We start from the raw sequence: 57671 nt of genomic DNA on the forward strand, positions 1-57671 counted from the left end.
GGTGTTCGGGCTGCCATCGCAAATGCCACGGCGGCTGAAACGGCTAAACCGGTTGAAGCTGTTAAGAGCGCGGTGGCCGAGGCTCCTAAAGCTGCGCCGGGGCCTTATGATAAACCGGTAGCCGGGCAAAATAAGCCAGTCAATGTAAACTCTAATAAATTTAACGAGCCTATTGGTTACCGCCTGGAGCAGCAGCGAAATTTGAGCCGTGCAAAGACGGAGAAGTATTATTTTGGGTGGAAGTTGTGAGTTATTGGGTCATTGGTTCAATGGTTCATTAGTTCATTGGTTCATTAGTTCATTGGTCCTGTCGCGGGGTTATTTGGTTGGCGGGTTACCTGTCGCTTGGTTACCTGTTTGGTGGGGACAGATGGTTCATTAGTTCAATTGTTCATTAGTTCATTAGTCCTGTCTTGGGGTTATTTGGTTGGCGGGTTACCTGGCGCGTGTGACTGGCACGCAGAGGTTGCTTCGTCGTACCTCCTCGCAATGACGTGGTGGTGGATGGTTTTTTGAAACACCCATATGTCTCGCAAAGCGCAGAGAGCGTGGCGCATGGCGTTAGAGAATAAACTTTTTTTAACACCCATAAATACCCATGTGGTTCGCAAAGCGCATGGCGCGCGGCGCGGGGCGTTAGAGAATAAACGTTTTTTAACACCCATATTTACCCATATGGTTGGAAGAAATATTACACGTTGATATCAACCCAAGCGGCCGATGGGGGTAAATTTTTCGAATACGGCTTCGGTATGGGGGGCGTCTTTTAGTTCGTCGGTAAGGTCTTGCCCGGCCCAGTGCTCATAGTGTTTACCGTTGCGCCACAGGCGGCTGTCGGTTACATTGTAGATAAGGCCGTGGAGCGCTACCCATATTTCGGGCTTGTCTTGCCCGTTGCGTAGGGCGAGTTGGTTTTTGGTATAAGTAGGTAAATCGGCCATAGCTAAGCAAACATAACAAACTATCGGGATAACCTGACAGACACTATTGAACCAATGAACGTTTTTTAAAGTATTCGAAAAAGCCGATGTTCATGAGCAGGAGCGCCATCAGATAAAAATGGTCTTCAATGGGGATGCTGCCCACCCGGCTGCCCAGGTTTTGGGCGTTATTGTAAATAACCACCGGTATTGACGTGAGGTAGCCATTAATGACGTAAAAAGGTATTAATGTAACCACATAGGCCATAAAAAAGCGATTGAGCCAGTGTAGCTTGTATACATAGCGTATCAGAATAAGCAAAGCGCCGGCCAGTAAAAAGCTAACCAGGGTATACAGTTTGTGGTAGTTAAAACAGCAATTGAGCAGGGCGTACACAATGATAGCATTAACGGCGATATCGGTAAGCATAACGCCCGGCCGCCATTTAATGTAGCGGGTGATGCAAGCATAGATAAAGATACAGGCAAAGGGCACGGTAATGAAAAAGAGGATTTCTTCGAGCGGTAGTTGGAAGAGTTTGATGCCGATGATATACTTATCGTTAAAGCTCCATACGCCTTGGATGGTAAAGAGTATGTCCCAAACCAAGAAGAACATGGCGGTGATGGCCATACCGGGCCAAATGAATTTCCAGCTTTTGTAAAAGGCTACTTTTTTATCGAACGATAAGGCCAGCGGGAACAAGATGGTTGCTATGTTGATGAGAAGGTAGGTATAGCTCATTTCAGGTCGGTTAGGTATTGGTGCAGTCTGGTACCTTCGGGCGGGCTGCAGCGTTTAGAGTTAAGCAAAAAGGCAATGATAGTGCGGATCAAATCCTTTTCGGCGAGGTTATAATTCTTTCTGTCGAGCTGGGTAATGATTTCTTCGCGGTCTTCTGCAAGGTTTTTGCCATAACCCAAAAAGCCGGGCACATTGTGCTGAATAGAAAACCTCAAAAAGCGAATTTCGATATTTTGGGGGTCATCGGCCACGGCCGTAAGCAGCAAACTTTGCGACTGGTTGAGGTATATTATTTTGCTGTAAGGATTCCAGGTTTGTTTGGCCTTCAAGGCATCCAGGGTGGCAATATAGGCTATGATGACGGGCGATTTGGCCGGTAGCTTGTCGAGGGCGTTGTACAGCGAGTCTGCGGTTTTTTTGTTGTTGGCGGCCAGAAGCATTTTTTGCCGCAATGGTTTGAGTTCGGGTTGCGGGTCGGCTGCACGGGCCATCGAACCACAGCATAACATCAGGAAACCTAATATCGAAAAGCGTATCATAACCTATTCAACTTTTGCTTTAAAACGGCCTTTATGTACAGTGCCATTTTTTGCGTATCAGAAACGCGGATCCGTTTTTGCATTATGGTTGCCGCGGACGTGCGCCTGATTTTTTTAAAAAGTTGAAGATAGTAAATATAGGCTATATAAACACCAAGGCGTGTGCCTTTGGGCAATTGTTTAATGCCTGCGAGGGCATTGTCGAAATCGATTTTGATGTCGGCCTCGATGCGTAGCTTGTCGGTTTCGGTGAATTGCTTAAAGTTTACGCCGGGGAAATAGGTGCGGCCAAGGTCATTATAATCGGCACTGATGTCGCGCAAAAAGTTGATTTTTTGAAAGGCCGAACCAAGGCTGCGTGCCATGGGCAACAGCTGTTGGTAAAGGGCTTCATCGCCATCGCAAAACACGCGGAGGCACATGAGGCCCACCACTTCGGCCGAGCCGTAGATGTACTCTTTAAAGCGTTCATCGCAATAGCTGGCATTATCAAGGTCCATCTCCATGGAATGGAGAAAAGCATATATCAACCCATGATCGATATTGTATCGGTTTACCACGATTTGAAAGGATTGTAATACCGGGTTGAGGCTAACGCCGTTGTTGATGGCCGCAAAAGCTTCCTTGCTGAAGTCGGCGATTAGGGAGGCTTTATCAAAACCGTGAAAAGTGTCTACAATTTCGTCGGCATAGCGTACAAAGCCGTAAATGGCATAAATGGCGTTATGAAAGCGCGGATGAAAAGCGCGGATGCCTGCGCTAAACGAGGTGCTGTATTCATTGGTGATGATTTTACTGCACGCAAAGCAGGTTTTGTTATACAGATCCATGTTAGGTAGAGGGAACAGTTGTTCAAATGTAATAAAATAAGTCAGCAACCCTTAACGTGTAATTAGCACCGGCAATTTGTTTACTTTGGCATGAAGAAAATATATGGACAACCCTAAACACATAATCGTTATCGGTGCCGGTTTTGCCGGATTGTCGGCAGCCTCGGTGCTGGCCCAAGCCGGGCATAAAGTAACCATACTCGAGAAAAACGACCAACCCGGCGGCAGGGCCCGTATCTGGCAAAAAGATGGCTTTACCTTTGATATGGGACCAAGCTGGTATTGGATGCCCGATGTTTTTGAGAACTATTTCGCATTGTTTGGGAAAAAAGTGTCGGAATATTACCAACTGGAGCGTCTGGACCCGGCTTACCGCATTTATTATGATGAAGCCGACAAAATGGACATCCCGGCCGACCGGGAAAAACTTGACGAGCTATTTGAAGAAATGGAACCGGGCAGCAGCGCGGCTTTAGAGCAATTTTTGATACAGGCAAAATATAAATACGAGGTAGCCATGTGTGATTACGTATTCCGCCCGTCGCACTCCATTACCGAATTTATCGATATAAAACTCATCCGACAAAGCCTGCGCATACAAATGCTGAGCAGCATGCGCAGGCATGTGCGCAAATTTTTCAGTCATCCAAAACTGATAAAGCTGTTGGAGTTCCCGGTATTGTTTTTGGGTGCCACGCCACAAAACACGCCGGCCATGTACAGCCTGATGAACTATGCCGACCTGGTTTTAGGCACCTGGTACCCCATGGGCGGTATGCACCAAATTGTAAAGGCCATGGTAAGCACAGCTACCGAACTTGGCGTAGATATAAAGCTAAACACTGCGGTAACCAAAATAAACGTGGATAAAGGGAGTGCAACAACCATAGATACCAACAATGGCCGCTATACCGCCGATTTTGTAATTGCAGGTGCCGATTACAGGCATGTAGATCAGACACTGCTTGAAAAACAGTACCGCAATTACGATGAAAAACATTGGGACAGCCGCACTCTATCGCCGTCGAGCTTGCTATATTATATCGGTGTGAACAAAAAAGTGAAAGGCATACTGCATCACAGCCTGTTTTTTGACGAGGACCTGGAACAGCACGCGCACCATATTTATACCGACCCGCAATGGCCGGACAAGCCGCTGTTCTATGTTTCCTGTACTTCGGTTACCGACCCCTCCGTTGCGCCGGAGGGTTGCGAAAACCTGTTCTTTTTGATGCCGATAGCGCCCGGTTTGGAAGATAACGAAGAGACACGCGAAAAATATTTCGAGCTGATGTTGACCCGGTTCGAAAAAATAACCGGACAAAGCATACGCAATAACATTGTGGTGAAACGCAGCTACGCCCTCAACGATTTTACAGCTGACTATAATTCGTTTAAAGGGAACGCTTATGGCCTGGCCAATACGCTAAGCCAAACTGCGTTTTTTAAACCGGCTATGCGCGCAAAAAAAGTGAAAAACATGCTGTATACCGGACAGCTCACTGTGCCGGGGCCGGGTGTACCGCCGGCCATTATTTCGGGGCAGGTGGCCGCTAAAGAAGCAATGAAAATATTGGACAAAAAAAGATGAGCAATTGCTTTAATGCTTTCGAATACATACATTTAACAAAAGAACACACTAAAACATAACTTGTACCTATGCTAAGAAGAAACTTCCTCAAAACCGGTTCGATAGCCGGACTTGCCCTACCGGCAGTGTTAGCCGCAGCATGCAGCCCTAAATCAAAAGAAAAAGACGACGATGATGGTGAAAAGGAAGACGGTGATGATAAATTTGAGTTAAACGAGACCACTATTGCCGCTTTGCAGGATAAAATGAAAAGCGGCACATACACATCGCGTTCTATTTGCGAACTATACCTAAAACGTATGGATGAACTCGATAAAAAAGGACCTAAACTGAACGCGGTTATCGAGTTGAACCCAGATGCTTTGAGCATAGCCGATGCTATGGACAAAGAACGTAAAAGCGGTAAATTGCGTGGTCCATTACATGGCATACCTGTTTTAATAAAAGATAATATCAATACCGGCGATAAGATGATGACCACGGCCGGCGCCGCCGCCCTTTTGGGCAATCATGCCGCGCAGGATGCCTTCATCGTTAAGCAATTGCGTGCAGCAGGGGCGGTTATTTTAGGCAAAACCAATTTAAGCGAATGGGCTAATTTCCGCTCGTCGCGCTCAACCAGCGCCTGGAGCAGCCGGGGCGGGCAAACCCGCATGCCTTACGTGTTGGACCGTAACCCAAGTGGCTCCAGTTCGGGCACAGGTTCGGCAGTCGCAGCCAATTTCTGCACCGTAGGCATTGGTACCGAAACGGACGGCTCGGTGGTTTCGCCGTCGTCGGTAAATGGCCTGGTGGGCATTAAGCCGACCGTGGGGTTATTGAGTCGCTCGGGCATCATACCCATCTCAAAAACGCAGGATACCGCCGGGCCAATGGCGCGAACCGTTACTGATGCCGCTATACTATTGAGTGCCCTTGCGGGGGTAGACCCTGATGATAGCTATACGGCTGCAAGCAAAGGCAAAAGCCACCCCGACTATACTGCATTTTTAGATGCCGACGGGCTGAAGGGTAAACGCATCGGCATCGAAAAATCATTTTTGAAAGGCAATGACGACATTGTGGATGTGCTGAAAATCGCGATAGAAGTATTAAAAAGCAAAGGCGCTACCGTAGTGGAAGTGGATGTGCTTACCCCTATGAAAGACTTGGGGAAGGATGAGTTTAATGTATTGATATACGAGTTTAAGGACGGCGTAAACAATTATCTGGCTAAAGCCAACAGTAACATGAAAACCCTGGCCGATGTGGTAAAATACAACAAGGACAATATTAAAACCGCTATGCCCTACTTTCGGCAGGAAACTTTGGAGCTGGCTCTTACCAAGGGCGATCTGAACAGCAAAGAATATCTTGATTCGTTAAAAAAATCGAACGAAGGTACACGCGCCATCATCAATAAGATAATTGCCGATAACAAACTGGATGCCATTGGCGGCGCTACCAACGGGCTGGCTTGCTGCATCGATTTGGCCAATGGCGATTATGATACCGGTTTTTCGTTTTCATCGCCGGCGGCCATGGCCGCCTACCCGCATATAACAGTGCCGATGGGAACGGTACACGGGTTGCCGATAGGTTTCTCGTTTATGGGAAGTGCGTATACCGAAGGCGAATTGATCAAAATGGCTTACGCCTATGAACAGGCAAGTAAAAAAAGGGTTTCGCCCCGGTTTATAGAGACGATCATGCCTTAAAAACACGTCATATCTGCGAAACAATCATGACGAAAACGTTAGTTTTTTCTTTCTTAAAGAAACAGTTTAATAACTATTAATATAATTATTAACTCCCAGGTTTATTGGATTAATACCAGCGCCCATTTTTTCAATCCTTTAAACAAAAAAGTGCATTATTGCGTATAAAGATTGAAGGGCAAAATCATCTTGAGCTAAAACGAGGCTTGTTTTTTTTCGTATTTTCGCATATATTGGATAAGTGCACCATTGGCGTATAAAAAATCTACATGAACCAAATAATTACATTATTTGAACAGCAAGCAAAAAAACATGCGACCGACATAGCTGTAAGTTATCATGGGCATCGGCTTACGTACGACCAGATCAACCTGAAAGTGAATCAATTTGCAGGCTTTTTGATGGAGATGGGCGTCGGGGTGGAAGACAAGGTTGGGATAGCTATCGACCGCTCGCCCGAAATGCTGATTGTAATGTTGGCCATTTTGAAAGCAGGTGCAGCATATGTACCGCTTGATCCGGAATATCCGCAAAAGCGAGTCGAATATATGTTAGCGGATTCGGAAGCCAGGTTTTTGGTGGTGTCCACAAAATACAAGGGCCTGTATCATACAAAGGCTACCGAAATATTGCTCTAAGAAGCATGGATTGTTTTAAATAATTATTCAAAACAGAATCCTGAAATCAAAGCCGAACCCAGTAACCTGGCTTATATACTTTATACTTCGGGTTCTACGGGTGTGCCTAAAGGGGTACAGATAGAGCACCATAGCCTATATAACCTATTGCTGAGCGTACAAAAATTGCCGGGGCTCGCAAAAAAGGATAAACTTTTGGCGATTACCACCATCTCGTTCGATATTTCAATCGCCGAGTTGTTTTTGCCGCTAATAACCGGGGCTGAACTGGTGCTTACCGATTCGGCAACCACGAAAGACGGCAGCGCTTTGCTCGACATCATCAAAAACGAACACATTACTTTTATACAAGCCACCCCGGTAACCTTTAAAATCATGCTTGAAGCCGGCTGGGATGGGTTGTTGGACATGAAAGTAGTTTGTACCGGCGAACCTTTGCCAAAAGACCTTGCCATAAAGTTAACCTCCCGGTGCACAGCTCTATACAATATGTATGGCCCTACCGAGACCACGATTTTTTCGACAGGCAAGCAGATCAAGGCGACGGACGAATTGATTACGATAGGTAAACCCGTAGACAATACCTTGATTTATATTGTTGGAGATGATGGCCAACAGGTACCCGAAGGGGAAACCGGCGAAATATATATTGCAGGCGAAGGTGTGGCAAGGGGGTATTTTAAAAAGCCAGATCTGACGGCTGAGCGCTTTGTGGCCGATCCTTTTTCGGGAAATGCGGGCGACAGGATGTACCGCACGGGCGATTTGGGTAAAGTACTGCCGGACGGGGACATACAGTGCTTTGGCCGGATAGACAGCCAGGTAAAAATACGTGGTTACCGTATAGAGCTGAGCGAAATTGAGTTTATACTGAGCCAGCAAAAAAACATAAAAGAAGCGGTAGTACTGTCGCTAAAAAACCGGGCGGGCGACCTTAGGCTGGTAGCATACGTCGTACAGACATCATCAAAAACCGAAACCGCGGCCACTGAAATACAGGGTTGGAAAGCCGCACTAAAAAACTCGCTTCCCATATTTATGGTGCCTAACGATTTTGTATTGCTAGATGCACTGCCCTTAACATCGAACGGTAAAATTGACCGTAATGCGCTGCCTAACCCCGAAATCAATATCGATACGACGTTGAGCAGCTATGTAGCGCCGCGTACCAAGCTCGAAAAAATGATTGCTGATATATGGTCGCAATGCCTAAAAGTGGAGAATATTGGCATTAACGATACCTTTTTTGATCTGGGAGGGCACTCGCTAACTGCGGTACAAGTGATTACCCGAATTAAAAACGAGACAGGTAAGCGCATACGCTTCGCCAATTTTTTTGAATACCCTACTGTTGAAAAAATTGCAGCCTTTTTGGAAAACGACAAAAAAGAGCCTGTTAAATCGTTGGTAGCTATTAAGCCCGAAGGGACAAAAGTACCCCTGTATATTGTCCATGGAAATGGGTCGACAGCGTTTAAATTTATGAATTTTGCGTACCAATTGGACACCGACCAACCTGTTTTTTGTTTGCAGGCCATCGGGATAGACGGATACGTAGAGCCTCTGGACAACATCAAAGACATCGCAGCTTCCTACGTATCCGAGGTTATAGCGCACAATCCCCACGGGCCGTATTCGCTGGCTGGGTACTCATTTGGCGGTATCATTGCGTTCGAAATGGCGCAACAGCTTAGGACGAAGGGCAAAACAGTAACCATGCTTGCCATGTGCGAGGGTTACGTTATTGATAACTATCAACTGGAGCCGGGGCTTTACAAAACGCTTCATCGCATTTATACCAGGGGCCGAAAGTTTTTGTTCGGCTTTTATTTACTGACTTCTGAGCCAAAAAGGACCGTGCGTTTTAAAATAAACACTTTAAAAGCCTACATTAATGAGTTGGCCGGCAAAGAGGTAATGAAAGAAGACAAGCTGGATCTGGACCTGGAATTTATTGACAAAGTGGCCGAAATACATCACAAGGCTGTTTCCAAGTACCGACTAAAACCCTACGATGGTACAGTTTATGTATTCAGAGCCGCAAAACGATCATTTTTCATCGACGATTTTGTCAATTTGGGGTGGATACCTTACGCCCGTTCCGTTAAAGTTCTGGATATTGATGGCGAACATATGAGCATATTTGAACCGCCATGGAACAAAAAATTTGCGCGCTTACTACAACAAACACTGGATGAGTGCAATAAAGGATTGGTTTATGAGTCCGCAGCAGGTTATCAAAATATACCGGTAGCGGTATTATAAAAATGGCCCGTAATAACGGGCCATTTTTAAGTAATATATGTTGGATTGATTTTAGTCTTCTTCGGCGTACGCCGCTTTTTTAACGCCGTTATCGTACGGTTTCAAGCTTTTCTTTAACAGCTTACGGGCTACGTGGATGCGGGTTTTTACCGTCCCTATCGGTATATCCAAATGGTCGGCTATTTCGTGGTATTTATGCCCTTCAAAATACATGTTGAATGGAACACAATAATCCGCCGGAAGTTTGTCCATCGCCCTTTTGATGTCGTCCATAACAAACTTTGTTTCACCTTGGTTTTTTGTTGAGCTGTATACCAGGTTGGGTGATGATATCTCGTCACTCTTGGTAACAAAAGTGCTCATTTTAACAAAACGGCGATAATTGTTAATGAAAGTATTCTTCATGATGGTATATAACCATCCTTTTAAATTAGTGCCTTCTTTAAACTTATTGTAATAAGTGATAGCCTTTAGTATGGTATCCTGCACCAAGTCGTTGGCATCATCTGCGTCGCGAGTAAAGTGCAGCGCGTATGACCTCAATGAACCTGCCTGCCTTAATACCATGGTGTTAAATTCGATCTTAGTCATAATGTTAAAGTTTTGAGTTAAGTATTAAACAAACACTCAACCACTTTTGATGACATTAGGCAGACAGAATACAGATAGTTGGTTTTGAAACACACGAAAAAAAACCTCGATAACACCAATTTGTTTATAATAAACTAATAATGAGTAGTTTAATCTTAGATTATAAACAAATATTAAGAAAAAATACTCCTCGGAATTAGGCTTTTTTTCGATGATTTATATTCAGCGCGATGGGATAGCTATAAAATATTTACTTCGCGCTCCAGCATAACGCCAAATTTACTGTACACACTGTCTATGATTTGCGACGAAAGTTCATACACTTCGCCTCCGGTAGCTCCGCCATGATTGACCAGTACCAAAGCCTGGTTTTTCCAGGTACCGGTATGGCCCACTACTTTACCTTTCCAACCGCATTGTTCTATCAACCATCCGGCTGCCAGTTTAACAAACCCTTCACCCGCCGAAAAGTTTACGATATTTGGATATTTAATTACGATAGGTTTAAAGGCTTCGGCAGTAATTACCGGATTTTTAAAAAAACTGCCCGCGTTGCCAATGGTGGATGGGTCGGGCAATTTAGATACACGGATATGCGATACTACCTGTGAGATATCTTTAATGCTTGGCCGGGTAATGCCGCGATTAGTCAGTTCCTGCTCAATAGCGCCATAACGGGTATTGATATTTGGCGTTAACGACAGAATGAACTTAACGCTTACAATAATGTATTGTCCTTTTTGTTGCTTAAATATGCTTTCACGATAGCCAAACCGGCAATCGGCTTTGGTAAAGGTTTTAAAGGCCCCGGTGGCTATTTCGAAAGCGCGGCAACTATAAAACACATCTTTTAACTCCACGCCATAAGCGCCGATGTTTTGTATAGGCGAAGCCCCAACCGAACCGGGAATTAAACTCAAATTCTCGACCCCTGCAAATTGGTGGTCTACACAATAGTTTACCAAATCGTTCCACACCTCGCCCGCCCCGGCCTTAACAAAAGCTTCATTGCCATTAATCCGGTGTTCAATCCCCCGAATATTCATCCGGATAACCAACCCGTTAAAATCTTTGGTCAACAGTAAATTACTGCCCCCGCCCAAAACCAAACGCTCTGTTGCTTTCCATTTTGGATTAGCGAATAGTTCTGTTAATTCATCCTCGCGGTTGATTTCCACAAAATACCTCGCCGAAACATCAATACCAAAAGTGTTAAAGTTTTTGAGCGATATGTTTTGTTCGATCTGCAGCACGGTTTAAAGATAATAAATTAGCGGTTGCCGTAGGGGTTATCTATTTGGATGAGGTAATAATGATTCAAAGTTTTGTAGCGCTCGTCCTCATTTAGAAACTGGCGGTTAATCACCTCTTGGGGGAAGTTATCAAACTTTTGAAGTAGGACGTATTGGATGTGTTCCTTTTGGATATGCTTCATCAAGGTATCCTCTATCAATACCACCTTGTTTTTGGTACGTTCTGCCATCACCGAATCCAATTTCATAAACTCGACGGGGCGTTTGGTATAAAACTCAAAGCTATCGGGCACATCAAAGGCCGCTATTACCCGCTTACTAGAGGGGATATATTGATTGATGTATTTGGGTGCTTGTACTTCGCCGCGGTATTGGAGGAGGCCGGGGTATACATTACATATTAAAACAGTATTCACCAAAATGGCTGACAAACCTGAAAATAAGAACAAGCCTTTTGTAATAGTAGTGCTTCTGAGACAATACCATACAGCAGCCCAAACTACCCCGTTAAAAAACAGGAAATAATTATGGTTAAGAGGGTAATTGAAAACAAAAGCTACGCCCAAAGCAAGAATAATAAATAAGGGGCTAACAGCAAACTGAACTATTTTGAAATATAAGTTTCGATTGTCTTTGACTACGTTTGCAACAAACGTTGCCGTTATCATCGCGAAAAAAGGGAACAAAATATTGGTATAAAACGGCAGTTGGAACTGCGATATGGAAAATATAACCAACATAGGCAATGCACCGCATAGCGCGATATACTCCGGTTGGGCAATGCGTTGGAATATTTTACGGATGTTCAAAAATATAGCCGCGTAAAGCAAAAATGCCCAGGGCGCGAATGCCCACAGTAGTGTATGCAGAAAGAAAAAATAATCGTGTTCGGGCCGGCTGATATAGCCTGTATTATTAAAGCGCCCAAACTGGCTGTCCCATAAAAACCAGCGTATACCCGAAACATGGGTATGCCCGAATACCACCTTTTCGGGATGCAGGTCGAACTGTACATATAAGGTGTAAATTTCGGGTAAGGTAAATATCGCCACAAGCACCATGACGAGAAGCCAGCGCCATTGAAATAAACCTTTGAAGTCGCGCTTAAAAATATAATCGCCAATAATGGCGAAACCTACGGGAATGAGCAGGTAAATACCTTTGGTCATCACAGCGCAGGCTGTGAACAGTGAACCAATAATCAACTGCCAAATGCTGAATTTTTCTTTGAGGCATACAAAATAATAAACGCCGCCCATCAGCAAACCCATAATATAAGGCTCGGCCCGCACATCCGTGTTCGACATGATGGCGTGTTGCGCCGTCAATAATATAAGCGCCGCTATGAATGCGGTCTCTACGCTATAAAACTTTTTGGCCAGCAGGTAGGTGTACCTCACCGAAATAAAGTAAAACAGTACCCCCGGCAACTTATAAGCAATGGTATTTGCCCCAAACAGTTTAAAGCTTAACGCGACGACCCAGAAAGGGAAATGGGGTTTGTCGAGCCAGTCTTTACCGCGGTACACCAGGTCGATATAGTTATGGCTCTGCACCATATTACGGGCTATCAAACCATATAGCGCGGGGTCGTTCGTAAAAAAATCGGTAGTTATGCCGGCAATATTGATGATGATACCCAATATCAGCGCTACCAAAAACGGCCGGTTTTTAGCCGAAGTAATATATTGATAGCCCGAAACCGTATTGATCTGCACCAAAAGAATAGAATTTTTATTGAGCCCAAAAATAGGGGAAATAACCAATATACTCCCGGCTCATTTTTTAAACAACTTTTTTATTTTTTTAAAAATATCTTCTTTTCGAGGCGGCATCAGCCCATCGTGGGTAAACCCGTTTTTTATATGATGGTCCAATTTTTCGGCATATTCGCGAATGACAGGGTCGGTATCCAGCCGCATGGTGCTGATGTAGGAATGGGCATGGCCATTTAACTGCGCGTTTTGTGATACGGTATAATAATGGCCCACCTGCGCGTTACTATTGTTATTATTAATGGGCTGGTGCTCATTTTCGGTAAACAGGTCAATATGATAAATTTCGGGGTTCAGTACTTTGAGCCTTTCGGTGCCTTTACGTTCGTTGCGCCAGGGGTGTTCTCTAAACCTCAGCTGGCCCATCAAAAACAATTTATTCCATACCGTAACCTGGTGCGACATCAAGTATTTGCTACGGACGTTATCCAACAGTGTTACCGCCAGGCCGTTTATATATTTGCCTGCCGGGTTGGTTTTGTAAACGCTGTTACTCGAAAGTTTGAACAGGTCGGTTTGCTCTTTTAAGGCAAATTCGAGAACCTGCTTTATAGTATCGCCATCGACCGGTTTGGTAAGCCACATATCTTCCTGAAAATAGATGACATATTCTTCGGGTATTTGTTCCAAGCCGCTCAACAACCTGTCGCTCCATTCGCCTTTGCCTGTTTTAATATTGGTGAAGATGGGGGACGGGTAGTCGACTTCCTCTGTTAAAAAATAATAGCTGACGGGCAGCTCTCCGTAAGGGAAATATTTTTTAAAGAAATACTCAAAGCCCTTGTACAGCAGTTGGTACCTGTCGCAAGTATGGACGATGAGTGCGATTTGATTCATGGTAGTAAACAAATATAATAATTTGTACTTTTGATTGTGTCACAAATGATAGACTATAGCAAATACATCGAAATTAATCCGGAGATACGGTTTGGCAAGCCGGTTATTATAGGCACACGTATCTCTGTTTATGATGTACTGCAATGGCTGGCATCCGGGATGTCGCATCAGCAGATATTAGAAGATTTTCCACAACTTCAGGACGAGCATATTTATGCGTGCCTGGCTTATGCCAATTAGTCGAAGCCTTTCTGATTTTTACAGGAATGGCGTGTTAACTATTTCTTAAACCACTTCTTATCTGCCACCAGCAGCCCAAACTCCTCCGCCGGCTCCTTCTCCATCGATTTATGGTGTATTTTATGCGCCCTGCGGATACCCAGCAAATAACGGTTAGTAGTTTTAAACGATTTGAATCGGTTATGTATAAACCAATCATGAAAAACAAAATAGATGATGCCGTACAGACTAATACCGGCACCTATCCAAAAGTAATAGTTCAAGGTAAGGTGCCCTTTCCACATCAGCCATAAAGCAAATACCGCGAAAGCAAAGCTGAACAAGTCATTCAGTTCAAACCAAGTGTGTTTTTCTTGATGATGGGTCTTGTGAATGAACCACAACGGGCCATGAAACAAATACTTGTGCATCGCCCAGGAAATAGTCTCCATCCCAACAAGGGTAAGAACAATGATGCTTGTATTAATGAGCGCTTGCATATCCTGTAAATATAAAGCCCATTCTTTAAACTAAAGAATGGGCTTTTCAAAAGTCTCCCCCTTCAGGGGGAGATTTAGAGGGGGCTTATATATGAATAGGACGATTATCCGTCGCAGCCAAACAAGCTTCGCGCATCGCTTCAGTATAGGTCGGGTGGGCGTGGCTCATACGGCTGATGTCTTCGGCACTGGCGCGGTATTCCATAGCTACCACGGCTTCGGCTATCATGTCGGCAGCACGGGGGCCTATCATGTGTACACCTAATATCTCGTCGGTAGTGGCATCCGCCAATACTTTAACAAAGCCGTCCATATCTCCGCTGGCAACCGCCCTGCCGCTCGCACGGAACGGGAACGAACCTGTTTTATATTTAATGCCTTTTTCTTTTAATTGCTCTTCGGTTTGGCCTACTGATGCTACCTCAGGCCAGGTGTACACCACACCGGGGATGAGGTTATAATTAATGTGCGGTTTTTGCCCGGCTATCAGTTCGGCAACCATAGTACCTTCGTCTTCGGCTTTGTGGGCCAGCATAGCGCCGCGCACCACATCACCAATGGCATAAACACCTTTAACAGATGTTTCCATGTGATCGTTCACGGTGATTTTTTTGCCTCGTTCTTCAACAGTAATGCCTATGTTCTCTAAACCTAAACCATCGGTATAAGCCACACGGCCAACAGCAACTAAACAATAGTCGCCTTTCAGTTCCATTTTTTCGCCTTTAGGGCTATCGAAAGATACAGTTACCTCTTTGGCTTTTACGCTTGCACCGGTTACCTTATGGCCCAGGTAAAACTCCATACCCAATTTGGTGAGCACTTTTTGCAGCTCCTTGCCCAAACCCTTATCCATGGTGGGGATGATGCCATCCATAAACTCGATGACCGATATTTTGGCACCTAAACGCGCGTAAACCGAGCCAAGCTCCAAGCCGATCACACCGCCGCCGATCAGTATCATATGTTTGGGCACTTCGGTCAGCGTTAAAGCCTCAGTACTGGTGATGATGCGTTTTTTATCGACAGGTAAAAACGGCAGTTTCGATGGTTTTGAACCTGTGGCGATGATGACGTTGGTACCGGTAATGGTTTCGGTAGTGCCATCTGCTTTGGTTATTTTGATGGTGTTCTTATCCACAAACGAACCCATGCCCTGGTAGGATGTGACCTTGTTCTTTTTAAACAGGAACGATATACCTGCGGTGTTTTTTTGCACCACCTCGTTTTTGCGTTTTATCATTTGGGGCATGTCTACCTTCAAATCTTTTAGCTTGATGCCATGTGTTTCGAAGGTATGGCCGGCATTGTAGTAATGCTCGCTCGAGTCTAATAGGGCTTTGGATGGGATACAGCCCACATTGAGGCAGGTGCCGCCAAAGGTTGAATATTTTTCGATACAAGCGGTTTTTAAACCTAACTGGGCACAACGTATAGCGGCTACATAACCGCCGGGGCCTGATCCGATAACAATAACATCAAATTGCATAACATATATATTTTAAGGCGGGCAAAGTTAATGATTATGAATAGGGTAATGAAATATATAGCGTCCTACTTTGTACAAGCGTTTCAATTATTTTATCATTTTTGATAAAGCATTACCCACTATTGAGTGCTTTGTTTAAATTAGCTTTTTAACTGTATCCTCATATCATGAAAAAAACCTTACTCGCTCTAAGCCTGGCGCTGTGTATTGCCGCCGGTTACGCCCAGCGCGGCGGCCCTTTAACCCAACAAGCTGTCGACGATGCGGCCTACATCAAGGCCAATTACACCAAAATGGAACAATACATTGCCATGCGCGATGGTAAACGCCTGTTCTGCACCATTTATTTGCCGAAAGACCAAAGCAAAAAGTACCCCATCATGATGACCCGTACACCCTACAACGTTGGCCCTTACGGTGCCGATGTTTATAAAGGTGCCCTCGGTCAAAACATGTTGCTGGCCAAAGAGGGTTTTATTTTTGTGTACGAGGACGTACGCGGCCGTTACATGAGCGAAGGCAATTTTACCGATGTGCGCCCGCAGATTGACGGTAAATATAATGCCACCACCACCGACGAAAGCACCGATACCTATGATACCATTGACTGGCTGGTAAAAAACCTGCCGAATAACAACGGCAAGGTGGGCATTGAGGGTATATCATATCCCGGTTTTTACTCCACCGCTTCGCTGCCGAACGCGCACCCGGCTTTAAAAGCCGTTTCGCCGCAGGCACCCGTTACCGATTGGTTCATAGGTGATGATTTTCACCACAACGGTGTGTTTTTTGAGATGGACGCCTTTGCTTTCCTTACGGGATTTGGTGTGCCCCGCCCTAAACCTGTTACGCCCGACCAGATTAAGAACCAGATCAAATACACCCAACACGATAACTATAAATTTTACTTAGAAATGGGTGCGTTGCCAAATTTCAAAAAGAAATACTTAGGCGACTCGGTAAAGTTTTGGGACAATATGATGAACCACCCCGATTACGATGGTTTTTGGAAAGCGATGAATATCCGTCCACATTTGACCAATATTAAGCCTGCTGTAATGACCGTTGGCGGATTTTTTGATGCCGAAGATGCTTTTGGCGCGCAGGCCGTATACAAAGCCATCGAAAAACAAAACCCGCAAACCGTTAAAAACATGATCGTGTTGGGCCCATGGTTCCACGGCGGTTGGGAACGCGGCGATGGTGATACTTTTGGCGACCAGGATTTTGGGCAAAAAACCAGCGCCTGGTTCCGTGAGAATGTGGAATTGCCTTTCTTTAACTATTACCTGAAAGACAAAGGCGACATGACCTTGCCCGAAGCCACCATATTTATTACCGGCGAAAACCAATGGCATAAATTTGATACCTGGCCGCCAAAAAATACTGTGGAGAAAACCTTGTATTTCCAACCAAATGGCAAACTATCGTTCAGCGCGCCAAAGGTTGTTAATAGTTTCGACGAGTATGTGAGCGACCCGGCCTCGCCCGTGCCTTACCAGGACGGCATACAAGAGCGCCGCACCCGCGAGTACATGATAGACGACCAGCGCTTTGCCGCCCGCAGGCCCGATGTAAAGACCTACCAAACGGATGCCTTGACCGAAGACATCACCTTGACAGGTCCGGTAATGGCTAACCTGTTTACGGCCATCAGCAGTACCGATGCCGATTATGTGGTGAAGCTTATCGATGTGTTCCCGGATGATTACCCTAACCCGATACCAAACCCCAAAGGTGTTACCATGAGCGGTTACGAAATGCTGGTGCGCGGCGATATCTTCCGTGGCAAATACCGCAACTCGTTTGAGCATCCTGAGCCATTTGTGCCGGGCAAGGTTACCCAGGTAAAATATACCATGCCCGATGTTGGCCATACCTTTAAAAAGGGTCATAAAATAATGGTGCAGGTGCAAAGCTCCTGGTTCCCGCTGGGCGACCGTAACCCGCAAAAGTTTATGGATATTTACAAAGCCAAAGATTCGGATTTCCAGAAAGAGACCATTAAGATATACCACGATACCATGGCGCCATCGGGTGTGAAGGTGATGGTATTGCAATAGTTGGGATTTCACCGATTTTGATTTGATTTCACCGATTTGACAAAAAGCATGAATAGCAAATATTTAATTATTGGTTTATTCATGCTTTTGTTTGGTGGGGCGTATGGGCAGACTTGTTTTCATACTGCACTGTCAAAGAAATTTGATTATAAGATTATAAGGATAGATAAAAAAGATAATGAAGGCTTTACAATAAGTTCTAATATCATCATCGAGATTTATAATAAAAGTGATAAAAGGTTATTTCAGCGACTTCAATTTACTTCCGACGGATACACTTTTTATAAAACTTTCAGCGAAAGCACAAATGACCGTTCGTTCATTACAGGGCGAAACATGAAAGCAGAGGTATCGGAAGAAGACTATGGTGATATCGTTGTTGCCGATTTGAATTTTGACGGCAAGGAAGACTTTGCCATTAAGCATAATATTCCGATGGATGTTGGTCCGGAATACTGGTACTTTATACAAGGCGAACACGGGTTTAAAAAGGATAAATATCTAAGTGAAAATATGCCTTTTTTCCCATGGCTAATGAAGCCGGAAAAACATGTTTTAATTTCAATTGCATCTCCAAATTGGGGTACAAATATTTACCAGTTCAAGTATAATGTTAGTACAAAAAAGTGGCGTAAAATTGGTTATCGATTTATTTATCACGATGAAGGCTTAGAAAAAGTGTTGGCACGATTAAAAAAATAGCTTACGGAAATTACCATTGTTCTCAGAAAATAATCAACAATTAAATGAAACTACCTCACATTATAACCTTTGCGCTTGGCCTCGGCTTTAGCATTTTTTCAGCTAGTGCCCAACTCGTCACCCCCAAGCCCACCTTTACCCGGGCAGATACCCTGCGGGGCAGCACTACGTCGCCATTGCGTACCTGTTACGACATCAATTATTACCATTTGGATGTGAAGGTGGATATTGATAAGAAATTCATCAGCGGCAGCAACCTGTTCAAATTTACCGCTGTGCAGGATTTTAGCACCCTGCAGTTCGACCTGTTTAATAACCTGGCCATCGAAAAGGTGTTGTATAAAGGCAAGGAACTACCTTATAAACGCGAGTTTAACGCGGTGTTCATTACCTTTCCGAAGCCCATCGCCAAAGGTACAAAGGACGCTTTTACCGTTTACTATTCGGGTAACCCGACTATTGCCAAACGCGCGCCATGGGACGGCGGCTTTGTGTTCTCGGCCGATAGCTTGGGCAAACCCTGGGTGGTTACTGCCTGCGAGGGTATAGGCGCCAGTATCTGGTGGCCTAACAAGGACCAACTGGCCGATGAGGTGGACAGCATGATGATCAGCATCAGTGTACCAAAAGGTTTAAAGGATGTATCCAACGGCCGCCTGCGCAAAACCACCGAGCTGCCCGACGGCTATACCCGTTTCGATTGGTTTGTGGCCAATCCCATCAATAATTATGATGTGGCTGCCAATATTGGCGATTACCGGCACATCAGCGATAGCTACGATGGCGAAAAAGGTAAGTTGACCTTAGATTATTGGGTTTTGCCGGAACACGTCGCGAAAGCGACCAAGCAATTTGGCGAAAATGTAAAACCCATGCTCAAAGCTTTTGAATATTGGTTTGGCCCGTACCCCTGGTACGAGGATGGTTATAAATTAGTGGAAACACCGCATTTGGGCATGGAGCATCAAAGCGCTGTGGCTTATGGCAATAAATACCAGAACGGCTATTTAGGTCGCGACCTTTCGGGGACAGGCTGGGGCATAAAATGGGACTTTATTGTGGTACATGAAAGCGGGCACGAATGGTTTGGCAACAGTATTACCGATAAAGACATTGCCGATATGTGGATGCACGAAGGCTTTACCAATTATTCCGAATCGCTGTTTACCGAAATGTATTACGGCAAACAAGCAGGGCAGGAATATGTGCACGGCACCCGCCGCGCCATTGCCAATGATGAGCCTATTATCGGCACTTATGGCGTAAATAAAGAAGGTTCGGGCGATATGTATTACAAAAGCGGAAATATGCTCAATGCCATACGCACCGTCATCAACGATGACGAAAAATGGCGCGGCATACTGCGCGGGCTCAACAAAACCTTTTATCACCAAACGGTAACGACCGAACAAATAGTCGACTATATCAATAAAGAATCGGGCATCAACCTGACCACTATTTTCGACCAATATCTGCGCTATAAAAACATCCCAACGCTGGAGTTTCGCTTTGAGAACAACCGCGTAATGTGCCGCTGGGTGGCCGATGTTGGCGGCTTTACCATGCCGGTAAAAGTAAGGGCAAAAGGTGGCGAGTATATCTTTATATCGCCGAAAACGCGTTTCGCGGCGGTGGACTTGCCGGGAGTTACGAAGGACAACCTGGAGGTGGATACCTTTGATTATTATATCGGGGTGCTTATCGACTAAAGTCATGCTGAACTTGTTTCAGCACCTCAACGGAAGGGTAGAATGCGATAGGTCGCTTAGTTTCTTAGCATATGAGATCCCGAACCAAGTTCGGGATGACCTGAAAGTTTTTTTCATTTTGCTGCAACTTTTTTGATACAACATGCGTCTCATCATAAAAACCAACAAGATCATGAAATCACTGACCACGACTTTATTTGCCGCTATGCTGGTTCTCGGCATGAGCAACGCGTTCGCACAAAAAACAGAAGACAGGCACCTGACCGGCTTTAATGCCATCAGCGTGGGCGGTTCTTACGATGTATATGTAACACAAGGATCAACGGAATCGGTAAAAGTAGTTGCCCCCGAAGATGAAATGGAACATATTGTTACCGAGGTGCAAAACGGCGTATTGAAAATTTACAACAGAAAAGACGATTGGAACTGGAGCTGGGGCGGCCATAAAAAAGAAATGGTGTATGTAACCATTAAAGAGGTGAACGCAATTGGGGTATCCGGCTCGGGCGATGTATTTTTTAAAGACGGTATAAGCTCACCATCATTAAAACTGCGCGTATCCGGCTCGGGCGATGTTACCGGTAAGCTGGATGTTAAAACCCTCGAAAGCCATATTTCCGGCTCGGGCGATATGAAGCTTTCGGGTAAAGCCGATGATTGTACCATCAACATTTCGGGTTCAGGCGATTATACCGCGAGAGACTTGGTTACCATCAACACCGCCATACATGTATCCGGTTCGGGCGATGCTTCGGTTAATGCCAGCCAAAAAATCGATGCTTCGGTTTCAGGTTCTGGCGATATCAAATATACCGGAAGCGCTACACAGGTATCCATATCAAAGCATGGATCGGGCAGTGTACACAGGGGTTAGGAGTTAATTAAGGCTCAGTAATAATAATAAACAAGTAGCGGTGGGTGCGAGACCTGCCGCTATTTTTTTATTTTATTGTACCTCAAAACTGATCTCTGCACTATTCTTCGAACCCGGGAAAGGATCGGTGCGGATGGAGAAGAACAGATCGTATTTCCCCTTTTTTACCGGCGCCTTTACAGCGAAGGTATATTTTGCCGTCGCGCCTGCGTCTATATTAATCGCATTGAACACGCTGTCTGCCTTGCAACTATATTTGATGTCGCCATCCTGAAAAAAGCAAGCCTCCAAAAAAGCCTTGTGTAAATTGCTGCTGTCGCCAAAACTGATGGCATGCTTGTACGGGTCATGGATAGTTAAATTAAACCGGATAAGCTGCCCCGGCGACGCTTTCAGTTTTTCAGGAACCATATCGATGTCCACCTGCTGATAAGTCCGCACATCATCCACCCAGCCGCTATAATACTTGCGATCGTACTCATCAACCACCGAATCCGTGGTTACGCCTTTCTCCGGTCCGTCCTGTAAAAAGTAAACACGCTTGTGCTGCAGGCTGTCTTCTATCGACCAAATGTCGTACTGCGTTTTGCGGTAATAACGCGAGTCGTAACTCATGCATTTGGTGGAGTTGGTATAGTAGTTGTATTTGGACGGGTCCTGGAAACCGTCGCGGATGATGACGTAACTATCGCCGGCTTTTTCATGTACTCGCTTTGTCCAGTCGCGGAAGCCGAAATAGCTTTTAAACTGCCCGATGTTCATCACAAAAGGATACTGGAACAACAACGCCGAGCGGATGAACAGGATGAGCGCGATGTTAGCGACAGCCAAACCATAAAACCATTTCGGCAGGTTACCGTGCTGGCTAAACCTGATGATGGCCAGCATCAACAAAGGCACAAAAGCAATGAGCGTCCAGTGGGGTTGCACTTCGCCTTTAAAAGTACTTAACAAAAAGAACAAAAAGGTACCCACAAAATTGACCATCAGGCATCGCACAAAAGCATCGCTCACTTTGGTTTTGGCCGCCGAATAAAACAAAAACCAGCCGATAAGCGGCCCCGCCATGGCCAACTGCCCTAAAGGGTAAAGCGTGGTAAAATCCAAATGGTACACACTGGCTGAGCGGTCGAACAGGTGATATTTAACAGATGGGAAACCATGGTTTATTTGCCATAGAATGTGCGGTAAAAACAGCGCCATCGCTCCGACAGCGATGAGCCAGAAACTCGCACGCTTAAGCAGTTTGATATTGGATAGTATGGTTAAACCTATAAGTATGATACCATGATATTTACTATACAGCAAACCGGCCGAGACGATGGCTAAAATAAAAGCCAAACTCCATTTATCCTCATTAATATATCGTTGATAAAAATAGTAGAACAGCACGGTAAAAAACAGCAAAGGTGAATCGGGCGTGGTGGTGAAACCATAAATATGGAAAATGAACAACCCCGATATCACCAGCATAAACCATTTCGCACCGGCGTTGTATTTTTTCAAGATAAGCCACAGCAGATAGATGGATGCCGAACTGGTAATAACGGTGAGCAGGCGCAGGCCCAATTCGTTGTGCATGATACTGTCGCCGATGCGGATGAACACAGCCACCATGGGTGGGTGGTCGAAATAACCCCAATCCAAAAAACGGGAATACACCCAATAATAAGCCTCATCGCCATGCAGTTCGAGCGTGTAGGCTTGGAGGGTGTTCAACAGCGTCCAAAACAAAAGGAAATACCAGATGGGTTTGTTGGACGATGCTTGTTGTGATGGAATGGCTTCGGGCATTATGACAAATTTATGGAAATAATCATACTATTCTATTGCCTCGTTTTACGTAATATTGAACAGTAAAAACCTGACATCATGATCCAAGCCATTGAATTGATATTACAACCACGCCTTAAAATAGCAGAGATGCTAAAACAGTTGACCATCGAACAACTAAACACCGTGCCACCGGGTTTCAATAACAACATCGTTTGGAACATTGGCCACATGGTTACCACTCAGCAAGGCATTTGTTATAAACGCGTGAACCAACCCATAGCCATTAGCGATGAGTTTTTTGACACCTTTAAACCCGGCACAAAACCGGAAAGGTTTTTTGATGCGGCGGAAGTGGAAGAGATATTCAGCTTGTTTTCGTCCACTTTAACCCTACTGGAGGCCGATTTGAAAACCGATAAATTTGCCGGCTACCCAACTTGGACCACGCGTTTTGGCTTTGAGGTAAAAAGCATTGAAGATGCGGTTGCTTTCATCGCTTTCCACGAAGGGATGCATATCGGGGCGATAGGGGCTTTGAGACGGTTTGTGGGATAACGCTCCTATTATGAAGCAATTTGCCATAATTTTATGTTTTCTTTTACTTGTGTCTTGCGGGCAGTATCCGCCAAAAATAAAATTTGATAGAAAATTATGGGATGAAAAACTGGATTGGGATTATCCTAACCGGGAATTTATGATAGATGATTTGGTAAAGAACCACAGGCTAAAAGGATTAACGTATAAACAACTTGTTGATTCTCTTGGTGAGCCGGCTAATTTTGGGGATACGACAAATATTGTAAGCTATGAAATCATAACTGACTTCGGTAGCGATATTGACCCAGTTCATACCAAGACACTTGTTATACAAATGAATAAAGATTCTGTTACAACAGGTTTTAAAATCGAAGAATGGAATAAAGATAAATAACCCCAAAAAACCGGACTAACAGGTTTTTAATATTTATATGCGCAATAACAATGAAGTGTCTAAAGCTAAATTACTGCCACTCGCCCCGGGCTTTTAATTGATATTCCAAACCATCAATTCCGAAATCAATTTTACCGGCATACTTATCCAGGTCGATAGGTTTACGCTTTTGAATTATCTTGGATAATTTCTTCTTGCTGATTTTCTTATTGGTCATATACAAAGATACCGTATTAGATTTGACAACTTTTTGAAAGTTGTCAAATCTTTTGGGACACAAAAAAACCCGGCTAAACCGGGTTTTATATTTTCTTTTTAGTTCCCCCTTCGGGGGTTAAGGAGCTTATACGCCCAACAACAACCTTGCAGGGTCTTCCAACAATTGTTTTACACGTACCAGGAAGCTTACCGACTCACGGCCATCGATGATGCGGTGGTCGTACGACATGGCAAGGTACATCATGGGGCGGATAACCACTTGTCCGTTTACAGCAACCGGGCGCTCAATAATATTGTGCATACCCAAAATAGCCGACTGCGGGGAATTGATGATGGGTGTCGACATCATGGAACCGAAAACACCACCATTGGTAATGGTAAAGGTACCGCCGGTCATTTCTTCGATAGTTAATTTGCTTTCGCGGGCTTTGCCTGCTAAAACTACAACAGCTTTCTCTATTTCGGCCAGGCTCATGGCACCCGCGTTGCGGATAACGGGAACCACCAAACCCTTTGGTGCCGATACAGCGATGGAGATATCAGCAAAATCGCTGTACACTATTTCTTCGCCTTCTATGCGCGCGCCAACGGCAGGCCATTCTTTCAATGCCTCGCAAACGGCCTTGGTGAAGAACGACATAAAGCCTAAGCCTACACCATGTTTTTCTTTAAATTTATCTTTGTATTTGGCACGCAATTCCATTATCGGCGCCATATCCACCTCGTTAAAGGTGGTGAGCATGGCGGTTTCGTTTTTAACGGCTACCAAACGTTTGGCAACGGTTTTACGCAACGACGACATTTTTTCGCGGCGCTCTCCTCTCGAGCCTTGAGTCTTGAGTCCTGAGTCTTGAGTCGGAGCTGCCTGCTTAGGACTAACGACTTCAGACTTTGGACTTGCAGAAGCGTTCAAAGCATCTTCTTTAGTGATGCGACCGTTTACGCCGTTTCCGGCGACAGCGGCAGGGTCGATGCCTTTTTCGGCCAATATTTTACCGGCGGCAGGCGATGGTGTGCCAGACGCGTAATTGGTTTTTGATTCAGCGGCGACTGATTGTGCCACGGGCTGCGGTGCTGCAACTGCAACTTGTGCACCGGCACCAACTTCAATGCTGCAAACTACAGCACCAATAGCTAAGGTATCGCCTTCTTTGGCGATGGTTTTTAAAGTTCCGGCTTGCTCGGCGGTCAGTTCGAACGTTGCCTTGTCCGACTCGAGTTCCGCAATGGCTTCGTCCATGGCAACAGCATCGCCATCTTTTTTCAGCCATTTTGACAATGTTACTTCGGTGATCGACTCTCCTACCGATGGTACTTTTACCTGTATAGATTTCGCAGGTGCGGCAACGGGTGCGGGCGTAGCTTTCTCTTCAACCGGTGCAGCAGCTGGTGCTTTTTCGGCAGCTACGGGAGCAGATTTTGCTGCCTGCGCGGTAGTTCCTTCTTCTATTGAGCAAACCACGGCACCTACTGGTATGGTATCGCCTTCTTTAGCAATCGTTTTTAAAGTTCCGGCTTTTTCGGCGGTCAGTTCAAATGTGGCCTTGTCCGATTCTAATTCAGCAATTACTTCGTCCATGGCAACCACATCGCCATCTTTTTTTAACCATTTTGATAAAGTAACTTCGGTAATGGATTCGCCCACGGGCGGAACTTTGATCTCTAAACTCATAATTTTATATCGTATAGACTAATTAATCGGCACTGGTTTCGGCCATTTTCTCGACAGTTTTTTTAATGCCCGCTTTTCCTTTTTCGCTCACAGCCGATTCGAAAGCTTTACCAACAATGTACATCTGTTGCGCAGTATGTTGTTTGGCGTAGCCGGTAGCGGTACTTGCGCTTTCCTTGCGGGAAATCACGTCTAACCTCAGCTCGCTTTTGCGGAACTTACGGCACATATACGGCCAGGCACCCATGTTTTCGGGCTCTTCCTGTACCCAGAAAAATTCGGTTGCGTTGGCATATTTGGCTTTCAGTTTCAACATCTGCCTAAAAGGTGTAGGGTATAATTGCTCGATGCGGACGATGGCTACATCCTTGCGTTTATCGGCTTGTTGCTTGTTCAACAGGTCGTAGTAAACTTTGCCGGTGCAGAACAATATCCGTTTTACGGCTTTTTCATCTGCGTAGCTATCATCAATCAGGTCCTTAAACTTGCCTTTGGTAAAGTCTTCTATCGGCGATACGCATTGCGGGTTGCGCAACAGGCTCTTCGGAGTAAAGATGATCAACGGTTTGCGGAACTCCCGGTGCAACTGGCGGCGCAATATGTGGAAAAAGTTTGCCGGTGTGGTACAGTTTGCCACCTGGATATTGTTATCAGCGCAAAGCTCCATAAAACGCTCAATACGTGCTGATGAATGCTCAGGACCCTGACCTTCGTAGCCATGGGGCAGCAACATTACCAGGCCGTTACCGCGCTGCCATTTGGTTTCGGCACTGGCAATATATTGGTCGACGATGATTTGGGCGCCGTTAAAAAAGTCGCCAAACTGTGCTTCCCAGATGGTAAGGCATTGCGGATCGGCCAAAGCATAGCCATATTCGAATCCTAAAACACCATATTCGGACAATAACGAGTTATAAATATCCAATTTGGTTTCGGTACCCATGGTATTCAGCGGAGTGTACTCTTCTTCCGAATCTTCGAGGGTTAAAACGGCGTGGCGGTGCGAAAAAGTACCACGTTTTACATCTTCACCGCTTAAGCGCACGCGGTGCCCCTCTTTTAACAAGGAGCCATAAGCCATCAACTCACCCATTGCCCAATCGAACACATGGGTTTTGTTGACCATGTTTTTGCGCTCTTCGAACAGTTTTTCTATCTTTTTAAAGAAATCCTTGTCTTTAGGCAAGGTGCTGATGGCTTTGCCTATTTCAAGCAATTCCTTTTCGGTAATAGCGGTATCAGGCGACAGCGTAAATTCTTTTTCGTTAGCGATATGCAAGCCTTGCCAGGCACCCTGGAACATTTCTACCGACCCGCTTGCGCCTTCTTCAGCTTTCGATTCGTCGAGCATTTTTTGCAACTGGTCGCGAAATGTTTTTTCGAGTTGGGCGGCATAGGTTGCCGCAATGCTGCCTTGTTCCAGCAATTTCTGGTTATAAATATCGCGCGGGTTGGGATGCGCCTCGATAGCTTTATATAACAAGGGCTGGGTAAACTTTGGTTCGTCCGCCTCGTTATGGCCATAACGGCGGTAGCATAAAATATCTATAAACACATCCTCGTGGAAAGTTTGACGGTATTCCATCGCCATATTAATTACATAGGCAACGGCTTCGGCATCATCGCCGTTAACGTGCAATACAGGTGAAAGCACTGTTTTTGCCACATCGGTACAATAGGTGCTTGAGCGGGCATCTTTATAATTTGTAGTGAAACCGATTTGGTTGTTGATGACCAAATGTATTGTACCACCTGTGCGGTAGCCGTCCAGTTTCGACATTTGCAACACTTCGTACACAATGCCTTGCCCGGCAACGGCAGCGTCGCCATGTATCAATATCGGTGCGATCTTTTTATAATCACCGTTGTATTTGAAATCAATTTTCGACCGCACCAAACCTTCTACTACGGGGTTAACAGTTTCGAGGTGCGATGGGTTGGGGCAAAGGCTAAGGTGAACTTTTTTGCTGTTATGGGTAACAATATCGTTTGAATAACCGAGATGGTATTTTACGTCGCCGCCGAAGGATGTTTCTTCATCATGCCCTTTACCCTGGAACTCGGAGAATATCTCTTTGTAAGGCTTTTTCATGATGTTACACAGTACGTTCAACCTACCGCGGTGAGCCATGCCAATCACGAATTCTTCTATGCCCAAGTCGGCACCTTTTTCGATAACCGAATCGAGGGCCGGTATCATGGCTTCGGCACCTTCCAACGAGAAACGCTTTTGACCCAAAAACTTGGTTCCTAAAAAGTTCTCGAAAACAACGGCCTCGTTTAGTTTATTCAGAATCTGCTTTTTCTCGTCGACATTAAAGTTAGGGGTATTGCGCACTTTTTCCATCCTGTCTTCGAACCATTTCATTTTGATCGGGTTGCGGATGTATTTGTATTCGGCACCTACCGACTGGCAATAGGTTTGTTCTAACAAGTCATGTATGTCGCGCAGTTTTGCGGCGCCTAAACCAACTTCAACACCCGAACTGAAAACAGTGTCGAGATCTGCCTCGGTAAAGCCAAAAGTTTCTAACTCCTTGCCCGGAAAGTACTGACGGCGTGTGCGTACCGGATTGGTTTTAGTGAATAAATGGCCCCGCGCGCGGTAGCCATATATCATGTTTAAAACTTTAATTTCCTTTAAAAAATGCGCTTCGGCTGCTTCCGACGGGACATCACCAGATTGAGCTACGGCTGCAGGAGCGCCCTGGCCAAAATCAAAGCCTTCGAAAAACTTTTGCCAGCCGAAATCTATCGATTCGGGGTCTTGTTTATAGGCTTCGTAAAGTGAATTAATATAGTCTGCGTTGGCAGGGTTGATATAATTGAGACGATCCATTATAGAATATCTTGTAAACGTTGCAAAATTAAAATATAAAAGCCATACAAAACCTATTTAATTGGAAATAAGTTTTACGAAAACTCCTATAAAAAAGATTTAAACGGTTGAATTTGACGATTTTTAATTAGTTAGGGCAAATAACGGCATAATAATTATACCGGTTGGTATAATTATTAAAATAACCGATCGGTCATAACTCGTCTAAAGATGCCAAATATAGGTTGGCTTGTTCATTTAATAAGCGTAACTCATTGGGGGGCATCTTATCCAAGGTTTTGTAACCCATCATCACGCGATGGTTGCCTCGTAATTTATCCGAATTACGATGATAGAAATTCCAGTAAAGGCTATTGTAGGGACAGGCACCGTCGCCATAACGCTTGTCGCGATCATAGTGGCAGCCCTTACAATAGTCGCTCATTTTGTTAATATAGGCTGATGAAGCTGCGTAAGGCTTTGATGCTATAATGCCACCATCGGCATATTGGCTCATTCCGCGGGTATTGGTTATCTGTACCCATTCTATCGCGTCAATATAAACACCCAGATACCACTCATCAACCTGATCGGGGTCGATACCGGCAAGTAGGCAAAAATTACCTATTACCATTAACCGTTGAATGTGATGCGCGTGAGCTGATTGTAACGATTGCCCAATACAATGTTTCAAACAATTCATTTTGGTTTCCGCCGTCCAAAACCAGTGCGGTAAAGTTGCACGGTTTTCAAAATAATTCAACTTTGCGAAGCCCGGCATTTTTGCCCAATATACACCGCGCATAAACTCGCGCCAGCCAACTATTTGCCGGACAAAGCCTTCTACTTGAGCGATACTTATCCCGTCGGGGTGTTTGTTCCAATACCCGATAACTTTATGTATTACCTGTAGCGGCGATACCAATTTTACGTTTAAACAAAACGATAGCCGAGAGTGGAACAGCGTAGCATGGTTTTTAAGCATGGCATCTTCATAGGTACCAAAATGCGGCAGTAGATTTTCGCAAAAATAGTCTATCAATGTAAGTGCTTCATTTTGTGAAAGCGGCCAAGGTAAATGTTCGGCGTCGACCTCGCCAAAATACTTTACCTGCATTTTGTCGACCATTTGCAGTATCGGGGTCACATCGTGATTGAAGGTACACGCGCCGTGTAGCTTCGCCTTACCGTCGTATTTTTTACGGTTTTCATGGTCAAAATTCCATTTGTCGCCGAGGGGTTTATCGCCTGCAATTAAAATGTTCCATTTTCTGCGCATATACCTGTAAAAGCTTTCCATCAAGTATTGCTGCTTAACGATAAAATAATCGCGCACTTCAAAACGGTGGGTCATAAAGTGTTCGGTATCATACACTTTAACAGGAATACCGATGGCACCTCCCAACGTTTTAAGCTGTTCATCCAACCTGTATTCATCAGGTTGCTGATATTCCAATACATTTATGCCATGTTGCGCGATAATTCGCTGTAAATTTTCATCAAAGCTTTGCAGGTTGTCCGTATCATCAAGTTCAATGTACAATACCCGGTGCCCCTGCTTTTTTAATACAAAAGCAAAATTGCGCATGGCGGCAAAAAAAGAAAGTATCTTTTGAATATGGTGTTTAACATAGTTCTGTTCCTGCATTACCTCCATGAGCACATAAAGGGTATCAGGATCTTTACACGTATACCATGAATGATCCGGATTTAACTGATCACCTAAAATTAAACGTAGCTTTTTTGCCATACAAGCTGAATAGCGATAAGGTAAAATTTATAACAGGGCGATAATTATAAATGGAAAGTTTTGCGCAGGTAAGCAAGTAATATCGAGCCACCTTCGAAGGCGATAGCGAGCAGCCCTATAATGACGGTAAATTCTTCGAACGGGTTCATGGTGGTTTTTTATATTAAACGCCTTTAGCCAAATATTGTTACATTTTTATCGAGGGGATTTTTCCATTGCGGCGGGATGATGAGGGCAGGATAGTCTACACCAAGCGTTACATGGTACATGCTTAATTCGGCATCATTTAAAAAGAATGGCGTTTGTACCTGCTTTGCCGGAATGTTTTGCAGTTGCGGTAGCCAGGTTTTTATATAGTCGCCCTTAGGGTCGTATAGGGTAGCTTGTTTTATCACGTTGAAGTAGCGGTTTTCGCGCGGATCGTTACCTACGCCGGCCACATAGGCCCAGTTGCCCCAGTTACTGGCGGGCGAGTAATCAAGCAGTTTTTCTTCGAAATAAGCTGCGCCGCGCGTCCAGTTCACTTTCAGATCGTGCACCAAAAAGCTGGCCACATTTTGGCGGCCGCGGTTGCTCATAAAACCGGTAGCGTTTAGCTCGCGCATGTTAGCATCTATAAAAGGTACGCCGGTGAGGCCATTCTTCCATTTTTCGAACAGTTCATCCTGGTTGGGGGCAACGTCGGGGGCATGCCCTTTAAAACCGCCAGGTTTAAAAAATTGATTGCCATATTTTTTAAACATGAAGCGGAAATAATCGCGCCAAAGCAATTCGAAGATGAGCCAGTAGGTAGAGTCGTTGGCGCCCCGCTCCTGCTCGTAGCGTTTTACCTCCCAGTATACCTGGCGCGTTGACAAGCACCCTACCGATAACCAAGGCGAAAACTTGGACGAATAATCGGCGCCAAGCAACTCATTGCGGGTAATTTTATATGTTTTAAGCCGGTCGCTTTCCCAAAAGTAATGTTGCATACGCAGCAGGGCCTGGCTTTCGCCCCCTATAAAATGCATTACGGAGCGGGTATCATCAATGGGCTCGGTTAGGCCCAATTGCTCCAGTGTAGGCATTTCGCCGGCATCGCCTATGGCCGGAACAGGAATGGATGCAGGCGTTTCGAAACAAGGGCGGATGGTGCTGTCGCGCTCTACTTTTTTGCGAAAGACAGTAAATACGTCAGGGATATCCTTTATAGGAAAAGGCAGGTCTTCTTTATGATAAAAAGTATGACCGATGAAATGTTTGAGGTTAAGTTTTATCTTCCAAAGGGCAGCTTCAACCCTGGCCGAAATACTGGTTTCCTCAAAAGCAACTTCGCGATGATGATACACTTCAGCCACCTGGTATTGTTCGGCCAATTGCGGAATAATCTGTTCCGGGTCGCCTGTGCGCACAATTAATTCTCCGCCAAGGCAACGTAAATTATCGCGTAAATTGCTGACTGATTCAATGAGGAAACGGGCACGGAAATTTCCGGTTTTAAGTGTGCCGTACTGGGTAGTTTTAAAATAAAAAGGGTCGAAACAAAACACGGGCAGCACTTTATCGGCCTTGCGTATGGCCTCCGTTAAAAGCTCGTTATCGTGAATGCGCAAGTCGTTCCTAAACCAAACCAGTATCGTCTTTTCGCTCATATCTTACCTAAAGGTACAGTTGATGCCGTAAAATTGAGAATTTTTTATTTTCCAACAGCGTAAATCACAATATTTGACACCATCTCAACATTTTAAGGCAAAATTTGTCATCGGCGCTGTTTTTTAACAAATGGCTGACAGAATTACAATTTTGCGCTGACACAAGACAATTTTAAACCTGCTATCATTGCGCCACAATTTTGACAATGTGCTTATTACATGGCTGAACAAAACCTAAAACTGACAATTAACACCGACGACGATATTATCCACCTAATGGGTGATGACCACATCGGATCCAACTTTGAAACCCCACTCCGGGCGGATGCTTTTAAGCTTGATGACAATTTAAAAATTGAACTCATTGAAAAGCATTTTAGAGAAATTATGAACATACTGGGCCTCGACCTGAGCGACGACAGCCTGAAAGGCACGCCAAAAAGGGTGGCCAAAATGTATGTGAAAGAAATCTTCGGGGGGCTTAACCCAAAAAACAAGCCTAAGCCTACGCTTTTTGAAAACAAGTACCAATACAAACAAATGCTGGTGGAAAAGAACATCGCGGTAAGCAGTAACTGCGAGCACCATTTTGTGCCTATTACCGGCAAGGCACATGTTGCGTATATCAGTTCGGGTAAGGTGATAGGCCTTTCGAAACTGAACCGAATTGTACAATACTATTCGCAAAGGCCGCAGGTGCAGGAAAGGCTGACCATACAAATAGCTAACGAAATGAAAGAAATACTGCAAACGGAAGACGTAGCCGTGGTGATAGACGCGCACCACATGTGTGTATCGTCGCGCGGGGTGAAGGATGCAGACAGCACAACGGTTACCGCCGAATATTGCGGTAAGTTTTTAGAAGCAGATACCAAATCGGAGTTTTTAAAACACATCGGATAAATGGGATTTACAGGAAAGAACATTTTAGTTGTAGGGGGTAGTACTGGTATTGGTTTGGCATTGGTAAAACAGCTTTGCGGCAAAGGCGCCAAGGTGTACAATGCATCGCGGCATGCTTCGGCGGAATGGCCAGATGGCGTAACGCATATTGAACTGGATGTTTTGTGCGATGTGAGCGCATTGAGCGAACAACTGCCCGAAGAACTGCACGGATTGGTTTACAGCGTCGGCAGTATCAATTTAAAGCCTTTTCACCGGTTAACTAAAGATGATTTTTTGAACGATTACCGTTTGAACGTTGTAGGTGCGGCTGAGGTAATACAGCAAGCTTTGAAAAGCCTAAAAAACGCACCTGAAGCCGGCATTGTATTGTTCAGTACGGTAGCTGCTAAAGCGGGCATGGGTTTTCATGCCAGTATAGCAGCGGCAAAAAGCGGGGTTGAAGGCCTGGCGTTATCGCTTGCGGCCGAACTGGCGCCAAGCCGTATCCGTGTAAACGTGATCGCACCAAGTTTAACCGACACGCCCTTGGCGGCCGCATTGTTAAACACGCCCGAAAAAAGGGAAGCTTCGGCCAAAAGGCACCCGCTGGGCAAATTTGGGATGGCGGATGATATAGCGGCAGCGGCAAGCTTTTTATTATCGGAGCAAAGTAGTTGGATGACCGGCCAAGTTATAGGTATTGACGGCGGTTTAGGTAAGCTGAAAACTGTATGACCATAACCGGCAACCAGATATCAAGTATGGAGCAGCGCTACCGAACCACGCTGGTAAACAGTGTTTCGGGTTTTAAGAGTCTGCAAATGGTAGGTACCATCAGTACTGACGGTATTACTAATCTGGCTTTGTTTAACTCGATATTTCATGTTGGTGCTAACCCGCCATTGCTGGGCATGGTTGTGCGCCCCGACGGTGCTGAGCATGATACTTTAAAAAACATCATCGCGACCGGCCAATACACCTTAAATAATGTGTTGCCCGCATGGTACGCCAAAGCCCACCAAACCAGCGCCCGTTTCCCGAGCGGTGAATCGGAATTTGGGGAATGTGGCTTTACAAAGAGCTATATAGCTGGGTTGAAGGCTCCTTTTGTAAAAGAATCGACCATTAAGATAGGTTTAGTGCTACGCGATATCATCGATGTGTCAATTAACAATACCAGTATCGTTATCGGCGAAATAATATACATAATTTTAGATGAAAATGTTATCGCGGCGGACGGTTATGTTGATTTGGAAAAAGCAGGGTCGGTAACTGTTGCGGGTTTAGATAGTTACCATACTACCCAACGCCTGGGCCGTTTAAATTATGCCAAACCCGGGAAACATCCTGAAGCATTGAGCGTTTAACTTTATAGTGTAATCAAATTAAAACCATAAAACCATGGCAACAAAAGAAGCGATACAGAAAGCCTACATCGATTATGTATTGACCGAAGGCGAGCAACCAAAGTCTGTTTACGTTTTTGCTAAAAAGCAAAAAATGAGCGAAGAAGATTTTTATAAAGTATTCGGTTCGTTTGAGGCCGTGGAACAGAGTATATGGACGGGTCTGGCCACAAAAACCATTGCCGAGATAAAAGGGCAGGAAGTTTGGGCGCAATACTCGGCGCGCGAAAAGGCCTTGTCTTTTTTCTATAGCTTTTTTGAGCTGCTGAAAAGCCACCGCAGTTTTGCTGCCTGGAGCATGAAGAAAATACATAAAGGCTTTACCACGCCCATGGCATTTGAAGGTTTGAAAGCCGAGTTCGAGGACATGAGTATCGGCATTTTGCAGGAAGGTATTGAAAGCGGTGAACTGACCGACCGCAAGTTTTTTGCCGACCGTTACAAAGATGCCTTATGGGTACAATTTGTATTTGTGCTCAACTTTTGGATAAACGATGCCTCGGCCGGCTTTGAAAAAACCGATGAAGCTATTGAAAAAGGAATAAATGTTACGTTCGACCTTTTTCAACGCTCACCTATCGACAACCTGCTGGAGTACGGCAAGTTCTTAGCTAAGAACGGTGGCATTAAAGAGAAGATGGGATTTTAATATAGTTGATGGACGATAGATAGCACAAAACTTACTAAATACTGTGGACAATTGACCACTGACTAAAAAATGAGCGAACAGCAAAAAGAGCAAAATAGTATTCCAACCAGTAAAGTACAGCGTTCGGCCAAGTTTGTGGGCACCGGCTTTAAAATTGGGGGAAATTATATTAAGCATTATTCCAAAAAATTGTTTAACCCGGATATGAACAATGACGAGTTGAACCAGGACAATGCGACGGACATTTACGCCAGTTTAAGCGAACTGAAAGGCAGCGCGCTCAAGGTAGCACAAATGCTGAGCATGGACAAAAACCTGCTGCCAAAAGCGTATGTCGACAAATTTTCGTTATCCCAATACAATGCGCCGCCTTTATCGGGACCGTTGATTGTTCAGACCTTTCGCAAGGCCTTTGGTAAAACGCCCGAGCAGATCTACGATAAGTTTGAACTGCGATCCACCAACGCGGCATCCATAGGCCAGGTGCACCGCGCCGAACTTAACGGCAAAAAGCTGGCGGTAAAAATCCAATATCCCGGCGTGGGCGACTCCATATCATCGGACTTGAAACTGGTGAAACCTTTTGCGTTCCGATTATTGGGCATGAGCGAAAAGGAGCTGGATGTTTACATGAAAGAGGTAGAAGAGCGCCTGCTGGAAGAAACGGACTACGAGTTGGAAGTGCGTCGCTCCATCGAGTTCTCGGAAGCTTGCGCCAATTTGGATAATATTGTGTTCCCGGAGTATTTTCCGGAACTATCGGCCAAAAGGGTAATTACCATGAGCTGGATAGAGGGCATGCACCTGAAGGAGTTTTTAGCCACTAACCCATCGCAACAACTGCGCGATCGGATTGGGCAGGCACTTTGGGATTTTTACAACTACCAGCAGCATGAATTGCGCGCCGTACATGCCGATCCGCATCCCGGTAACTTTATGATAACACCCGACGGCAAGTTGGGAGTGATCGACTTTGGCTGTATTAAAGAAATGCCTGATAGCTTTTATTATCCATTTTTCTCATCGACATCAACGGATTTGTTGGGTGATAAGGAAGAAACGTTAAAGGCCTTCAGGCAACTGGAGATGATACTGCCTAATGACAGCCCGCAGCAGGTGGAATTTTACTATGCCATTTATAAAGAAATGATAAGCTTGTTTGCCCGCCCCTATATGGATAGCCATTTTGACTTTGGCGAAAACGAGTTTTTTGACGGCCTTTACAACTACGGCGAAAAAATTGCCCGCATGCCGGAGTTTAAGCAGGCGCGTGGCGTAAAACACTTTATATATGTAAACCGCACCAACTTTGGCCTGTACAATATATTGCACGAGCTAAAGGCCCGCGTAAAAACAGACACCTATAAGCCGCATGTGTTGTTAGCGTATTGATTGCGATAAAGGTTTTATTTATATTTGTATGGTATGTGGGAAGTTCAATTAAAATATCAAAAGCTTGACCCCTTTGCCCAAAAGGAAGTAGATGACTTTATTGACTTTTTATTGAGCAAGAAAAATAAAAGGAAGGTTGATATGAAATCTTATCAGGAAAAGCTCTTGACAGTTTCTACTTGGTCGGAAGATGACATTAAAGTTTTTGAGGAGAATGCCAAATTGTTCAACAACTGGACAATAGAAGAATGGTAATTGACACGAGCGTTTTTATAGAACACCTGCGGGCTAAAGATAAATCGAAAACCAAGCTTTATTCGATACGGGACCATACCCCCAAGTTTACAACATCGGTAACGATATATGAGCTACTTGTTGGTGCCGGCACAATTGTGCATTCAGAAGATATCAAGCTTGTTTTGTCGGATATAGATGTACTTCCGTTTGATAAACAAACTGCAATAAAGGCAGCGGAAATATTTCGGGACCTCAAAAAAGGAAATCAACTGATTGAATTTAGAGACATTTTTATCGCAGCAATTTGCATCACAAACTCGCTTCCTATCGTAACATTAAATAAGAAGCACTTTTCGCGCATCGAAGGATTATCTATTACGGTGGCTACATAATTTAAAACTTACAGCCATTTCCCTTGTTATCATTAAAAATTCCCTGATTAGTGCTTTTATCATTTGTATTTAAAAAAAGATTTGCTAACTTTATTTTAAACCTCTTTTAAACACGCACTTTCATGAAAAAGATACGGCATATCCTCGAAAACAAGGGTCACCATGTGTACTCTGTTACCCCCGAAACATCGGTTTACGATGCCCTGCATTTGATGATGGAAAAAAACATCAGCTCATTGCTCATCATGGAAAATGAAGTGCTTAGGGGTATTTTTACTGAGCGCGACTATGCCCGTAAACTGGTTTTGATGGGCCGCTCATCAAAAGATACTCCCATTGGCGATATCATGACCGCTAACCTGTATACCATAGCGCTGAACGAGTCGATAGACCATTGTATGGAGATGATGAGCAATTTTAAGATACGCCACTTACCTGTTATCGACAATAACCGCGTTACCGGCATGGTATCCATTGGCGATGTGGTAAAGTTCATCATCGAAGACCAAAAACGCACCATACAGCAGTTGGAGAGCTATATAGCCAGTTAGATCAGTTCATTGGTCATTAGTTCATTGGTACTGTTTTTTTGAATAATATCGCTTTTAATCTTTTGAATCACCAATAAACTAATGAACGAGTGAACTAATGAACAAAATGCAAAGCATTTTAATAACCGGCGGCACAGGCTTGCTTGGCAAATACTTAACCGACGCGCTTGTTATTAAGGGCCATACCGTTAGTCATTTAAGCCGCAGGCCGGGTAAAAACCCCGCCATCAAAACCTTTTTGTGGGACATAGACAAAGGCACCATTGACCCGGAATGCATTATCGGCGTGGATACCATTGTGCACCTCGCCGGCGAAGGTATTGCCGACAAACGCTGGACCACAGAGCGTAAACGGCAACTGATAGACAGCCGTACCAAATCCATCGCTTTGGTTTATAAACTACTTCAAACCACGCCGCATAGGGTTAAAAGCGTTGTTTCCGCTTCGGGCACGGGATATTACAGCGACCGGGGCGATGACTTGATGACTGAAACCAGCCCACCCGCCAACGATTTTTTAGCCGAATGCTGCATATTGTGGGAAAAAGCCGTTGACCAAGGCGCCGAACTGGGCCTGCGCGTACTCAAGTTCCGAACCGGAGTAGTACTCACCACAGGCGGCGGGGCTTTACCTTTGTTGGCTATGCCTGTTAAATTATATATGGGTTCGCCCATGGGCAATGGCAAGGCCTGGGTACCCTGGATACACTGGCGCGATGTAGTCGACATGTACATGTTGGGCATCGAAAACCAAAACCTGAGCGGCGTTTATAATATGGTGGCGCCTCATCCGGTTACCAACAAGCAGCTAACACAAGCCATTGCAAAACAACTGCATAAACCATTGTGGGCACCCCATGTACCGGCTTTTGCGCTCAAGCTGTTTTTGGGCGAAATGAGCCTGGTAGTTTTAGGGAGTACCAAAACATCATCAGCTAAAATTGAAGCCGCGGGGTTCAAGTTTACTTATCCAACGGTCGACTTAGCCCTGAAAGAGATATACGTTTAACGTCAATATTTGTCAACTTTTAAAAAGTTGACAAATCCAAATACAGCATCACTGGTCAAACAAGCTCAACTCCTGTATCTGTATACCGGGCGAGGCTTTGGTGATATTGAGCCGGAACACTTGGGCGTTTACCGGGGCAAATTCCTTTAAAATGCCGCGGCCTATTTTTTTGCCTTCGTAAACTGTTTTCCATTGGTCGCCGTCTTTGTACTCCAGGCGGTATTCTTTTATGGTTTGTTCTTTGCCGGCCCCCTCTTGTACAGCTATGGCATCGATGTTAAAGCGTGCGCCGAGGTCGACCTCCAAAGTTGCCGTGGTATCTGTTTTGGCGGCGACCCATTTGGTAACGGGGTTGCCATCGATAGCTTTGGCGGCGCTGTTATCGGCACCCGCCTCGGAGGATGCTTTTACGGCCTTATTTTCCGACGGTACCGGCCTGGTTACCGGGTAGCCGGTTATTTCGAGGGCTATTACGCTGGCTATACTGTCGGGCGCGGTGGCGGGCAGGCTTAACCGTATGCCATCGGCCGTTGGTTTTACTTTTACGGGTGTTTTGTTGGCCAGCAGGTAGGCTTTGTTTACCACGTTTTGCAAGGGTACGTTCAATATGCCGTTGGCCGGCCATTTAAACACGTGCAGGTAAAGTGTCTTACCATCGTACGTGGCGCGCCCCCAGTTTAAATAACTAAAAGGGCTGGCGTATGTGCCGTAAATGGCGTTGCCATTAACAGCCATCCACTTACCTATTTGTTGCAAACGGGTAACCTCTTCGTCGGGTATCAAACCTTCGGCGGTGGGGCCAACGTTGAGCAGGTAATTACCACCTTTTGATGCGATATCGATGAGGTTTTGGATGAGCGTTTTGGTGCTTTTAAAGTTTTTGTCGTTTTGCTTATAGCCCCAGGTGTCGTTCATGGTCATGCAGGTCTCCCAGTTGCGGCCGGGGTAACCCGTTGCCGGGATGTATTGCTCCGGTGTTTCCAAATCGCCGCTAAAGCCACCACCCAGGCGGTTATTGGTGATGATATTAGGCTGCAGTTTTAGCACGTCGTGTATTTTGGCGGCACGTTCAGGCGTCATACCGGTAGGGGTATCAAACCACAGTACAGAAATAGGGCCGTATTTTGTGAGTATCTCTTTCATTTGGGGCACGGCCACCTTATCGATATATTGGTCCATATCGCCATTTTGGGCAGGGTCCCAATAGCCGCCGTTGGCCGCGCCGCCGGGGTGGTTCCAGTCTTGCGCCTGCGAGTAGTACAGGCCAAATTTTATATCGTATTTATTGCAGGCCCTTGCCATTTCTTTTATTACATCCTTTTTATAGGGCGTGGCATCAACAATGTTAAAATCGCTGGCGTTTGACTTGAACATCGCAAAACCATCGTGGTGCTTGCTGGTGATGACGATATATTTCATACCCGCCTGTTTGGCCAAACTCACAAACTTATCCGCATCAAACTTAACGGGGTTAAATTGGGCGGCATATTTTTGGTATTCCACCATCGGTATTTTACCCTTGTTCATAATCCACTCGCCAATACCGGGCACCTCCTTACCATTGTATATACCCGCCGGAACCGAGTAAATGCCCCAATGGATAAACATGCCAAAACGTGCCTCCGTCCACCATTTCATCCGCAGTTTACGCTGGTCTTCGGTTTCGGCAGGCGTTTGCGAGAAGGTGGTTTTGAACAACAGCAACAGGCAGGCTGTAATGATGAGGAAATATTTGTTCATGGTCAAGGCATTAGATTGGTTTTTTAAAAATAGGCAAAAATCGGGAATATACAAGTTTTTTAGGCTGGTTATTGGTAATAATACGGCATCAACGCCAAGTACCTGCGCTATTTGCACATCTGCCCTAAATTTCTTATCTTGTATCTTCGTTGAAACCGATTTAAATAAGCCTCCAGATATTGAATGATTTTTTTTTAACACCCATAAATACCCATGTCTTTTTTTGATGAAAGAACAAGGAGTTAAGGAGCAAAGACAAAAACATAAATGAAAAACACCCATAAATACCCATGTCTTCTTTTGGCTGCTCTGACTTTGTTAGTTGGTGTGGCCTGCGGGCAAAGCCCTAAAATGCAGCCGGGTGCTTGGGGCGATCAGGGGGATGGCACGTATAAAAACCCGGTGCTGAATGCCGATTATTCGGACCCGGATGTGATACGTGTGGGCAGCGATTTTTATTTGGTTTGCTCCGATTTTCATTTTATGGGGATACCGGTATTGCACTCGAAGGATTTGGTGAACTGGACTATCATAGGGCAGGTGTATAACCGGTTGGATATTGACCCCGGTTATAGCAACATGGCCAAATATAGTCGTGGCAGTTGGGCACCGTCGTTAAGGTATCACGACCATAAATTCTACATCTACTTTTGCACGCCCGAAGAGGGTTTGTATATGAGCACAGCTACCGACCCGGCGGGGAAGTGGTCGCTATTGACGGAGGTACAGCGCGTACCCAAATGGGAAGACCCCTGCCCTTTTTGGGATGATGACGGGCAGGCATATTTGGGGCATAGTCATACGGGCGCTGGGCCAATTATCATCCATAAAATGAGCGCCGATGGCACGAAGTTATTGGACACCGGCACGGTAGTGTACCGCGGGCCAACATCCGAAGGGACAAAAATTTACAAGCGTAACGGGTATTACTATATTATCATCCCGGAAGGAGGGGTTGGTAAAGGTTACGAGACCGCGCTGCGCAGCAAAAGCATTTACGGCCCTTACGAACGGAAAGTGGTTTTAGAACAAGGCAGCACCAAGGTGAATGGCCCGCACCAGGGCGGCTGGGTGGAACTGGATGCGGGCGAGTCGTGGTTTATGCATTTCCAGGATGACGGGGCGATAGGCAGGGTTTGCCATTTGGAACCTGTGCATTGGGTTGAGGACTGGCCGCTGATGGGCGTTGATATTGACGGTAATGGTATAGGCGAACCGGTATCGGTATATAAGAAACCGAATGTTGGCGGGCAATATCCTATAAGTGCGCCGCAAACATCGGATGAGTTTAATGGCACTAAATTGGGACTGCAATGGCAGTGGAACCATAACCCGGTGGATGGGAAATGGTCGCTGGTACAACCCAAAGGTTATTTGAGTTTGCAGGCGATGAAAGCGCCCAATAATAAACTGGCAAAGAATACCATCAGCCAAAAACTGATGGGCAAAAAAGGGGTGATGACCACCAGTCTCGATTTGATGCAAATAGCTGACGGGCAGCGTGCGGGTTTGGCTTTGTTGGGGCAGAATATTTACGAGATCGGCGTGATAGATACGAATGGCAAGAACATGCTTTTTGCCAATAATAACGGGAAGGTAACACTTGGGCCGGCATTGAAACAGGGTGTTATTTATCTGCGGCTTTCGGCAGATCTGGATAACGAACACACCGTGATGCAGTACAGCTTAAATGGAAAAGACTTTGAACAATTGGGCGATGTGTGTGTTTTGAGTAAAAAGAATTACTGGAAGGGCGTGAGGCCAGGGTTATTTAGTTATAATGTGAAAGAGGACGGTGGGGTGGCTTTGTTCGACTGGTTCCGTTATAGTTATGATGGGCCGGGCGGGAGATAGACCCCTAAATCAGGAGTCAACATCAGGAATAGAGGAGGTTGTTATGAAATATCAAGGAGACACGTTGTCCGATGAGATGACCGAGACATTCGGCAAAAAAACAGTTAAACTGAGTCACTTAAACAAGCTTTATTGGGAGAAAGAAGGTATAAGCAAAGGCGCTTTGATAGCATACTACCGTGATATGGCCGGGTATATTTTGCCTTATTTGAAAGATAAGCCACTTTCGCTAAAGCGGCAACCCAACGGTACAAAGGATGAGGGCTTTTTTCAGAAAGATGTTGACCCGGAGCTCTTGCCCACATGGGCAAAAACAACGCTGATACATTCGGAAAGTAACGACAAGGATATCCATTACCTTGTTTGTAACGATGCGGCCACCCTGCTGTTTATGATAAACATGGGTTGCATCGAGATAGACCCATGGCTCAGCTCGTACAAAAAACCGGAACAACCCGATTTTATGGTGCTCGACCTTGACCCTAACGACGTGCCCTTTAGCCAGACCATTGAGACGGCATTGAAGGCAAAAGAAGTGTTTGACCGTTTAGGGCTGGATGCATATATCAAAACATCGGGCTCGCGTGGCTTGCATATCTATTGCTATTTAGGTGCAAAATACCAATATGAGCTGACGAGGACGCTGATGGGGCAGATTGCCACGTTGATACACAGCGAATTGCCGGCAATAACAAGTATAGAGCGCAACCCGGCCAAAAGGCCCAATAAAATGTACCTCGACTTTTTACAGAACAGCCGGGGGCAAACCGTTGCGGCGCCATACTCGGTAAGGCCAAAGCCGGGTGCTACGGTATCGGCGCCATTGGCATGGGAAGAGGTGAACGATAGCTTAAAGGTGGCCGACCATACCATTTTTACCATGCCCGGGCGGGTAAAAAACAATTCCGACCCATGGAAAAACCTATTTAGCAAAAAGGCTGATCTGCGAAAAGCGATGGCCCTGATAAAATAAACTATCCCAAACTATAGTACCCTACACAACAGCCCTTTCAAGTATTCACCTTCGGGGAAAGAGGCGCGGACGGGGTGATCGGCAGGCTGGCAAAACTGGTGGATAAACTGTACCTCTTTGCCGGCATCGAGGGCGGCCCAAGCCAATATTTGCTTGAAGGTGGTCATGTCCATAGCGCCGGAGCAGGAATAGGTGGCCAGCAATCCGCCGGGTTCGAGGATGAGCATGGCGAGGCGGTTCAGGTCCTTATAGGCACGTGCGGCACGGTCTAATGCCGAGCGCGAGGGCGCATATTTTGGCGGGTCGAGGATGATGATATCGAAGGTCTCTTCGTCCTCTCGGAACTGGCGCAGTTGTTTGTTCACGTCGGACCGGATGGCGCGATGTTCCGCCGCAGCGAAACCATTGAGGGCAAGATTGCTTTTGAGGGTCTCGATGGCGAGGTCGGAACTGTCGACACTGGTTACCGATCTGGCGCTTTGGCTAAAGGCATTGAGCGTAAAGCCGCCGGTGTAACTGAAGCAATCGAGCACCCGTTTGCCTTTGGCATAGCTTGCCACAATGCTGCGGTTATCGCGCTGATCGCAGTAGAAGCCCGATTTTTGGCCTTCGGCGATGTTGATGCCGTATTTGATGCCGTTTTCCACCACTTCCACTAATTCGGGTGGTTGTGAACCGGCAAGGATACCGAATGAGGGTGCCATGCCTTCGTGCTCGCGCGATGAGGCGTCGGAACGGTCGAATATGCTGGCGGGGTTCAATAGCTTTTGCAGCTCGTCGATGATGACGGGTTTGATATTCTCGATACCCGAGGTCAAGATCTGTAGGGATAGATGGTGGGCGTATTTATCCACGATCAATCCCGGAAGGTAATCGGATTCGGAGAAAATAAGGCGGCAGGTATCGGTTTTGCCGGCTTCGAGGATAGCACTGCGCGCTGCTACCGCTACTGCAACTTTCTTCCGCCACCAGGTTTCGTCGATAATTACATCCTCGTTCCATTCGAGCAGGCGCAAGGCCACGCGCGATTGGGCGTTGTAAAAGCCGTAAGCCATAAAGGCGCCTTTGGCATCGATGAGTTTAACGATCTCGCCGTTAGCGGGTTTGCCTTTAACGCTGTCGATAGCGCCCGAGAATACCCAGGGATGTTTGTGCAGTACAGCTTTTTCTTTGCCTTTTTTGAGGATAACGTGGATCATGCCGCAAAGTTATATTTTTGGTTCATAGTTCATGGTTGTTTTTGGTTCATGGTTCATAGTTGATGGTTCATGGTAAAAACTCAAATAGGAAAGTCATATATTTAAACACTTAATATGAAAGAGGCTTGGAAATTTCTTGCAATAGCAGTTGGCGCTGCGGTGGTTATCATTTTCGGAACACTGCTTGTACTATTCTACATATTTACAGGCAACGTTGGTAATTATTCCAAAAAGGACTTAATACAGAATTATGATAGGCATTGGCGTGAAATAAACGAGGTTAAAAGATATATGACCTCAATAACACCCATAAACGATACTGTGGAAATCGAGTTTGCCAGCGATAATGAACTCGATACATTTTATTTAAATAGAGAATCTAATGCGAATTTGAAGATAGATTCACCAAAAACTGATAGCCTGTTACGCAAACTTGGGTGGACAAAAGAAAAGCTTGTAACATTAAAGGCAAAACTTGATGATGCAAATTGTACATCTGTATCAACAGGCGAACCTTTTACAGTTGGGTATCAGCAAAATGGTTTGGGTATGTACTATTATAAGATTTTCAGCAAGCCTTTGAATGACAGTTTAAAAAGGGAATACAATAACGGATGTGAATACATCTTTTACAAAGACAACATCGTTTTAGCATATGAAGGCGGTGCCATCGGCATGCAGTGCTTTGAAGACTATTATAAGAATAAAAATAACTAACATCGTGTGATGGAAACTATTACATGGCATGACTTTGAAAAAGTAGAGTTGCGGGCAGGAACCATCATACAGATACTGGACTTCCCGGAAGCGAGGAAACCTGCTTATAAAGTACAGGTCGACTTTGGGCCATTGGGTTTGAAGTGGAGCAGCGCGCAGATCACAAAACATTATACCAAAGAGGAATTAGTGGGACGGCAGATCATCGGGGCGGTCAATTTTCCTAAGAAACAGATCGCTACCTTTATGTCGGAATTTTTGGTGACGGGGTTTGCGGACGAGAACGGGGATATCGTACTTTCTGCCATTGATAAACCCGTACCTAACGGACAAAAACTGATATAATGCGCTATTATAATTTTGGCGACGAGCCTGCCATTGTGCCCGACGAGTTTTTTATGAAGGAAGCTTTTAAAGAAGCAAAACTGGCCTTTGCGGAAGACGAGATACCCATTGGCGCCGTGGTGGTTTGCAAAGGGCAGATCATTGGGCGTGGGCATAACCTGACGGAACGCCTGAACGATGTTTCAGCGCATGCCGAAATGCAAGCCTTAACGGCGGCAGCTAACTATATGGGCGGAAAGTACCTGCCCGAATGCACCCTGTATGTTACCATGGAGCCCTGCGTAATGTGCGCGGGCGCCAGCTATTGGTTCCAGGTGGGGAAGATTGTTTTCGGGGCTTATGATGCCAAGCTAGGGTTCGGGCGGCTGAACCAGAAAGTGATCCATCCCAAAACATTGGTAACGGGCGGCATTATGGAAAACGAATGCGCCGAACTGGTGCGCGAGTTCTTCAGAAAGAAAAGACAGAAAACATGACATTTAGATAAACAAATATGCCGCTTGTGCCTTTATATTTGTGCCAACAATCACCCAATATAAATTAACCTTTAAAAATAATCACTATGGCTTTTGAATTACCGGCGTTATCTTACGCTACCGACGCACTTGAACCACACATTGATAAACTGACCATGGAAATTCACCATGGCAAACACCACCAGGCCTATGTTACCAATTTAAACAAAGCGCTTGAGGGCAAACCCGAAGCTAACAGCAGCATCGAAGACATCATCCACAATATCTCCAAATTCCCGATGCCGGTACGCAACAATGGCGGCGGCCACTACAACCACACTTTCTTTTGGACTATTTTAAGCCCGAGCGGCGGTGGTGCACCAACAGGCGACCTGGCAGCGGCCATCAACAGTACTTTTGGTTCCTTCGCAGAGTTCCAAACTTTGTTTTCGACAGCGGGTGTTGGTCGTTTTGGCTCGGGCTGGGCTTGGTTGATCGTTACTCCTGAAAAGAAGTTAGCCATTGCATCGACGCCTAACCAGGACAACACCCTGATGGACCTGCCCGAAGTTGCCAAAGGCACTCCGGTGTTAGGCTTGGATGTTTGGGAACATGCTTATTACCTAAAATATCAAAACAAGCGCCCTGACTACATTACCGCTTTTTGGAATGTAGTAAACTGGAACCATGTTGCCGAGCTGTACAAAAAAGCGATGGCTTAATTTATACCTTCAATAATATTGGACGGCCGGGGGAAAATATCCGGCCGTTTTTTTTATGTTTGCCCTTAAGCCACAAACCGAATACCAAGCCTTATGAGAGCATTAGTTTTAGAAAGTTTTGATAACCCTTTTGCCCTGAAGGAAGTTGAAAAACCAGCGCTGCAAGCCGGCGAAGTTTTGGTACAAGTAAAAGCGGCGGCGCTAAACCGCCGCGATTGGTGGATAACCCGAGGCAAGTACGCGGGCATCAAATACCCGTCAATTATCGGTTCGGATGGTGCGGGTGTTGTGGCCGAGATTGGCGAGGGAGTTGACCCGAAATGGCTGGGGAAAGAGGTGATTATCAATCCAGGTGATAAATGGGGCGATGACCCGAATTGCCAGTCGAAAGAGTTTAATATACTGGGTTTACCCGATAATGGCACTTTTGCTGAATACGTAAAAATAAGCGACCGCCGTTTATACAGAAAACCCCAATATTTAACCTGGGAGCAAACGGCGGCTATCCCCGTGGCGGGTTTAACAGCTTACCGTGCGCTTTTTACCAAAGGGAAAGCTGTAAAAGGTAATACCGTGCTGATAGTAGGTGTTGGCAGTGGCACGGGTGCTATAGCCTTACAACTGGCATTGGCGGCAGGTTGCAAGGTATATGTAACATCAGGCTCGACAGAGAAACTGGATATAGCCCGGAAAATGGGCGCTACCGATGGCGTTATTTATAAAGATGCCGATTGGGACGAACATTTGAAGGCCATGTCGGGTGGGTTTGATGTGATCATAGACAGTGCATTGGGCGAAGGTTTTGCCAAACTGCCGGACATTTGCAAACCGGGCGCACGTATCGTGTTCTTTGGCGGCACAGCCGGCGACATACCACCAACCAACGGCCGTAAGATATTTTGGAAACAACTACAGATATTGGGCACCACATTGGGTACGCAGGAAGAATTTGAAGCCATGGTAGATTTTATTGAAGAACACCATATTATACCCGTGGTTGACGCGGTGTTCCCGTTGGAGGACGCGAAAAGCGCCTTTCAAAAAATGGACAATTCCACACAGTTTGGCAAGATCGTGATCAAAATGTAGCACCTATGCTTCAGTTAGCAGTTGAAGCCATAAAATGGGAGAGCCCCGATACCGCTACCTTTTTTTTGAGAGAGGTGAACAATCAACCAATAAGCTACAAAGCGGGGCAATTTATTACACTCGTGTTTTCGCACCACAACAAGGAGATACGCCGGTCGTACTCTATCAGTTCATCTCCTGATGAGGCATTGTTGGCTATTACCGTAAAACGGATCGAGAACGGCGAGATATCACGATTTCTGTTAAGCAAAGCTAAAGTTGGCGATTTATGGGACGTGTTACCGCCGGCGGGGAAGTTTGTGATCGTAGACTACAGCAGCCAGAAAGACATCATCTATTTCGCGGCGGGGAGTGGCATTGCGCCTGTTTACGCGCATCTCAAATATATCTTATCACGCCAGGGCGAAAGTCATATTACCCTGGTTTATAGCAACCGTCATATCAAATCAACTTTATTTTATAACGAGTTGAAGCAAATGGCTGCGGCTTATCCAAATCGTTTTACGCTGATCTTTCTTTTCAGCGAAAGCGGGAACGGCATAAAAGCGCAACGCCTGAATAATGACCGGGTAATACAATTGGTGAATGATAACCTGCAATTCGCGCCCAACGATGCGGAGTTCTTTTTATGCGGGCCGTTCGCCTATATGCGGATGGTGAAGCTGACCTTGATGACGATGCATTTTAAGCCATCGCAAATACGTAAGGAGAATTTTGTGATCGAAACAAAACCTCAAACACATTTTACCAAGTATCCCGCAAAGGAAATAAAGCTGAAATTTGCCGGCAAGGTTTATGACTTGCAGGTTGGCGAAAACCAAACCATATTGGATGCCGCTTTGCAAAACAATATCCAATTACCCTATAGCTGCAAAGCAGGGATTTGCTCGAGCTGTACAGCTATTTGCAGCAGCGGCAAAGTGGTAATGAGCGTTAACGATGTGCTGACCGACGAGGACCTGCAAGCCAAATGGATACTCACATGTACAGGGCATCCGGTGAGCGACAACGTAGTTATTGTATTTCCATAACCTCTTTTTTCTTTTTGCTACGCATGCGTTTGGGCACAAACTCCAATATCTCATTTTTTAGGGCCTCAATCATGCGGCGTTTCAGGTAGTTCTTTTGGATAACGATGCTGACTTCGCGCACGGGCTCGGGCGATTTGAAGTGGCGAACCTTATCGAGCTGCTTGTCTGTTAAGTCGGACAGCGAAAGTTCAGGCAATATGGTTGCGCCATTGTTTTGTTCTACCATGCGTTTCAGGGTTTCCACGCTGCCGGTATTGTACTCAAAATGCTGGAAGCCCTTGGTGGCACGGCGGCGCTGGCAAATGTTCAATACCTGCTCGCGCATGCAATGGCCCTCGTTAAGTACCCATATCTCTTCCATGTCGATATCATCGGGTTCGATGCTTTTCTTTTTAAACAGCTTGCTGCTTTTTGAGGCGTAGGCTACAAAGTTTTCGTAAAACACAGGAATCTCTAAAATACCGGCTTCGTGGAGCGGGGTCGATAGGATACCGCAGTCTATAGTACCCAGTTTTAATTTTTGTACGATTTCTTCGGTGGGTTGCTCCCATACAATAAGCTTTACCAAAGGGTAGTTTTCGATAAAGCGGGTAATGATGCGGGGCAATAAGTAAGGGGAAATGGTGGGTATGATACCGATTTTCAATTCGCCCGACAGTTCTTTTTGCCTGTCGCTGATAATTTCCTTTATCTTTTGGCTTTCGGACAACAGGATACGCGCCTGGGCGATAATCTCTTCACCAATTTCGGTGGGTACAACGGGTTGCTTACTACGGTCGAATATCTTAACACCCAAGGTGTCTTCCAGTTTTTGCACCTGCATACTTAAAGTAGGCTGCGTTACAAAACACTTTTCGGCGGCTAAAACAAAGCTGCGGTAGCTGTCTAACGCAACAATGTATTCCAGTTGTACTATGGTCATTCTATTATAGTTGTAATCTATCCAAATATAATAATTATTGATTCCTTCTATAACACAACCACTATTTAACTAAATAAAAAAGGGTAAACAATCCATATTGTTTACCCTTTTCAAAAACCTTACTTAAACTTATTCCACAGTTACAGATTTAGCCAGGTTACGTGGCTGATCCACGTTACAGCCACGCATCACGGCGATATGGTATGCCAAGAGCTGCAGCGGGATAGTAGCCACCAACGGTACGAAAGCTTCATGGGTTTCAGGTATTTCGATTACGTAATCGGCCATGTCCCTGACATCTACATCACCTTCGGATACGATGGCTATTACTTTGCCTTTACGAGCTTTTACTTCTTGTATGTTGCTAACTACTTTCTCGTATGACGAATTTTTGGTGGCGATGAACACTACCGGCATCTCCTCATCAATTAAAGCAATAGGGCCGTGTTTCATTTCGGCGGCAGGGTAGCCTTCGGCGTGGATGTATGATATTTCTTTCAGCTTTAATGCACCTTCCAAAGCAACCGGGAACGAACTGCCGCGGCCCAAAAAGATGAAGTTTGAAGAGTCTTTAAATACCTCGGCTATTTTGATGATGTGGTCATCAGCAAGCAAAGCGCGCTCTATCAAAGTGGGTATCTCGTTAAGCTCGGTTAAATACTCAATCAATTTACTTTGAGTGATGGCACCCCGAACCTGCGCGATATAAAATGCGAGCATGGTTAAAGCGGTAACTTGGGCGGTAAAAGCTTTTGTCGATGCCACACCAATTTCGGGGCCAGCGTGCACATACACGCCCGCATGCGAAGTACGCGGGATGGATGAACCAACCACATTACAAATACCAAAAATAGTTGCACCACGGTCTTTAGCAAGTTCTATCGCGGCCATGGTATCGGCGGTTTCGCCTGACTGGGAGATGGCAATTACCAGGTCCTTTTCGGTGATGATGGGATTACGGTACCTGAACTCGGAGGCATATTCAACTTCTACCGGTACACGGGCATATTCTTCTATCAGGTATTCGCCCACCAGACCCGAGTGCCATGAGGTGCCGCAGGCCACGATGATGATACGGTCGATGTTCTTTAACTTTTCTGTATACTCCTTAATACCGCCCAATTGCACTTTACCTGTTGACGGATAAATACGGCCACGTAAACAATCCCTGATGGAGCGCGGCTGTTCGTAAATTTCTTTCAACATGAAGTGGTCATACCCGCCTTTTTCCAACAATTCCAGTTTCAGGTCAAGTTCTTCGATATACGGAGTCTGGATAGTATTGTCAATATTTTTTACCAGCAAATCATCTTTCCGGATATAAGCGATTTCGTTATCATTAAGATAGATGACATTTTTTGTGTATTCCACAATAGGTGTGGCATCTGATGCCACAAAATACTCACCTTTCCCCACCCCAATTACCAATGGGCTGCCTTTTCGGGCGGCTATTAATTGGTCGGGCTCATCGCTGCTCATGATGACGATAGCGTAAGCGCCCACTACTTTATTAAGCGCAACACGTACAGCCTCGCGCAGGTCGAGACCGGTTTCGCTTTGAATATTTTCTATCAGGTGGATCAATACCTCGGTATCAGTATCACTTTTGAATACGTGGCCAGCGGCAATAAGTGCTTCCTTTATCACGCCATAGTTTTCGATAATACCGTTGTGGATGATAGTTAGTTTACGGTTACCGGATGAGTGGGGGTGCGAGTTTCGGTCGCTGGGGGCGCCATGCGTTGCCCAGCGGGTATGGCCCATGCCGATGTGGCCTTTCAGGTTAACATCTTTTACAAAGTTCTCCAGATCGCTTACTTTACCGGCCTTTTTATAAACTTTAAGCTCAGTATCAATTAGCGCGATACCAGCGCTATCGTACCCACGGTACTCTAAACGGTGAAGCCCCTTAATAACAATGGGGTAAGCATCCCTGTAACCTACGTATCCTACTATTCCGCACATGTGATAAAAATTTAAATGAAGGTATAAAAAAAAAGCATCCTTCTGATAAATCAAAAGGGATGCCAATATTTTAATTCGATAAAATTATAAAATATAAATGCTTATTTGGTTACTTTATTGTAAAGTATGTTCAACTTCATTTTGTATGGCGATGTTTTATTACCACCTACCACAGAACGGCCGTTAAAATATACAGAGGGGTTAACGTCTATCGATGCAGCGCCAATAGACGCGCCAGTACTGTCGGCAGGTGCTATAAAAGTGCCGTAATCTGTTAATTTACCGCGCAGCAAATCATCAACATAGCCTGTAATTAAAAAACTGTAATATTGATGATAAGTATCATAAAACCCACCGAATGAGCCTACGCTGATATAGCGGGGGTCGGATGAATAAGCGTCGGGCACAACCGATCGCTGATGGGCAATATCCCACCTGTACAACGTAATGCGCGGCAACGGGGGAAAAGGTATGCCTGTGCCTGCCACTGGTGTTACAATCAATTGCGCCTGATTAATGCCGAAGTCGACAATGCTTGTTGTATCGAGCGAAGGGTTGGCGGTGAAGCTGCTTTTGCGGATATCGTGCAGCAAACGGGCCGCCTTTAAATACGGGAAGCTTATTTTACCACGTAAGCCTGACAAGCCTTGCAGATATACGTTTGGAAAAGAACCGGTTTGATTAGTTGGCTTAAGTTGGTTTACGATATCGCTGTTAATGCTATAATCGTGTTTTATCTGTACAGCATGCATATTGGCCACGGGTAAAGTGGTTACTACAGTATCAGGATTGGTGGTAACGTAAACAATTTTGTAATAAACATCGATGCGGGCCGATGACGAGATGTTGAAAAACATGGTACCACCCGGGTGATTCGAATTTACGTTGCTGCTATTAATGCTGATAAACAAACCTTTTATGGCGTTTTCGAAAACTTGGTTTGTTGCCAGCTGGCTTGCTGTAGCGTTAAAGAAATTGTTATAAATAAAGTTAGGGTCGATAGGGATACGCAATTGAGGCACCACTTTTTTTACGGTATCGGGACCCCCGGTAACAATGTCCACAATCTTCAGGGTATCGGTTGGTTTAGGCACAAAAGTTTTTGAACCAATAACTTTGCTGTTATAGTTCCAAACCTTATTGTTATAGTATGCCTGGCCCAGTACAGGTTCGGCTAACTGGTAAACATTCATGTTAAAAGTACTGCTGATATCGCCATAGTACTTTTTATCATAATCGAGGACCAAAACCGCCGAATCGATACGTGGCGTACCGGTGGGTGCAGTAAATGCTACGCTACCGGGCAGACTGACGCTGGCTGCAAGGTCGGCTTCGGTTGTTCCCAATACGGGATCTTTAAAAAACGCAATGGGCACAATGGTGTCATTGCTGGTCAACACGGTATCATCGAGAGCGGTAACGGCTTTTATTGTGGTGGTATCGTTTAAGTTACCTTGTACAGATTTTGCCGGATCTATACCCAACCCTATACTGTCCGGGTTTTTACAGCCGGCAAAAATAAAAAGACTTATCAACAGGGTCAATAAGTCTAATCTAATAAACTTCATATATGTTTTTTATCTTATGCAACGTGCACCAATTCTTCGTTGGCTATTTCGTCGTAAAAATTGTAATAATTTTCGAAATCTGAAGTAGATTCGAAATCTAAAAGCGATTTATTGCTGTTTTTAACATTATTTAACACATCAGCATCGATATTGGCACTGCCCAGCACTATCCCATCAGAGTAATGGATGGCACCTGCATATAAGGCGGAGTTGGTGCCTTGGCCATACACTTCGGTGTGGCTTTCAGTCATGTCGGCCATTACGGCTTTGTGTGCAAACCCATCGGCCATTGGGCCTTCAAAATCGTTTTCGTAAACAGAGTACACTACTTTTGAATGTTTAAAGGTAGGATCGTCTTTATAGGTGGTTTTAAGGTATGCCGGTACAAGCGCACTCATCCAACCATGGCAATGAACGATATCGGGAGCCCAGCCTAATTTTTTAACGGTTTCTAAAGCACCTTTACAAAAGAAGATCATCCGCTCATCGTTATCGGCATAAAACTTACCGTCTTTATCGGCAAAAACGTGTTTACGTTGAAAGTACTCTTCATTATCTAAAAAATACACCTGCATACGTGCGGCAGGTATGGAAGCAACTTTAATGATCAAAGGGTTATCATTATCGTTGATGATGATGTTCATGCCCGAAAGGCGTATCACTTCGTGTAACCTGTTCCTGCGTTCGTTGATACTGCCAAACCTTGGCATCAGAATTCGGATCTCGAACCCTTTGTCCTGCATTGCCTGTGGTAATTGGCGGGTAATTTCAGAAATTTTTGTTAGTTCGAGGAAGGGAGACATTTCATGAGTAATGAACAAAAGCTTGGATTTAGCCATCTCTAGTCTGTATTAATTTTATGTAAAGAACTCAAAAAATTTGAGTTTGCAAATATAAGCATTATCTTATGATATATCAACGATTTATGCAAGTTGTTTTGGTAATATTTAACCAATTGCTAATCTTTGCGTCCCCTTTAAAAAGCAAACCAGTTGAAAATCTTCACTACCAGACAAAAACTGCACGAATACTTGGCCGAAATGCGTTTAAACGGCAAAACAACAGGCCTTGTACCCACTATGGGAGCACTGCACAACGGGCATATCTCGTTGTTGGCCACGGCCAAACGGCAAACCGACGTGGTGGTTTGCAGCATTTTCGTCAACCCAACACAGTTTAACGACGCAAACGACCTGGAAAAATATCCCCGGCCAATAGAAAGCGACATCGAAAAATTGAAAAACGCCGATTGCGACGTATTGTTTAACCCCACGGTTGACGAAATGTATGGCCCCAACGAGACCTGGCATTTGGATATAGGCCCGTTGGAACATTTGCTGGAAGGCCGCACCCGGCCCGGGCACTATCAGGGGGTTACCCAAGTGGTAGCTAAGCTGTTCAATATTATTGAACCGGACATGGCATTTTTTGGGCAAAAAGATTATCAGCAGGTTTTAGTGATAAGCCGCATGGTGGAACTGCTCAAATTGCCAGTTAAAATGGTGATGTGCCCCATTGTGCGCGACGAAGGCGGGTTGGCCATGAGCAGCCGCAATGTGCATTTGAGTGCCGACGACAGGCAGCACGCTTTGGTGCTGAGTAAAACACTTAACATGGTAAAGGAACAATACCAACACCATACCCTTGCCGAATTGAAAGAGCTGGCCACTGCGTTCATCAACAGCGAGCCAGGTGTTATACTGGATTACTTTGAAATTGCTGATGGCGTTACCCTGCTGCCCGCGCAACCCGACTCGACAAAGGTAGTGGCCCTGGTTGCCGCCAGAGTGGGCAATACGAGGTTGATTGATAATATGATATTGGGGTAATTCCGGTTTTTGGATTTCAACCATAAGCCTTATCTTGTGCTTATCAACCACCTATCGTAATGAAAATAAAAATATGGCTTTGTTTGGGTATTGGCTTGTTTTGCGCGAAGCAGGACCTTGCACAACTTGGCAACGTGTATTATTTTAAAAGTTACGGGGAAATCTTTAATGTAGAAGTTAAAACTAAAGATAGTGCCGATTTTGTACGCGTGGTGACAGAGCCTGATTCGGGCACAACGTTGTACAACATTTCAGAATATTACAAAAATGGTAAACGCAGACTAATTGGAAAAACATCAACGGTAGCGGGTACGATGTTACAAGGATACTGTATCAACTTTTATCCTAACGGCAAAAAACAACAAGTTGCAAACTATGTAGATGGCCAAATGCATGGCGATGTATTCACCTACTATCCCAATGGCGCAATATATGTGGTAAAGGAATACACTCCCGGTATTCTCGTCCCGCAATATAACCTTTTGAAGAGTGATTCGATAATCAAGGCTTGCTATGATTCAACGGGCAAAGCCTTGGTAACCGACGGTAGTGGATATTATATTGGATATACAAAAGATTTTAAAAGCATTTTTGAAGAAGGTAATATCAAATCGGGATTAAAGGATGGTAATTGGAAAGGATTGGGAGAAGTTGATAGCAGTAAAATAACATTTATCGAAAGCTATCAGAATGGTAAATTGGTTGTGGGACAAGCAACCGATCTGTCTGGAAAAATTTACAGTTATTCAGAACGTGAAACGCCTGCAAATTATGACGGCGGCATGGAAAAATTTTACAATTTTCTTGCGAAGAATATTCACTATCCCAAGGCAGCTAAAGAAGCCGAAACTCAGGGTAAGGTGATGTTGCAGTTTAATATTGACAAAGATGGCTCATTAGGAAATATTAATGTTCTGCAGTCGCCAGGCAACGGTCTTGCCGAGGAGTCTGTTCGCGTTTTAAAAATGACTCCAAAATGGATACCTGGACAAAAATTTGGTCAAATAGCTAAAACCTTATTTATCATACCGGTTAATTTTACTTTTAGCGCGATAAAATAATTGTTTATGCAGAAGCGCATTACTCAACTCGTTATTTTTTCGCTGCTGATGTTGGTGTTGCCCAAGATTACTTTCGCGCAGCGTGGCGATATATATTATTTAAAAAACTCGGGCAAAATTGTGGGCACTAAAGATAGCGCTGATTTTGTACGGGTGGTAACCGAGCCTGATTCGGGCACTGTGCTGTTTAATGTTGAAGAATATTACCCCAACGGAAAGTTAAAAATGAAAAGCAAAATAAGTTCACCCGCTACGTTAAGTTTCGAGGGGCCATACATTAGTTTTTATCCATCGGGCAAAAAGCAAATTATAGCTACTTATAAAAACGGACTGCCTGATGGCGACATTTATACCTATTACCCCAACGGCAAATTATATACCATCGCCAAGTATATATCACAAAAAACGGCAACCGGTTATTCATCATATTTTTATAGTATACAAACAGCCAAAGATTCTACTGGTAAAACAACCGTTACCGACGGAAATGGTTATTTTGTTCATTATTCGGACGATTTTAAAATTGTATTAGATGAGGGCACATTAAACGATGGGATACCTCAAGGCAAATGGAAAGGCACCCGTAAAACCGCAAATGGAAACGAAAATTATAGCGAAACTTATATCAACGGCGTGCTATTACCGGAACATTTTCAGTATAATATGATGGATAACATAGCCCAGACCCTAAAAAGCCCTCCAGATAAAACAGGCGAAGAAGAGATGGCCGCTTACAACAATGACCCTAACGCCAATCCCATTTTCGATGGTGGGATGCAAAAGTTTTATAACTTCCTTGCAAAATATATTTTCTACCCGAATGCAGCAAAAGAAAACGGCACTCAAGGAAAAGTTATCTTGAAGTTTACTGTAAATGAAGATGGTACACCAAGCGACGTGGTTCTTTTCCAAGATCCAGGCGACGGTCTTGGCAAAGAAGCGTTACGTGTTTTCAAACTTGCGCCCAAATGGCTACCGGGTAAAAAAGATGGGCGGCCAGTGAAAAAGGAGATGACCATTCCTGTAAATTTTACTTTAAACGACCGATAGCGACGGTTTTGACGAAAAAATTTCCTATCTGTAAAAGATGTTAAGTAGCCGGCCCTTGATTGAGCTATAGCTCGTTAAAAAAGCTAAACGGGTTGAAAATTTTCTTACAATCCCCCCAAGCAAGTTGTTTTCATTGCCCGATAAACGCAGCTAAAAACATGAGGATGGGTTTTGGTAGGGCCAGAGCCTTTAAATCATCGGGTGTGGTAAAAAACCAGGTTGGCTGTAGTTTGAGTTCATCGCGAGAAACCGAAACTTGGTAAAAACTAATATAAATATGCTGGTGGGTGAGGATATGTTTTTTAACCGGGTAAGCCTTTAGCAAAGCAAGTGCTGTTTGGAACAAAGTGGTTGTTTGGCCTGATGGAAATAATTGAGCAGGGGTAACCTGAGTGGGCGTTTCTATGAGGGGTAAGTCATACATATTAGCCCAAATATCGGTATCTCCGCGTTTGTTGAGAAGGACGTTTTCGCCATCGGCAATCAAAAAATAGTTGAAGTAACGGTTTTTGATGCTATTTTTTTTGAGTTTAACAGGCAAACTCTTCACCAGGTTGTTACTATACGCAAAGCAGGTTTCGCGCAGTGGGCATATA

At 45.0% G+C, this 57671-nt stretch carries 55 protein-coding genes (1 of these 55 running past the window's edge); 32 read left to right on the top strand and 23 right to left on the bottom strand.

Features of this window, described 5'->3' with window-relative positions:
- A partial coding sequence (locus QZX97_RS16080; protein ID WP_295664802.1) for a hypothetical protein occupies positions 1-249 on the top strand: 249 nt, incomplete at its 5' end.
- A gap of 455 nt (positions 250-704) precedes the next feature.
- On the opposite strand, the gene QZX97_RS16085 is transcribed toward QZX97_RS16080, so the two are convergent.
- The 4 genes from QZX97_RS16085 to QZX97_RS16100 are packed head-to-tail and all read right to left on the bottom strand — an operon-like array spanning position 705 to position 3034.
- Complete coding sequence (locus QZX97_RS16085; protein WP_295650995.1) at positions 705-941, bottom strand: cytochrome b5 domain-containing protein; 237 nt, start codon at positions 939-941, stop codon at positions 705-707.
- A gap of 43 nt (positions 942-984) precedes the next feature.
- Entirely contained in the window at positions 985-1665 is a 681-nt protein-coding gene (locus QZX97_RS16090) for a lycopene cyclase domain-containing protein (RefSeq protein WP_295650992.1), read from the bottom strand.
- Positions 1662-2204 carry a hypothetical protein gene (locus QZX97_RS16095; protein ID WP_295650989.1) on the bottom strand — a complete coding sequence of 181 codons (543 nt, stop codon included), beginning with the start codon at positions 2202-2204 and terminating at the stop codon, positions 1662-1664. The genes QZX97_RS16090 and QZX97_RS16095 overlap by 4 nt, the downstream gene beginning before the upstream one ends.
- Positions 2201-3034, bottom strand: a complete 834-nt coding sequence (locus QZX97_RS16100; protein ID WP_295650986.1) for a phytoene/squalene synthase family protein — start codon at positions 3032-3034, stop codon at positions 2201-2203. Before QZX97_RS16100 ends, QZX97_RS16095 begins: the two co-directional genes overlap by 4 nt.
- A 103-nt stretch (positions 3035-3137) precedes the next feature.
- On the opposite strand from QZX97_RS16100, the gene crtI reads away from it, so the two are divergent.
- The 4 genes from crtI to QZX97_RS19145 all read left to right on the top strand — a co-directional run bounded on the left by crtI (position 3138) and on the right by QZX97_RS19145 (position 9225).
- Positions 3138-4625, top strand: a complete 1488-nt coding sequence (gene crtI, locus QZX97_RS16105) for a phytoene desaturase family protein (RefSeq protein WP_295650983.1) — start codon at positions 3138-3140, stop codon at positions 4623-4625.
- Between the two features lie 68 nt (positions 4626-4693).
- Positions 4694-6322 carry an amidase gene (locus QZX97_RS16110; protein WP_295650980.1) on the top strand — a complete coding sequence of 543 codons (1629 nt, stop codon included), beginning with the start codon at positions 4694-4696 and terminating at the stop codon, positions 6320-6322.
- A gap of 269 nt (positions 6323-6591) precedes the next feature.
- Positions 6592-6960: an AMP-binding protein gene (locus QZX97_RS19140; RefSeq protein WP_363152724.1), complete on the top strand. Its 369-nt coding sequence runs from the start codon at positions 6592-6594 to the stop codon at positions 6958-6960.
- Positions 6961-6969: 9 nt separating this feature from the next.
- Positions 6970-9225, top strand: a complete 2256-nt coding sequence (locus QZX97_RS19145; protein WP_363152763.1) for an amino acid adenylation domain-containing protein — start codon at positions 6970-6972, stop codon at positions 9223-9225.
- A gap of 51 nt (positions 9226-9276) precedes the next feature.
- Here QZX97_RS19145 and QZX97_RS16125 read toward each other — a convergent pair whose 3' ends face one another.
- The 4 genes from QZX97_RS16125 to QZX97_RS16140 form a co-directional block, all read right to left on the bottom strand.
- The gene (locus tag QZX97_RS16125) at positions 9277-9816 is read right to left on the bottom strand and encodes a sigma-70 family RNA polymerase sigma factor (RefSeq protein ID WP_295650979.1); all 540 of its coding nucleotides are present in this window, start codon (positions 9814-9816) and stop codon (positions 9277-9279) included.
- 239 nt (positions 9817-10055) lie between these two features.
- Entirely contained in the window at positions 10056-11069 is a 1014-nt protein-coding gene (murB, locus tag QZX97_RS16130; RefSeq protein WP_295650977.1) for a UDP-N-acetylmuramate dehydrogenase, read from the bottom strand.
- Positions 11070-11086: 17 nt separating this feature from the next.
- Positions 11087-12787, bottom strand: coding sequence for a glycosyltransferase family 39 protein (locus QZX97_RS16135; protein ID WP_295651017.1), 1701 nt, complete (start codon positions 12785-12787; stop codon positions 11087-11089).
- A 60-nt stretch (positions 12788-12847) separates the two neighbouring features.
- The gene (locus QZX97_RS16140; protein ID WP_295650975.1) at positions 12848-13681 is read right to left on the bottom strand and encodes a hypothetical protein; all 834 of its coding nucleotides are present in this window, start codon (positions 13679-13681) and stop codon (positions 12848-12850) included.
- Positions 13682-13726: 45 nt separating this feature from the next.
- Here QZX97_RS16140 and QZX97_RS16145 point away from each other — a divergent pair, with 45 nt between their 5' ends.
- Positions 13727-13921 (top strand): DUF433 domain-containing protein, encoded by a 195-nt coding sequence (locus tag QZX97_RS16145; RefSeq protein WP_295650972.1) that lies wholly within the window; start codon positions 13727-13729, stop codon positions 13919-13921.
- A gap of 38 nt (positions 13922-13959) precedes the next feature.
- Here the strand turns inward: QZX97_RS16145 and QZX97_RS16150 are convergent, their stop codons facing one another.
- Together QZX97_RS16150 and lpdA are read right to left on the bottom strand one after the other, a co-directional pair.
- Positions 13960-14400 (bottom strand): sterol desaturase family protein, encoded by a 441-nt coding sequence (locus tag QZX97_RS16150; RefSeq protein ID WP_295650969.1) that lies wholly within the window; start codon positions 14398-14400, stop codon positions 13960-13962.
- Positions 14401-14485: 85 nt separating this feature from the next.
- On the bottom strand, positions 14486-15889 hold the full coding sequence (lpdA, locus tag QZX97_RS16155) for a dihydrolipoyl dehydrogenase (protein ID WP_295650966.1): 1404 nt from the start codon (positions 15887-15889) through the stop codon (positions 14486-14488).
- Positions 15890-16056: 167 nt separating this feature from the next.
- On the opposite strand from lpdA, the gene QZX97_RS16160 reads away from it, so the two are divergent.
- The 4 genes from QZX97_RS16160 (at position 16057) to QZX97_RS16175 (ending at position 21237) form a co-directional block, all read left to right on the top strand.
- A complete protein-coding gene (locus QZX97_RS16160) occupies positions 16057-17952 on the top strand; it encodes a CocE/NonD family hydrolase (protein ID WP_295650964.1) in 1896 nt (631 codons plus the stop codon).
- Between the two features lie 48 nt (positions 17953-18000).
- Positions 18001-18654, top strand: a complete 654-nt coding sequence (locus tag QZX97_RS16165) for a hypothetical protein (protein ID WP_295650961.1) — start codon at positions 18001-18003, stop codon at positions 18652-18654.
- Between the two features lie 44 nt (positions 18655-18698).
- A complete protein-coding gene (locus QZX97_RS16170; RefSeq protein ID WP_295650959.1) occupies positions 18699-20363 on the top strand; it encodes a M1 family metallopeptidase in 1665 nt (554 codons plus the stop codon).
- A 172-nt stretch (positions 20364-20535) separates the two neighbouring features.
- Positions 20536-21237 carry a head GIN domain-containing protein gene (locus tag QZX97_RS16175; protein WP_295650956.1) on the top strand — a complete coding sequence of 234 codons (702 nt, stop codon included), beginning with the start codon at positions 20536-20538 and terminating at the stop codon, positions 21235-21237.
- A 72-nt stretch (positions 21238-21309) separates the two neighbouring features.
- On the opposite strand, the gene QZX97_RS16180 is transcribed toward QZX97_RS16175, so the two are convergent.
- Positions 21310-23031, bottom strand: a complete 1722-nt coding sequence (locus QZX97_RS16180) for a glycosyltransferase family 39 protein (protein ID WP_295650955.1) — start codon at positions 23029-23031, stop codon at positions 21310-21312.
- Positions 23032-23109: 78 nt separating this feature from the next.
- On the opposite strand from QZX97_RS16180, the gene QZX97_RS16185 reads away from it, so the two are divergent.
- Complete coding sequence (locus QZX97_RS16185) at positions 23110-23568, top strand: DinB family protein (protein WP_295650952.1); 459 nt, start codon at positions 23110-23112, stop codon at positions 23566-23568.
- Between the two features lie 10 nt (positions 23569-23578).
- Positions 23579-23944, top strand: coding sequence for a hypothetical protein (locus QZX97_RS16190; protein WP_295650949.1), 366 nt, complete (start codon positions 23579-23581; stop codon positions 23942-23944).
- Between the two features lie 70 nt (positions 23945-24014).
- Here the strand turns inward: QZX97_RS16190 and QZX97_RS16195 are convergent, their stop codons facing one another.
- The 5 genes from QZX97_RS16195 to QZX97_RS16215 all read right to left on the bottom strand — a co-directional run bounded on the left by QZX97_RS16195 (position 24015) and on the right by QZX97_RS16215 (position 32034).
- Entirely contained in the window at positions 24015-24161 is a 147-nt protein-coding gene (locus tag QZX97_RS16195; protein WP_295650947.1) for a hypothetical protein, read from the bottom strand.
- A 126-nt stretch (positions 24162-24287) separates the two neighbouring features.
- Complete coding sequence (gene odhB / locus QZX97_RS16200) at positions 24288-25835, bottom strand: 2-oxoglutarate dehydrogenase complex dihydrolipoyllysine-residue succinyltransferase (RefSeq protein ID WP_295650945.1); 1548 nt, start codon at positions 25833-25835, stop codon at positions 24288-24290.
- Between the two features lie 22 nt (positions 25836-25857).
- Positions 25858-28674 (bottom strand): 2-oxoglutarate dehydrogenase E1 component, encoded by a 2817-nt coding sequence (locus QZX97_RS16205; RefSeq protein ID WP_295650942.1) that lies wholly within the window; start codon positions 28672-28674, stop codon positions 25858-25860.
- 193 nt (positions 28675-28867) lie between these two features.
- Positions 28868-30403 (bottom strand): cryptochrome/photolyase family protein, encoded by a 1536-nt coding sequence (locus QZX97_RS16210; protein ID WP_295650939.1) that lies wholly within the window; start codon positions 30401-30403, stop codon positions 28868-28870.
- A gap of 173 nt (positions 30404-30576) precedes the next feature.
- Positions 30577-32034, bottom strand: coding sequence for a DASH family cryptochrome (locus QZX97_RS16215; RefSeq protein WP_295650936.1), 1458 nt, complete (start codon positions 32032-32034; stop codon positions 30577-30579).
- A 219-nt stretch (positions 32035-32253) separates the two neighbouring features.
- Here QZX97_RS16215 and folE point away from each other — a divergent pair, with 219 nt between their 5' ends.
- From folE to QZX97_RS16260, 9 genes are all read left to right on the top strand, one after another.
- Positions 32254-32937: a GTP cyclohydrolase I FolE gene (gene folE / locus QZX97_RS16220; RefSeq protein ID WP_295650933.1), complete on the top strand. Its 684-nt coding sequence runs from the start codon at positions 32254-32256 to the stop codon at positions 32935-32937.
- Complete coding sequence (locus QZX97_RS16225) at positions 32938-33654, top strand: SDR family oxidoreductase (protein ID WP_295650931.1); 717 nt, start codon at positions 32938-32940, stop codon at positions 33652-33654.
- On the top strand, positions 33651-34286 hold the full coding sequence (locus QZX97_RS16230) for a flavin reductase (protein WP_295650928.1): 636 nt from the start codon (positions 33651-33653) through the stop codon (positions 34284-34286). Before QZX97_RS16225 ends, QZX97_RS16230 begins: the two co-directional genes overlap by 4 nt.
- A gap of 34 nt (positions 34287-34320) precedes the next feature.
- Positions 34321-34974, top strand: a complete 654-nt coding sequence (locus QZX97_RS16235; RefSeq protein ID WP_295650926.1) for a TetR family transcriptional regulator C-terminal domain-containing protein — start codon at positions 34321-34323, stop codon at positions 34972-34974.
- Between the two features lie 69 nt (positions 34975-35043).
- Positions 35044-36366, top strand: a complete 1323-nt coding sequence (locus tag QZX97_RS16240) for an AarF/ABC1/UbiB kinase family protein (protein ID WP_295650923.1) — start codon at positions 35044-35046, stop codon at positions 36364-36366.
- 33 nt (positions 36367-36399) lie between these two features.
- Complete coding sequence (locus QZX97_RS16245) at positions 36400-36621, top strand: hypothetical protein (RefSeq protein ID WP_295650921.1); 222 nt, start codon at positions 36400-36402, stop codon at positions 36619-36621.
- Positions 36615-36995 (top strand): type II toxin-antitoxin system VapC family toxin, encoded by a 381-nt coding sequence (locus QZX97_RS16250; protein WP_295650917.1) that lies wholly within the window; start codon positions 36615-36617, stop codon positions 36993-36995. Before QZX97_RS16245 ends, QZX97_RS16250 begins: the two co-directional genes overlap by 7 nt.
- A 122-nt stretch (positions 36996-37117) precedes the next feature.
- A complete protein-coding gene (locus tag QZX97_RS16255; protein ID WP_295650915.1) occupies positions 37118-37546 on the top strand; it encodes a CBS domain-containing protein in 429 nt (142 codons plus the stop codon).
- A 106-nt stretch (positions 37547-37652) separates the two neighbouring features.
- The gene (locus tag QZX97_RS16260) at positions 37653-38555 is read left to right on the top strand and encodes a TIGR01777 family oxidoreductase (RefSeq protein WP_295650912.1); all 903 of its coding nucleotides are present in this window, start codon (positions 37653-37655) and stop codon (positions 38553-38555) included.
- Positions 38556-38603: 48 nt separating this feature from the next.
- Here the strand turns inward: QZX97_RS16260 and QZX97_RS16265 are convergent, their stop codons facing one another.
- A complete protein-coding gene (locus QZX97_RS16265; RefSeq protein ID WP_295650909.1) occupies positions 38604-40295 on the bottom strand; it encodes an alpha-L-fucosidase in 1692 nt (563 codons plus the stop codon).
- Between the two features lie 267 nt (positions 40296-40562).
- On the opposite strand from QZX97_RS16265, the gene QZX97_RS16270 reads away from it, so the two are divergent.
- Together QZX97_RS16270 and ligD are read left to right on the top strand one after the other, a co-directional pair.
- On the top strand, positions 40563-42149 hold the full coding sequence (locus tag QZX97_RS16270) for a glycoside hydrolase 43 family protein (RefSeq protein ID WP_295650906.1): 1587 nt from the start codon (positions 40563-40565) through the stop codon (positions 42147-42149).
- Between the two features lie 43 nt (positions 42150-42192).
- Positions 42193-43122, top strand: a complete 930-nt coding sequence (gene ligD / locus QZX97_RS16275; RefSeq protein ID WP_295664805.1) for a non-homologous end-joining DNA ligase — start codon at positions 42193-42195, stop codon at positions 43120-43122.
- A gap of 11 nt (positions 43123-43133) precedes the next feature.
- Here ligD and QZX97_RS16280 read toward each other — a convergent pair whose 3' ends face one another.
- Positions 43134-44321, bottom strand: a complete 1188-nt coding sequence (locus tag QZX97_RS16280; protein WP_295650901.1) for a class I SAM-dependent rRNA methyltransferase — start codon at positions 44319-44321, stop codon at positions 43134-43136.
- 114 nt (positions 44322-44435) lie between these two features.
- On the opposite strand from QZX97_RS16280, the gene QZX97_RS16285 reads away from it, so the two are divergent.
- The 6 genes from QZX97_RS16285 to QZX97_RS16310 all read left to right on the top strand — a co-directional run bounded on the left by QZX97_RS16285 (position 44436) and on the right by QZX97_RS16310 (position 48680).
- On the top strand, positions 44436-45038 hold the full coding sequence (locus QZX97_RS16285) for a hypothetical protein (protein WP_295650899.1): 603 nt from the start codon (positions 44436-44438) through the stop codon (positions 45036-45038).
- Between the two features lie 9 nt (positions 45039-45047).
- Entirely contained in the window at positions 45048-45383 is a 336-nt protein-coding gene (locus tag QZX97_RS16290; RefSeq protein ID WP_295650897.1) for a tRNA-binding protein, read from the top strand.
- A complete protein-coding gene (locus tag QZX97_RS16295) occupies positions 45383-45859 on the top strand; it encodes a nucleoside deaminase (RefSeq protein WP_295650894.1) in 477 nt (158 codons plus the stop codon). Before QZX97_RS16290 ends, QZX97_RS16295 begins: the two co-directional genes overlap by 1 nt.
- An 86-nt stretch (positions 45860-45945) precedes the next feature.
- The gene (locus tag QZX97_RS16300; protein ID WP_295650891.1) at positions 45946-46560 is read left to right on the top strand and encodes a superoxide dismutase; all 615 of its coding nucleotides are present in this window, start codon (positions 45946-45948) and stop codon (positions 46558-46560) included.
- Between the two features lie 93 nt (positions 46561-46653).
- Positions 46654-47649, top strand: coding sequence for a zinc-binding dehydrogenase (locus QZX97_RS16305; protein ID WP_295650890.1), 996 nt, complete (start codon positions 46654-46656; stop codon positions 47647-47649).
- A 5-nt stretch (positions 47650-47654) separates the two neighbouring features.
- Positions 47655-48680 carry an iron-sulfur cluster-binding domain-containing protein gene (locus tag QZX97_RS16310; protein WP_295650888.1) on the top strand — a complete coding sequence of 342 codons (1026 nt, stop codon included), beginning with the start codon at positions 47655-47657 and terminating at the stop codon, positions 48678-48680.
- On the opposite strand, the gene QZX97_RS16315 is transcribed toward QZX97_RS16310, so the two are convergent.
- From QZX97_RS16315 to QZX97_RS16330, 4 genes are all read right to left on the bottom strand, one after another.
- Positions 48664-49602 (bottom strand): hydrogen peroxide-inducible genes activator, encoded by a 939-nt coding sequence (locus tag QZX97_RS16315; protein WP_295650885.1) that lies wholly within the window; start codon positions 49600-49602, stop codon positions 48664-48666. The genes QZX97_RS16310 and QZX97_RS16315 overlap by 17 nt on opposite strands.
- A gap of 129 nt (positions 49603-49731) precedes the next feature.
- Positions 49732-51567, bottom strand: coding sequence for a glutamine--fructose-6-phosphate transaminase (isomerizing) (gene glmS / locus QZX97_RS16320; RefSeq protein ID WP_295650882.1), 1836 nt, complete (start codon positions 51565-51567; stop codon positions 49732-49734).
- Positions 51568-51668: 101 nt separating this feature from the next.
- Complete coding sequence (locus QZX97_RS16325; RefSeq protein ID WP_295650879.1) at positions 51669-53135, bottom strand: DUF4270 family protein; 1467 nt, start codon at positions 53133-53135, stop codon at positions 51669-51671.
- Between the two features lie 14 nt (positions 53136-53149).
- The gene (locus QZX97_RS16330) at positions 53150-53974 is read right to left on the bottom strand and encodes a glycogen/starch synthase (RefSeq protein ID WP_295650876.1); all 825 of its coding nucleotides are present in this window, start codon (positions 53972-53974) and stop codon (positions 53150-53152) included.
- Positions 53975-54127: 153 nt separating this feature from the next.
- Here QZX97_RS16330 and panC point away from each other — a divergent pair, with 153 nt between their 5' ends.
- Genes panC through QZX97_RS16345 form a run of 3 tightly spaced genes read left to right on the top strand, consistent with a single transcriptional unit; the run spans position 54128 to position 57075 of the window.
- Positions 54128-54964, top strand: coding sequence for a pantoate--beta-alanine ligase (gene panC / locus QZX97_RS16335; protein ID WP_295650874.1), 837 nt, complete (start codon positions 54128-54130; stop codon positions 54962-54964).
- A gap of 59 nt (positions 54965-55023) precedes the next feature.
- On the top strand, positions 55024-56025 hold the full coding sequence (locus QZX97_RS16340) for an energy transducer TonB (RefSeq protein WP_295650871.1): 1002 nt from the start codon (positions 55024-55026) through the stop codon (positions 56023-56025).
- 6 nt (positions 56026-56031) lie between these two features.
- On the top strand, positions 56032-57075 hold the full coding sequence (locus QZX97_RS16345) for an energy transducer TonB (protein WP_295650869.1): 1044 nt from the start codon (positions 56032-56034) through the stop codon (positions 57073-57075).
- A gap of 130 nt (positions 57076-57205) precedes the next feature.
- Here the strand turns inward: QZX97_RS16345 and mutY are convergent, their stop codons facing one another.
- A protein-coding gene (gene mutY, locus QZX97_RS16350) for an A/G-specific adenine glycosylase (RefSeq protein WP_295650866.1) crosses the window boundary here: on the bottom strand, positions 57206-57671 show its end. Its footprint extends 587 nt past the window's final position; only the last 466 of its 1053 coding nucleotides appear in the window; its start codon lies beyond the right edge, outside the window; it ends in the stop codon at positions 57206-57208.

The organism is uncultured Mucilaginibacter sp. (genome assembly GCF_903893715.1).
Taxonomy (GTDB): domain Bacteria; phylum Bacteroidota; class Bacteroidia; order Sphingobacteriales; family Sphingobacteriaceae; genus Mucilaginibacter.

Coding starts and splice junctions, on each gene's coding strand:
- QZX97_RS16085 (WP_295650995.1), bottom strand. CDS start 941: ATGGCCGATTTACCTACTTATACCAAAAACCAACTCGCCCTACGCAAC.
- QZX97_RS16090 (WP_295650992.1), bottom strand. CDS start 1,665: ATGAGCTATACCTACCTTCTCATCAACATAGCAACCATCTTGTTCCCG.
- QZX97_RS16095 (WP_295650989.1), bottom strand. CDS start 2,204: ATGATACGCTTTTCGATATTAGGTTTCCTGATGTTATGCTGTGGTTCG.
- QZX97_RS16100 (WP_295650986.1), bottom strand. CDS start 3,034: ATGGATCTGTATAACAAAACCTGCTTTGCGTGCAGTAAAATCATCACC.
- crtI (WP_295650983.1), top strand. CDS start 3,138: ATGGACAACCCTAAACACATAATCGTTATCGGTGCCGGTTTTGCCGGA.
- QZX97_RS16110 (WP_295650980.1), top strand. CDS start 4,694: ATGCTAAGAAGAAACTTCCTCAAAACCGGTTCGATAGCCGGACTTGCC.
- QZX97_RS19140 (WP_363152724.1), top strand. CDS start 6,592: ATGAACCAAATAATTACATTATTTGAACAGCAAGCAAAAAAACATGCG.
- QZX97_RS16125 (WP_295650979.1), bottom strand. CDS start 9,816: ATGACTAAGATCGAATTTAACACCATGGTATTAAGGCAGGCAGGTTCA.
- QZX97_RS16140 (WP_295650975.1), bottom strand. CDS start 13,681: ATGAATCAAATCGCACTCATCGTCCATACTTGCGACAGGTACCAACTG.
- QZX97_RS16145 (WP_295650972.1), top strand. CDS start 13,727: ATGATAGACTATAGCAAATACATCGAAATTAATCCGGAGATACGGTTT.
- QZX97_RS16150 (WP_295650969.1), bottom strand. CDS start 14,400: ATGCAAGCGCTCATTAATACAAGCATCATTGTTCTTACCCTTGTTGGG.
- lpdA (WP_295650966.1), bottom strand. CDS start 15,889: ATGCAATTTGATGTTATTGTTATCGGATCAGGCCCCGGCGGTTATGTA.
- QZX97_RS16160 (WP_295650964.1), top strand. CDS start 16,057: ATGAAAAAAACCTTACTCGCTCTAAGCCTGGCGCTGTGTATTGCCGCC.
- QZX97_RS16165 (WP_295650961.1), top strand. CDS start 18,001: ATGAATAGCAAATATTTAATTATTGGTTTATTCATGCTTTTGTTTGGT.
- QZX97_RS16170 (WP_295650959.1), top strand. CDS start 18,699: ATGAAACTACCTCACATTATAACCTTTGCGCTTGGCCTCGGCTTTAGC.
- QZX97_RS16175 (WP_295650956.1), top strand. CDS start 20,536: ATGAAATCACTGACCACGACTTTATTTGCCGCTATGCTGGTTCTCGGC.
- QZX97_RS16180 (WP_295650955.1), bottom strand. CDS start 23,031: ATGCCCGAAGCCATTCCATCACAACAAGCATCGTCCAACAAACCCATC.
- QZX97_RS16185 (WP_295650952.1), top strand. CDS start 23,110: ATGATCCAAGCCATTGAATTGATATTACAACCACGCCTTAAAATAGCA.
- QZX97_RS16190 (WP_295650949.1), top strand. CDS start 23,579: ATGAAGCAATTTGCCATAATTTTATGTTTTCTTTTACTTGTGTCTTGC.
- QZX97_RS16195 (WP_295650947.1), bottom strand. CDS start 24,161: ATGACCAATAAGAAAATCAGCAAGAAGAAATTATCCAAGATAATTCAA.
- odhB (WP_295650945.1), bottom strand. CDS start 25,835: ATGAGTTTAGAGATCAAAGTTCCGCCCGTGGGCGAATCCATTACCGAA.
- QZX97_RS16205 (WP_295650942.1), bottom strand. CDS start 28,674: ATGGATCGTCTCAATTATATCAACCCTGCCAACGCAGACTATATTAAT.
- QZX97_RS16210 (WP_295650939.1), bottom strand. CDS start 30,403: ATGGCAAAAAAGCTACGTTTAATTTTAGGTGATCAGTTAAATCCGGAT.
- QZX97_RS16215 (WP_295650936.1), bottom strand. CDS start 32,034: ATGAGCGAAAAGACGATACTGGTTTGGTTTAGGAACGACTTGCGCATT.
- folE (WP_295650933.1), top strand. CDS start 32,254: ATGGCTGAACAAAACCTAAAACTGACAATTAACACCGACGACGATATT.
- QZX97_RS16225 (WP_295650931.1), top strand. CDS start 32,938: ATGGGATTTACAGGAAAGAACATTTTAGTTGTAGGGGGTAGTACTGGT.
- QZX97_RS16230 (WP_295650928.1), top strand. CDS start 33,651: ATGACCATAACCGGCAACCAGATATCAAGTATGGAGCAGCGCTACCGA.
- QZX97_RS16235 (WP_295650926.1), top strand. CDS start 34,321: ATGGCAACAAAAGAAGCGATACAGAAAGCCTACATCGATTATGTATTG.
- QZX97_RS16240 (WP_295650923.1), top strand. CDS start 35,044: ATGAGCGAACAGCAAAAAGAGCAAAATAGTATTCCAACCAGTAAAGTA.
- QZX97_RS16245 (WP_295650921.1), top strand. CDS start 36,400: ATGTGGGAAGTTCAATTAAAATATCAAAAGCTTGACCCCTTTGCCCAA.
- QZX97_RS16250 (WP_295650917.1), top strand. CDS start 36,615: ATGGTAATTGACACGAGCGTTTTTATAGAACACCTGCGGGCTAAAGAT.
- QZX97_RS16255 (WP_295650915.1), top strand. CDS start 37,118: ATGAAAAAGATACGGCATATCCTCGAAAACAAGGGTCACCATGTGTAC.
- QZX97_RS16260 (WP_295650912.1), top strand. CDS start 37,653: ATGCAAAGCATTTTAATAACCGGCGGCACAGGCTTGCTTGGCAAATAC.
- QZX97_RS16265 (WP_295650909.1), bottom strand. CDS start 40,295: ATGAACAAATATTTCCTCATCATTACAGCCTGCCTGTTGCTGTTGTTC.
- QZX97_RS16270 (WP_295650906.1), top strand. CDS start 40,563: ATGAAAAACACCCATAAATACCCATGTCTTCTTTTGGCTGCTCTGACT.
- ligD (WP_295664805.1), top strand. CDS start 42,193: ATGAAATATCAAGGAGACACGTTGTCCGATGAGATGACCGAGACATTC.
- QZX97_RS16280 (WP_295650901.1), bottom strand. CDS start 44,321: ATGATCCACGTTATCCTCAAAAAAGGCAAAGAAAAAGCTGTACTGCAC.
- QZX97_RS16285 (WP_295650899.1), top strand. CDS start 44,436: ATGAAAGAGGCTTGGAAATTTCTTGCAATAGCAGTTGGCGCTGCGGTG.
- QZX97_RS16290 (WP_295650897.1), top strand. CDS start 45,048: ATGGAAACTATTACATGGCATGACTTTGAAAAAGTAGAGTTGCGGGCA.
- QZX97_RS16295 (WP_295650894.1), top strand. CDS start 45,383: ATGCGCTATTATAATTTTGGCGACGAGCCTGCCATTGTGCCCGACGAG.
- QZX97_RS16300 (WP_295650891.1), top strand. CDS start 45,946: ATGGCTTTTGAATTACCGGCGTTATCTTACGCTACCGACGCACTTGAA.
- QZX97_RS16305 (WP_295650890.1), top strand. CDS start 46,654: ATGAGAGCATTAGTTTTAGAAAGTTTTGATAACCCTTTTGCCCTGAAG.
- QZX97_RS16310 (WP_295650888.1), top strand. CDS start 47,655: ATGCTTCAGTTAGCAGTTGAAGCCATAAAATGGGAGAGCCCCGATACC.
- QZX97_RS16315 (WP_295650885.1), bottom strand. CDS start 49,602: ATGACCATAGTACAACTGGAATACATTGTTGCGTTAGACAGCTACCGC.
- glmS (WP_295650882.1), bottom strand. CDS start 51,567: ATGTGCGGAATAGTAGGATACGTAGGTTACAGGGATGCTTACCCCATT.
- QZX97_RS16325 (WP_295650879.1), bottom strand. CDS start 53,135: ATGAAGTTTATTAGATTAGACTTATTGACCCTGTTGATAAGTCTTTTT.
- QZX97_RS16330 (WP_295650876.1), bottom strand. CDS start 53,974: ATGGCTAAATCCAAGCTTTTGTTCATTACTCATGAAATGTCTCCCTTC.
- QZX97_RS16340 (WP_295650871.1), top strand. CDS start 55,024: ATGAAAATAAAAATATGGCTTTGTTTGGGTATTGGCTTGTTTTGCGCG.
- QZX97_RS16345 (WP_295650869.1), top strand. CDS start 56,032: ATGCAGAAGCGCATTACTCAACTCGTTATTTTTTCGCTGCTGATGTTG.